Source organism: Streptomyces sp. NPDC050416 (assembly GCF_044458845.1).
Taxonomy (GTDB): domain Bacteria; phylum Actinomycetota; class Actinomycetes; order Streptomycetales; family Streptomycetaceae; genus Streptomyces.
Genome location: NZ_JBITII010000017.1, coordinates 1 through 57245, shown reverse-complemented (window position 1 = coordinate 57245; position 57245 = coordinate 1). Strand labels below are relative to the sequence as shown.

At 70.3% G+C, this 57245-nt stretch carries 47 protein-coding genes and 4 pseudogenes; 29 read left to right on the top strand and 22 right to left on the bottom strand.

Features of this window, described 5'->3' with window-relative positions:
• Positions 1 to 9 precede the first annotated feature (9 nt).
• Genes ACIBL4_RS37170 through ACIBL4_RS37145 form a run of 6 tightly spaced genes read left to right on the top strand, consistent with a single transcriptional unit; the run spans position 10 to position 4128 of the window.
• The gene (locus ACIBL4_RS37170) at positions 10 to 474 is read left to right on the top strand and encodes a cupin domain-containing protein (protein ID WP_399416229.1); all 465 of its coding nucleotides are present in this window, start codon (positions 10 to 12) and stop codon (positions 472 to 474) included.
• Positions 471 to 1739 carry a beta-ketoacyl-[acyl-carrier-protein] synthase family protein gene (locus ACIBL4_RS37165; protein ID WP_399416227.1) on the top strand — a complete coding sequence of 423 codons (1269 nt, stop codon included), beginning with the start codon at positions 471 to 473 and terminating at the stop codon, positions 1737 to 1739. Before ACIBL4_RS37170 ends, ACIBL4_RS37165 begins: the two co-directional genes overlap by 4 nt.
• A complete protein-coding gene (locus tag ACIBL4_RS37160; protein WP_399416226.1) occupies positions 1736 to 2986 on the top strand; it encodes a ketosynthase chain-length factor in 1251 nt (416 codons plus the stop codon). The genes ACIBL4_RS37165 and ACIBL4_RS37160 overlap by 4 nt, the downstream gene beginning before the upstream one ends.
• A gap of 35 nt (positions 2987 to 3021) precedes the next feature.
• Complete coding sequence (locus tag ACIBL4_RS37155) at positions 3022 to 3279, top strand: acyl carrier protein (protein ID WP_397695758.1); 258 nt, start codon at positions 3022 to 3024, stop codon at positions 3277 to 3279.
• Position 3280: 1 nt separating this feature from the next.
• Entirely contained in the window at positions 3281 to 3760 is a 480-nt protein-coding gene (locus ACIBL4_RS37150; protein ID WP_399416225.1) for an SRPBCC family protein, read from the top strand.
• 26 nt (positions 3761 to 3786) lie between these two features.
• Complete coding sequence (locus ACIBL4_RS37145; RefSeq protein ID WP_399416224.1) at positions 3787 to 4128, top strand: TcmI family type II polyketide cyclase; 342 nt, start codon at positions 3787 to 3789, stop codon at positions 4126 to 4128.
• Between the two features lie 69 nt (positions 4129 to 4197).
• Here the strand turns inward: ACIBL4_RS37145 and ACIBL4_RS37140 are convergent, their stop codons facing one another.
• Both ACIBL4_RS37140 and ACIBL4_RS37135 read right to left on the bottom strand, forming a co-directional pair.
• Positions 4198 to 5181 (bottom strand): amidohydrolase family protein, encoded by a 984-nt coding sequence (locus tag ACIBL4_RS37140; protein WP_399416223.1) that lies wholly within the window; start codon positions 5179 to 5181, stop codon positions 4198 to 4200.
• A 35-nt stretch (positions 5182 to 5216) separates the two neighbouring features.
• Positions 5217 to 6845 (bottom strand): FAD-dependent oxidoreductase, encoded by a 1629-nt coding sequence (locus tag ACIBL4_RS37135; RefSeq protein ID WP_399416221.1) that lies wholly within the window; start codon positions 6843 to 6845, stop codon positions 5217 to 5219.
• Positions 6846 to 7092: 247 nt separating this feature from the next.
• On the opposite strand from ACIBL4_RS37135, the gene ACIBL4_RS37130 reads away from it, so the two are divergent.
• The 8 genes from ACIBL4_RS37130 (at position 7093) to ACIBL4_RS37095 (ending at position 17489) form a co-directional block, all read left to right on the top strand.
• Positions 7093 to 8352 (top strand): cytochrome P450, encoded by a 1260-nt coding sequence (locus ACIBL4_RS37130; RefSeq protein WP_399416220.1) that lies wholly within the window; start codon positions 7093 to 7095, stop codon positions 8350 to 8352.
• On the top strand, positions 8349 to 8708 hold the full coding sequence (locus ACIBL4_RS37125; RefSeq protein ID WP_399416219.1) for an antibiotic biosynthesis monooxygenase family protein: 360 nt from the start codon (positions 8349 to 8351) through the stop codon (positions 8706 to 8708). Before ACIBL4_RS37130 ends, ACIBL4_RS37125 begins: the two co-directional genes overlap by 4 nt.
• Before the next feature lie 21 nt (positions 8709 to 8729).
• Positions 8730 to 9239, top strand: coding sequence for a MarR family winged helix-turn-helix transcriptional regulator (locus tag ACIBL4_RS37120; protein WP_086844677.1), 510 nt, complete (start codon positions 8730 to 8732; stop codon positions 9237 to 9239).
• Positions 9240 to 9282: 43 nt separating this feature from the next.
• Positions 9283 to 9621: a DUF3817 domain-containing protein gene (locus ACIBL4_RS37115; protein WP_399416218.1), complete on the top strand. Its 339-nt coding sequence runs from the start codon at positions 9283 to 9285 to the stop codon at positions 9619 to 9621.
• A gap of 75 nt (positions 9622 to 9696) precedes the next feature.
• Entirely contained in the window at positions 9697 to 11397 is a 1701-nt protein-coding gene (locus ACIBL4_RS37110) for a methylmalonyl-CoA mutase (RefSeq protein WP_399416217.1), read from the top strand.
• Positions 11398 to 12243: 846 nt separating this feature from the next.
• A complete protein-coding gene (locus tag ACIBL4_RS37105; protein ID WP_399416216.1) occupies positions 12244 to 16053 on the top strand; it encodes a hypothetical protein in 3810 nt (1269 codons plus the stop codon).
• Positions 16050 to 16664 carry an Imm52 family immunity protein gene (locus ACIBL4_RS37100; protein ID WP_399416215.1) on the top strand — a complete coding sequence of 205 codons (615 nt, stop codon included), beginning with the start codon at positions 16050 to 16052 and terminating at the stop codon, positions 16662 to 16664. Before ACIBL4_RS37105 ends, ACIBL4_RS37100 begins: the two co-directional genes overlap by 4 nt.
• A 117-nt stretch (positions 16665 to 16781) precedes the next feature.
• Positions 16782 to 17489, top strand: coding sequence for a hypothetical protein (locus ACIBL4_RS37095; protein ID WP_399416214.1), 708 nt, complete (start codon positions 16782 to 16784; stop codon positions 17487 to 17489).
• A 31-nt stretch (positions 17490 to 17520) separates the two neighbouring features.
• Here ACIBL4_RS37095 and ACIBL4_RS37090 read toward each other — a convergent pair whose 3' ends face one another.
• Positions 17521 to 18150 carry a TetR/AcrR family transcriptional regulator gene (locus tag ACIBL4_RS37090; RefSeq protein WP_399416213.1) on the bottom strand — a complete coding sequence of 210 codons (630 nt, stop codon included), beginning with the start codon at positions 18148 to 18150 and terminating at the stop codon, positions 17521 to 17523.
• A gap of 234 nt (positions 18151 to 18384) precedes the next feature.
• On the opposite strand from ACIBL4_RS37090, the gene ACIBL4_RS37085 reads away from it, so the two are divergent.
• The 4 genes from ACIBL4_RS37085 to ACIBL4_RS37070 all read left to right on the top strand — a co-directional run bounded on the left by ACIBL4_RS37085 (position 18385) and on the right by ACIBL4_RS37070 (position 22753).
• Positions 18385 to 19362, top strand: coding sequence for a tetratricopeptide repeat protein (locus tag ACIBL4_RS37085; RefSeq protein ID WP_399416212.1), 978 nt, complete (start codon positions 18385 to 18387; stop codon positions 19360 to 19362).
• 622 nt (positions 19363 to 19984) lie between these two features.
• On the top strand, positions 19985 to 20629 hold the full coding sequence (locus ACIBL4_RS37080) for a DUF6230 family protein (protein ID WP_381042078.1): 645 nt from the start codon (positions 19985 to 19987) through the stop codon (positions 20627 to 20629).
• Positions 20630 to 20817: 188 nt separating this feature from the next.
• The gene (locus ACIBL4_RS37075; protein WP_399416211.1) at positions 20818 to 21402 is read left to right on the top strand and encodes a DUF6114 domain-containing protein; all 585 of its coding nucleotides are present in this window, start codon (positions 20818 to 20820) and stop codon (positions 21400 to 21402) included.
• A gap of 91 nt (positions 21403 to 21493) precedes the next feature.
• Complete coding sequence (locus tag ACIBL4_RS37070; RefSeq protein ID WP_399416291.1) at positions 21494 to 22753, top strand: hypothetical protein; 1260 nt, start codon at positions 21494 to 21496, stop codon at positions 22751 to 22753.
• Positions 22754 to 22857: 104 nt separating this feature from the next.
• Here ACIBL4_RS37070 and ACIBL4_RS37065 read toward each other — a convergent pair whose 3' ends face one another.
• From ACIBL4_RS37065 to pta, 5 genes are all read right to left on the bottom strand, one after another.
• Positions 22858 to 23082 carry a hypothetical protein gene (locus tag ACIBL4_RS37065; protein ID WP_399416210.1) on the bottom strand — a complete coding sequence of 75 codons (225 nt, stop codon included), beginning with the start codon at positions 23080 to 23082 and terminating at the stop codon, positions 22858 to 22860.
• Positions 23079 to 23741: a hypothetical protein gene (locus ACIBL4_RS37060; RefSeq protein WP_399416209.1), complete on the bottom strand. Its 663-nt coding sequence runs from the start codon at positions 23739 to 23741 to the stop codon at positions 23079 to 23081. Before ACIBL4_RS37060 ends, ACIBL4_RS37065 begins: the two co-directional genes overlap by 4 nt.
• A 1044-nt stretch (positions 23742 to 24785) precedes the next feature.
• Positions 24786 to 26213 (bottom strand): pyruvate kinase, encoded by a 1428-nt coding sequence (gene pyk, locus ACIBL4_RS37055; protein WP_399416207.1) that lies wholly within the window; start codon positions 26211 to 26213, stop codon positions 24786 to 24788.
• A 74-nt stretch (positions 26214 to 26287) separates the two neighbouring features.
• Complete coding sequence (locus tag ACIBL4_RS37050; protein ID WP_399416206.1) at positions 26288 to 27502, bottom strand: acetate kinase; 1215 nt, start codon at positions 27500 to 27502, stop codon at positions 26288 to 26290.
• Complete coding sequence (pta, locus tag ACIBL4_RS37045; protein ID WP_399416205.1) at positions 27499 to 29601, bottom strand: phosphate acetyltransferase; 2103 nt, start codon at positions 29599 to 29601, stop codon at positions 27499 to 27501. The genes ACIBL4_RS37050 and pta overlap by 4 nt, the downstream gene beginning before the upstream one ends.
• 235 nt (positions 29602 to 29836) lie before the next feature.
• Here pta and ACIBL4_RS37040 point away from each other — a divergent pair, with 235 nt between their 5' ends.
• Entirely contained in the window at positions 29837 to 30862 is a 1026-nt protein-coding gene (locus ACIBL4_RS37040) for an ATP-dependent 6-phosphofructokinase (protein WP_356924454.1), read from the top strand.
• Positions 30863 to 30879: 17 nt separating this feature from the next.
• Here the strand turns inward: ACIBL4_RS37040 and ACIBL4_RS37035 are convergent, their stop codons facing one another.
• Positions 30880 to 31617, bottom strand: a complete 738-nt coding sequence (locus ACIBL4_RS37035; protein WP_399416203.1) for a helix-turn-helix domain-containing protein — start codon at positions 31615 to 31617, stop codon at positions 30880 to 30882.
• Positions 31618 to 31803: 186 nt separating this feature from the next.
• Between ACIBL4_RS37035 and ACIBL4_RS37030 the strand changes: the two genes are divergently transcribed.
• The 3 genes and pseudogenes from ACIBL4_RS37030 (at position 31804) to ACIBL4_RS37020 (ending at position 35276) form a co-directional block, all read left to right on the top strand.
• Positions 31804 to 32253, top strand: coding sequence for a PPOX class F420-dependent oxidoreductase (locus tag ACIBL4_RS37030; protein ID WP_399416202.1), 450 nt, complete (start codon positions 31804 to 31806; stop codon positions 32251 to 32253).
• A 302-nt stretch (positions 32254 to 32555) separates the two neighbouring features.
• Positions 32556 to 33893, top strand: a pseudogene (locus ACIBL4_RS37025) (gluconate:H+ symporter).
• Positions 33894 to 33938: 45 nt separating this feature from the next.
• Positions 33939 to 35276 carry an enolase C-terminal domain-like protein gene (locus tag ACIBL4_RS37020; RefSeq protein WP_399416201.1) on the top strand — a complete coding sequence of 446 codons (1338 nt, stop codon included), beginning with the start codon at positions 33939 to 33941 and terminating at the stop codon, positions 35274 to 35276.
• 403 nt (positions 35277 to 35679) lie between these two features.
• Here the strand turns inward: ACIBL4_RS37020 and ACIBL4_RS37015 are convergent.
• Positions 35680 to 36412: pseudogene (locus tag ACIBL4_RS37015) on the bottom strand (carbohydrate ABC transporter permease).
• 430 nt (positions 36413 to 36842) lie between these two features.
• Here ACIBL4_RS37015 and ACIBL4_RS37010 point away from each other — a divergent pair.
• Positions 36843 to 37064: pseudogene (locus tag ACIBL4_RS37010) on the top strand (zinc ribbon domain-containing protein); the annotation flags it as partial.
• A 426-nt stretch (positions 37065 to 37490) separates the two neighbouring features.
• Here the strand turns inward: ACIBL4_RS37010 and ACIBL4_RS37005 are convergent.
• From ACIBL4_RS37005 to ACIBL4_RS36995, 3 genes and pseudogenes are all read right to left on the bottom strand, one after another.
• Positions 37491 to 37595 (bottom strand): annotated as a pseudogene (locus ACIBL4_RS37005) (sugar ABC transporter permease); the annotation flags it as partial.
• Positions 37596 to 37613: 18 nt separating this feature from the next.
• Positions 37614 to 38309, bottom strand: a complete 696-nt coding sequence (locus tag ACIBL4_RS37000) for a response regulator (protein WP_356924446.1) — start codon at positions 38307 to 38309, stop codon at positions 37614 to 37616.
• Positions 38306 to 39994 (bottom strand): ATP-binding protein, encoded by a 1689-nt coding sequence (locus ACIBL4_RS36995; protein ID WP_399416200.1) that lies wholly within the window; start codon positions 39992 to 39994, stop codon positions 38306 to 38308. Before ACIBL4_RS36995 ends, ACIBL4_RS37000 begins: the two co-directional genes overlap by 4 nt.
• Before the next feature lie 177 nt (positions 39995 to 40171).
• Here ACIBL4_RS36995 and ACIBL4_RS36990 point away from each other — a divergent pair, with 177 nt between their 5' ends.
• Positions 40172 to 41566, top strand: a complete 1395-nt coding sequence (locus ACIBL4_RS36990; RefSeq protein WP_399416199.1) for a cation:dicarboxylate symporter family transporter — start codon at positions 40172 to 40174, stop codon at positions 41564 to 41566.
• A 101-nt stretch (positions 41567 to 41667) separates the two neighbouring features.
• On the opposite strand, the gene ACIBL4_RS36985 is transcribed toward ACIBL4_RS36990, so the two are convergent.
• Complete coding sequence (locus ACIBL4_RS36985; protein ID WP_399416198.1) at positions 41668 to 42285, bottom strand: TetR/AcrR family transcriptional regulator; 618 nt, start codon at positions 42283 to 42285, stop codon at positions 41668 to 41670.
• A gap of 109 nt (positions 42286 to 42394) precedes the next feature.
• On the opposite strand from ACIBL4_RS36985, the gene ACIBL4_RS36980 reads away from it, so the two are divergent.
• Positions 42395 to 44065 carry a DHA2 family efflux MFS transporter permease subunit gene (locus ACIBL4_RS36980; RefSeq protein ID WP_399416197.1) on the top strand — a complete coding sequence of 557 codons (1671 nt, stop codon included), beginning with the start codon at positions 42395 to 42397 and terminating at the stop codon, positions 44063 to 44065.
• On the opposite strand, the gene ACIBL4_RS36975 is transcribed toward ACIBL4_RS36980, so the two are convergent.
• Both ACIBL4_RS36975 and ACIBL4_RS36970 read right to left on the bottom strand, forming a co-directional pair.
• Positions 44062 to 44961, bottom strand: a complete 900-nt coding sequence (locus ACIBL4_RS36975; protein WP_399416196.1) for an aldo/keto reductase — start codon at positions 44959 to 44961, stop codon at positions 44062 to 44064. The two genes, ACIBL4_RS36980 and ACIBL4_RS36975, sit on opposite strands and share 4 nt — an antisense overlap.
• Position 44962: 1 nt before the next feature.
• Positions 44963 to 45877 carry an NAD-dependent epimerase/dehydratase family protein gene (locus ACIBL4_RS36970; protein ID WP_399416195.1) on the bottom strand — a complete coding sequence of 305 codons (915 nt, stop codon included), beginning with the start codon at positions 45875 to 45877 and terminating at the stop codon, positions 44963 to 44965.
• 45 nt (positions 45878 to 45922) lie between these two features.
• Between ACIBL4_RS36970 and ACIBL4_RS36965 the strand changes: the two genes are divergently transcribed.
• The 4 genes from ACIBL4_RS36965 (at position 45923) to ACIBL4_RS36950 (ending at position 49590) form a co-directional block, all read left to right on the top strand.
• The gene (locus tag ACIBL4_RS36965; protein ID WP_020273060.1) at positions 45923 to 46432 is read left to right on the top strand and encodes an Lrp/AsnC family transcriptional regulator; all 510 of its coding nucleotides are present in this window, start codon (positions 45923 to 45925) and stop codon (positions 46430 to 46432) included.
• Positions 46433 to 46461: 29 nt separating this feature from the next.
• Positions 46462 to 46875, top strand: a complete 414-nt coding sequence (locus ACIBL4_RS36960) for a MerR family transcriptional regulator (RefSeq protein ID WP_356924438.1) — start codon at positions 46462 to 46464, stop codon at positions 46873 to 46875.
• Positions 46869 to 47186 (top strand): thioredoxin family protein, encoded by a 318-nt coding sequence (locus ACIBL4_RS36955; RefSeq protein WP_399416193.1) that lies wholly within the window; start codon positions 46869 to 46871, stop codon positions 47184 to 47186. The genes ACIBL4_RS36960 and ACIBL4_RS36955 overlap by 7 nt, the downstream gene beginning before the upstream one ends.
• Before the next feature lie 172 nt (positions 47187 to 47358).
• Entirely contained in the window at positions 47359 to 49590 is a 2232-nt protein-coding gene (locus tag ACIBL4_RS36950; protein ID WP_399416290.1) for a HelD family protein, read from the top strand.
• Positions 49591 to 49610: 20 nt separating this feature from the next.
• On the opposite strand, the gene ACIBL4_RS36945 is transcribed toward ACIBL4_RS36950, so the two are convergent.
• From ACIBL4_RS36945 to ACIBL4_RS36920, 6 genes are all read right to left on the bottom strand, one after another.
• A complete protein-coding gene (locus tag ACIBL4_RS36945) occupies positions 49611 to 50126 on the bottom strand; it encodes a hypothetical protein (protein ID WP_399416192.1) in 516 nt (171 codons plus the stop codon).
• Positions 50018 to 50488: a hypothetical protein gene (locus ACIBL4_RS36940; RefSeq protein ID WP_399416191.1), complete on the bottom strand. Its 471-nt coding sequence runs from the start codon at positions 50486 to 50488 to the stop codon at positions 50018 to 50020. The genes ACIBL4_RS36945 and ACIBL4_RS36940 overlap by 109 nt, the downstream gene beginning before the upstream one ends.
• A 123-nt stretch (positions 50489 to 50611) precedes the next feature.
• Positions 50612 to 53440 (bottom strand): 1,4-alpha-glucan branching enzyme, encoded by a 2829-nt coding sequence (gene glgB, locus ACIBL4_RS36935; RefSeq protein ID WP_399416190.1) that lies wholly within the window; start codon positions 53438 to 53440, stop codon positions 50612 to 50614.
• A gap of 41 nt (positions 53441 to 53481) precedes the next feature.
• A complete protein-coding gene (locus ACIBL4_RS36930) occupies positions 53482 to 54924 on the bottom strand; it encodes a maltokinase (RefSeq protein ID WP_399416189.1) in 1443 nt (480 codons plus the stop codon).
• Between the two features lie 192 nt (positions 54925 to 55116).
• On the bottom strand, positions 55117 to 56817 hold the full coding sequence (gene treS / locus ACIBL4_RS36925; protein WP_356924432.1) for a maltose alpha-D-glucosyltransferase: 1701 nt from the start codon (positions 56815 to 56817) through the stop codon (positions 55117 to 55119).
• Positions 56814 to 57245 (bottom strand): DUF3459 domain-containing protein (locus ACIBL4_RS36920; RefSeq protein WP_399416188.1); only part of this gene is annotated, 432 nt, incomplete at its 5' end. The genes treS and ACIBL4_RS36920, both read right to left, overlap by 4 nt.

The window sequence follows — 57245 nt, the reverse complement described above, 5'->3', positions numbered from 1 at the left end:
AGACGGACCATGCACAAGACGCGCCCGCGCATCGTGGACCTCAGCGAGACCGAGCCCAACCGCAAGCGTGGCGGCGACCTGCGCACCCTGCTCACGCCCCTCACGGTGGGTTCCACGAGCGGGTTCATGGGCCTGGCCATCATGCAGCCGGGTGAACGCATCAGCGAGCACTACCACCCGTACTCGGAGGAGTTCGTCTACGTCGTCCAGGGCGAACTGGAAGTCGACCTGGACGACGTGACCCACCCGATCCGCGCCGACCAGGGCCTCATGATCCCCATCGGTATGCGGCACCGCTTCCGCAACACCGGTGGCGCCGAAGCCAGGATGGTCTTCCATCTGGGTCCGCTGGCCCCGAAGCCGAGCATGGGCCACGTCGACACGGAAGCCCTGGAGGGGAACGCGAGCGGCGAGACGTACCCGGCCGTGCAGGGGGACGGAGCGCAGCCGGAGCGACGCGGGGTGCCCTCATGACCCGGCGGGTGGCGGTCACCGGCATCGGCGTCGTCGCCCCGGGCGGTATCGGGGTGCCGGCCTTCTGGGACCTCCTCTCCAGCGGCCGTACCGCGACGCGCGGCATCACCCTGTTCGACCCGGAGGGGCTGCGGTCGCGCATCGCGGCCGAGTGCGACTTCGACCCGCTCGCGCACGGGCTCGATCCCGACCTGGCCGAACGCGCCGACCGGTACATACAGTTCGCTCTCGTCGCCGCCGCGGAGGCGGTGGCCGACTGCGGCATCGACTTCGGCGCCGGGAACCCCTGGCGCGTGGCCGTCTCGCTCGGCAGCGCCGTGGGCGGCACGACCCGCCTGGAGCACGACTACGTCCTGGTCAGCGAGCGAGGGCAACGCTGGGACGTCGACCACCGCGTCGCCGGCCCGCACCTGCACCGGGCGTTCTCGCCCAGCACCCTGGCGTCCGACGTCGCCGAGTACTTCGGCGCCCAGGGGCCGGTGCAGACCGTGTCGACCGGCTGCACCTCCGGACTCGACGCGGTGGGCTACGGCTTCCACACGATCGAGGACGGCCGCGCCGACATCTGCATCGCCGGAGCGTCCGACTCCCCGATCTCCCCGATCACCATGGCCTGCTTCGACGCCATCAGGGCGACATCGCCGAACAACGACGACCCCGCGCACGCCTCCCGGCCCTTCGACGCCCACCGCGACGGATTCGTCATGGGAGAGGGCTCCGCCGTGCTCGTCCTGGAGGAGCTCGAACACGCCCGTGCCCGCGGCGCGCACGTCTACTGCGAGATCGGCGGCTACGCCACCTTCGGCAACGCGTACCACATGACCGGGCTGACCAGCGAGGGCCTGGAGATGGCCAGGGCCATCGACACCGCGCTCGGACAGGCCCGTCTGGATCCCTCATTCATCGACTACGTCAACGCGCACGGCTCGGGCACCCGCCAGAACGACCGTCACGAGACCGCCGCGGTCAAGCGGTCCCTGGGCGCCCACGCCTACGACACGCCCATGAGTTCGATCAAGTCCATGGTGGGCCACTCGCTCGGTGCGATCGGCGCGATCGAGGTCGTCGCCTGCGTGCTGGCCCTGGCCCACCAGGTGGTCCCGCCGACGGCGAACTACGAGACCCCGGACCCCGAGTGCGACCTGGACTACGTACCGCGCACCGCACGCCCGCGCAAGCTCGCCAACGTGCTGTCCGTGGGCAGCGGCTTCGGCGGGTTCCAGTCCGCGGTGCTCCTGACGGGGCCGGCCGGGAGGAAGCGATGAGTGCTCAGCCGAACCGCCGCACCGCCATCACGGGGATCGGCGTGGTCGCGCCCAACGGTCTGCACACGGAGACCTACTGGAAGTCCGTCAAGGAGGGCCTGTCCGTACTCGACCGGATCACCCGGGAGGGGTGCGGGCACCTTCCGCTCCGCGTCGCCGGCGAGGTCCGGGGCTTCGACGCCTCGGCACTCATCGAGGAGACCTTCCTCGTCCAGACCGACCGGTTCAGCCACTTCGCGATGGCCGCCGCCGGTGCGGCCCTGAAGGACGCGGGACTGAGCGATGCCGCCACCGACTCCCCGTACTCCGTCGGTGTCGTCACCGCCGCCGGATCCGGTGGTGGTGAGTTCGGCCAGCGGGAGCTGCAGAAGCTGTGGGGGCAGGGGTCCCGGTTCGTCGGTCCCTACCAGTCCATCGCCTGGTTCTACGCGGCCAGCACGGGCCAGATTTCCATCCGCAGCGGCTTCAAGGGCCCCTGCGGGGTGGTCGCGAGCGATGAGGCCGGCGGCCTGGACGCCGTCGCGCACGCCGCCCGGACCGTGGGGCGGGGAACCGACGTGGTCGTGGTCGGGGCGGCGGAAGCGCCGCTGGCTCCGTACTCGATGGTCTGCCAGCTCGGATACCCCGAACTCAGCACCGTCGAGGACCCGGCGCGGGCCTATCGGCCCTTCACCTCCGAGGCCTGCGGCTTCGTGCCGGCCGAGGGCGGTGCCGTGCTGGTCGCCGAGGACCTGGACCGCGCACGCCGACGTGACGCGGACGTCCGCGCCACCGTGGCGGGCCATGCGGCGACGTTCACCGGCGCCTCGCGCTGGGACCGCTCACGCGAGGGACTCGCGCACGCCATCCGCGGTGCCCTCGACGAGGCCGGCTGCGCGCCGGAGGAGATCGACGTGGTCTTCGCCGACGCGCTGGGCGTCCCGGAGGCGGACCGCGCCGAGGCCCTCGCCCTCGCCGACGCCCTCGGCGCGCACGGCACCCGCGTGCCCGTCACAGCCCCCAAGACCGGCATCGGGCGGTCCTACTGCGGGGCACCCCTGCTGGACGTCGTGGCCGCGGTGATGGCCATGGAAGAAGGGCTGATCCCGCCCACGCCCAACGTCTTCGACATCTGCCACGACATCGACCTGGTGACGTCGACGGCGCGCCCGGCCGAGCTGAGCACGGCCCTGGTCCTCAGCCGTGGACTCATGGGCTCCAACGCGGCGCTGGTACTGCGCCGCGACCCGGGACCGGCCGCCCGGTGAAGCCCACCGCATCCGTACGACAAAGGAGAACGCGCATGAGCAGTGAAGTGACCCTCGAAGAGCTGGCCGCACTGATGAAGAAGGCCGCCGGTGTCACCGTCGACCCGCACGACCTCGAAGCCCGGATCGACACCCCCTTCGCCGAGTTCGGGCTGGACTCGCTCGGCCTCCTCGGCATCGTGGGCGAGCTGGAGAACCGGCACGCCCGGGCGCTGCCCACCGACGCGGAGAAGTGCAAGAGCCCCCGCGACTTCCTCGACCTCGTCAACAGCACACTCACGGCAGGAGCCTGAGATGGCAGGGCACACCGAGAACGAGATCACCATCGCCGCACCTCTCGACCTCGTCTGGGACATGACCAACGACGTCGAGAGATGGCCGCAGCTGTTCAGCGAGTACGCGGACGCCGAGGTGCTGACCCGGCAGGGCGACACGGTGACCTTCCGCCTGACCATGCACCCCGACGAGAACGGCAAGGTGTGGAGCTGGGTGTCGGAACGGACCACCGACCGCGACAAGCTCACCGTCACGGCACGCCGGGTCGAACCCGGTCCGTTCGAGTACATGAACATCCGTTGGGAGTACGAAGAGACACCCGACGGCATCCGGATGCGCTGGACCCAGGACTTCGCCATGAGGCCGGACGCGCCGGTCGACGACGCCGGGATGACGGACATCATCAACCGCAACTCGCCCGTCCAGATGGCCCTCATCCGCGACCGCATCGAGCAGGTCGCCGACGAGCGGCGGACCTCACCCGTCACGCCCGCCTGAACGGCCCCGCCGTGTAAGGAGACTCCATGCACCACGCCCTGATCGTCGCCCGGATGGCCCCGCACGCGGCTCCGGACATCGCCGAGGTCTTCGCGGCCTCCGACCGCGGCGACCTGCCCCACCTCGTCGGGGTGACCCAGCGTTCCCTCTTCCAGTTCGGCGATGTGTACATGCACTTCATCGAGGCCGAGCAGGACCCGGGCCCCGCCATCGCGCGCGTGGCCGGGCACCCCGAGTTCCGCGACATCAGCAGCAAGCTCGAGGCATACGTGAGCCCGTACGACCCGCAGACCTGGCGCGGTCCGAAGGACGCGATGGCTCAGTGCTTCTACCACTGGGAGAGAGACACGGCCCCGGTCACCCGGTGAAGCCGACGAGAGAAGGCCGCCGCCCGCGAGGGCGGCGGCCTTCTCTCGTGCGTGCGGCCAGGCCGGGAGCTAGGAGGAGCCGGCCAGTACCGGCAGCAGACGCAGGGCGTTCTCCCGGTTGATGCCCCTGAGCTGCTCCGGCGAGACGAAGGGATCGGCGTCCAGGGCGGGTACCGCGATGTCGGCGACGACCTGCGCGGGGGTGGGCGGCCAGTCCGTGCCGAAAAGGATCCGGCTGGGGTCCACCGTGGCCAGCAGCGTGGGCGTGGCGGAGGGAGACATGGGGCCGGCGGTGTCGAAGTAGAACCGGTGCAGGTAGTCACGGACCCTGCCCGGCTCGATCCCGGGGGTGAGGTGCCCGCCGAAGAGTTCGAGCCGAGTGGCCATGTACGGCAGGAAGCCTCCTCCATGGGGAAGGACGAAGCTGAGATTCGGATAGCGGTCCAGGGTGCCGTTCCGGATCAGGTTGATCGCCGCGCGCGTGGTGTCCATGAGGAAGTCGCACACGAAGGGCGGCATTCCCGGCAGTCCGGGACCGCCCTCCTTTCCGGCCGGCACTTCCATGGGGTGCGTGCTGATGACGGCGGACCGGTCGTTCAGTTCCTGCAGGAGGCGGTCGTGGGTGGCGTCACCGAGGTAGACACCGTCCATGCTCGTTCTCGTGCTCACTCCGACGGCCCCGAGCTCGTCGAGTCCGTAACGGAGGCTCCACTGCGAGAGTTCCAGGTCGTCCAGGAACACGGGAGTGAAGAAGGCGAAGCGCGCGGGATGGTCCTCGACGACGTCGGCCGCCGCACGCAGGGCGATCCGTGCGCTCTCCTGGCGCTCCGCGCGCTCGCGGAACCGTCCGAGCATCGCGACGGTCATGACGGCGGTGCTGATGCCCGTCTTGTCCATGACCTCCAGAGCCGCGTCCAGGTCCCAGCGTGTCCACCAGGGCAGCCGCTCGCGGTTGACGACCCCGTGTTCTTCCGCCCAATCCAGCCAGGCCGGCGCGGTGAAATGGTGGTGGACGTCCACTCGGCCCGCGACGGGGCCGTCTTCGAATGTCATCGGCATGTCCTCGGCGTGGTCGTTTCGGTGGGTGTTCAGCCGCGGCAGAGCACGGTCTGCAGCACGTCCGTCAGCACACGACCGGCGGACGGCAGGTGGGTGGGCGCGCGCCAGGCGACGAAGCCGTCCGGGCGTACGAGGACGGCACCGTCGTCAGCGGTGCCGTGCAGCGCCGCCCAGTCGGCATCCGGCTCGGGAACGAGGTCGTGATCCGGGCCGTCTCCCACGAGATACACCTCGACCGGAACGCCCAGGCTCTCGCCGGCCTGCTGCGCCGCGCGGCGCCACCGCCCGCCTTCGGCCCCGGCGAGCACGACGAAGGAGCGCTCGTACAGATCGAGAGTGGAGATCCTGGCGCCTGCTCTGCGGACCCACATGTGGGGTGCGCGGCTCCCCGGCTCTCCGTCGATCAGGAAGGTCTCCGGGACGACCGGCCGCTCAGGCGAGGCGCCCACTACGGCGTCCGAGGCGTACCGGTAGCAGAGCGCGACCGTCATGAGGTCCGCCGCGTCGTTGTTGCGTCGCGCTGCCGGGCCGAATGCGGGGTGCTGCTCATCGGCGGCCTGCCGGGAGGCGCGGGTGCTCGTCGTGACGGCGACAGGCCGTCGTTCGCACTCGTAGGTGCCGAGCAGCGGCAGGCCGGCCCAGCCGCGGAGTACCGCGGCGAGTTTCCAAGCGAGGTTGTGGGCGTCCTGGATTCCGGTGTTGGAGCCGAACGCCCCGTTGGGCGGCATTTCGTGCGCCGCGTCACCGGCCAGAAAGACCCGGCCCTGCCCGTAGCTGTCCGCGACCAGTTTGGAGGCGTGCCAGGGCGCCTTTCCCGTGACTTCGACATCAATGTCCGGAACACCGACGGCCGCGCGAATATGTGCCGCGCAGCGCTCGTCTCCGAAGTCCTCCAGGGTTTCGCCCCGATCGAAGGACCAAGGAATATGAATGACCCACTGTTCCTCGTTGTCCACGGGCAGCAAGGCGCCTTCTCCCTGTGGATCGGTGGTGTAGCAGACGATGAAGCGCTTCGGCCCGACGTATTCTTTGAGGGCCTTGCTCCGGAACGTGACACTGATGTTGTGGAACAGGGAACCGGGTCCGGACTGGCCGATTCCCAGACGTTTGCGAACGGGGCTTCTCGGGCCGTCGGCGGCCACCAGGAAATCGGCTTTCACGGTACGGATCTCACCGGTGTCCCGGCGCAACACCTGCGCCAGGACTCCCTCTGCGTCCTGCGTGAAGGAAAGCAGCTCCGTACCGAAGCGGATGTCTCCGCCCTCGCGGGCGCGGTCCAGCAGGACCGGCTCCAGATCGTTCTGGCTGCACAGGCACCAGTCCGAGGAGCTGATCCGGGAGACATCCATGCCTGCGGCGATGTCCTGAACGATCCAGCGGCGCCGGTTCCCGACGAGGGTGTCCACCTGAAGGACGCCGTCGTTCCCGGCGAGAGCCATGGCGGCCTCCCGCACGTTCTGCTCGAGTCCGGCGGTCCGGAAGATCTCCATGGTGCGCACGTTGTTCCCGCGGCCACGTGGGTGCGTCGATGTCTCGGCATGCCGCTCCACCAGCATGTGCTCGATTCCGAGACGCCCCAGGAACACGGAGGCGGAAAGACCCACCAGGGATCCGCCTACGATGAGAACTGGTACAGATTCCACTCCGTGTCCGCTCACTGGTTTTCCTCGTCATCCGGCGACTGCACAGCCCGGGAACGGTGGACTGGCCCGTCCATGATGTTTACCAAGCAGGGTGTGCGCGCGCGATCCGGGGCGCCCTGGGGTACGCCGGCCGGGTAACCGGAGCAATTCTGCACACTGCCTTGCGGCGCTCGAGCTCATATGGCCCAGCAGCGTTTGCGGCACAGTGCCGGCCGGGAAATCGTGTCACCGACCGACGAACTCTCGACCCCCGGGACCAGCCATGACGCAAGCGTTCGCATCCGAGGAAATGTCGTCAGAAGAGGCCGCTGCCGCGGCCTCGGCCTGCAGCCGGGAGTTTCGCGCCAACCCGCATCCCGCCTACGCCACGCTCAGGGCGACAGCACCCGTGTGCCCGCTGAAGCCCCCCCACGGGGTCGACACGTATCTCATCACCCGGTACGACGACGCCCGCGCCGCCCTGGCCGATCCTCGGCTGAGCAAGGACATGTACGGCGCCATCGACGCCTATCACCGGATCTTCGGCGACTCGTCGATCGCCCTGGACGACAACATGCTCTTCTCGGACCCTCCGAAGCACACCAGGCTCCGCAGGATCGTCGGTAACACCTTCACCCCCAAAAGGGTGGAATCGCTGCGCCCGAAGGTCCAGAAGATCACCGACGAACTGCTGGACCGCTGTCCGGCATCGGAGCCCGTGAACCTCCTTCCGGAGTTCTGCTTCCCGCTGCCGCTGCACGTGATCTGCGAGCTGCTCGGCGTCCCGGAGAACGAACGCAAGCAGGCCCAGGAATGGTCCGCCACCGTCGCCCAGACCGGCTTCGGGCCGGAGGCGAGAAAGGCGCTGGAACGGGCCGAGGGCAATCTGCGCGACTATCTGGTGGACCTGATCGCGCGGAAGCGGAAGGAGCCGGACGGAGCTCTGCTCAGCGCACTCGTCACGGCGCAGGACGAGGACGGCGCGCTCACCGACCACGAACTCGTCTCCACCGCGTGGGTGCTGCTCTTCGCGGGCCACAAGTCGACCGCGTACCAGCTCGGCAACGCCGTCTACCACCTGCTCAGCCAGCCGGAGCAGAAGCGCCTGGCCTTCCGGGACCCGGCGGCGACGGCCGCGGCCGTCGAAGAGATCTTCCGGTTCGAGACCTCGGTGGAGAACTCGACGTTCCGCTACGCGACGGAAGACATCAAGATGCGCGACACACTCATCCCCAAGGGTGCGCTCGTGCAGATCTCGCTCACGGCGGCCAACCGGGACCCCGAGATGTTCCCCGACCCGGACCGCCTGGACGTCGAGCGCCCGAACGTCCAGGCGACGCACCTCGCATTCGGCCTCGGCCCGCACTACTGCATCGGCGCGCCTCTGGCACGTCTGGAGATGCAGATCGCCCTCGGCACGCTGTTCGGGCGCCACCCCGGCATGGCCCTGGTCGGGGAGCCGGAGGACGTGCGCTGGCTGACCGTGCCGTTCCCCGCCTTCCGCGGGCTCGCGGAACTCCCCGTCGTTCTCGACCCGTCGTGACGGGGGAGGTAAGCGCACCGGCGCGGGTGCGAGTGGTTCGCCTGCTGCGCGTCCGGGAGGGAAGGGAAGCGGATTTCGTGGACGCCTACGAAGGCGTACGCGACGGAGCCAAGCGGTTTCCCGGACATCTGCGCGAACAGCTCTGCCGCTCCGTCGACGATCCCGGTCGATGGCTGCTCACCAGTGAGTGGGAAAGCCTCGACGCCATCAAGCGGTGGCGCACCGACCCTGATCACACCGCTCTGGTCGGGCCGATGAACGCCTGTCTGCATGACGACCGGTGGACCGGGGTCTTCGAGATCGTGCCCGAGGGCGCCGGTGACCGAAGGCCGAGACGGGGGCTGACCAGCATGTGACCGGCCGGTAAGGTCGGGTTCGTGCCGAAGCCGCTCAGTCTCTCCTTCGATCCGATCGCGCGCGCCGACGAACGCTGGAAGCAGCGCTGGGGAAACGTGCCGTCCATGGCCGCGATCACCTCGATCATGCGCGCCCAGCAGATCCTCCTCGCCGAGGTCGACGCGGTGGTCAAGCCGTACGGGCTGACGTTCGCGCGGTACGAGGCGCTGGTGCTGCTCACCTTCTCCAAGTCCGGCGAGCTGCCGATGTCCAAGATCGGCGAGCGGCTCATGGTGCATCCCACGTCCGTGACGAACACCGTCGACCGGCTCGTGAAGTCGGGCCTCGTCGACAAGCGGCCCAACCCCAACGACGGGCGCGGCACCCTCGCCAGCATCACCGACAAGGGCCGGGAGGTGGTCGAGGCGGCCACCCGCGACCTGATGGCGATGGACTTCGGGCTCGGGGTGTACGACGCGGAGGAGTGCGCCGAGATCTTCGCGATGCTGCGGCCGCTGCGGATCGCCGCGGGGGACTTCGAGGAGGGGTGACCCGGGCCAAGATCTCCCGGAACGGGTGGTTACGCTCGACGGCATGAAAAAGAGCGTGCTGACCCGCTACCGCGTGATGGCCTACGTCACCGGTGTGCTGCTGGTCCTGCTGACCCTCGGCGTCATCGCCAAGTACCTGCTCGAGATGGACGGTGCCGCCGACTTCACGCGCGTCGTCGGCATCGCGCACGGCTGGCTCTACGTCGTGTACCTGATCTTCGCCTTCGACCTGGGTTCAAAGGCTAAGTGGCCGGTGGGCAAGCAGATCTGGGTGCTGCTCGCCGGGACCATCCCGACGGCCGCGTTCTTCGTGGAGCGCAAGATCAGCCACGAGCTCGAGGCCAGGGTCGCGGAGGACTCGCCCGCGACCGCCAAGGCGTAACCGCACCGCCGTACGGACGAACGTACGGCGGTCTGCCATCGACATTTACTTGGACGTCCTAGTAAATTCGATGGTATGGACGCTGACGCCATCGAGGAAGGCCGCCGCCGCTGGCAGGCCCGGTACGACGCGGCGCGCAAGCGCGACGCCGACTTCACGACGCTCTCCGGCGACCCCGTGGAGCCGGTGTACGGTCCCCGGCCCGGTGACAGGTACGAGGGGTTCGAGCGGATCGGCTGGCCCGGGGAGTACCCCTTCACCCGCGGGCTCTACGCGACCGGCTACCGGGGGCGTACCTGGACGATCCGGCAGTTCGCCGGGTTCGGCAACGCCGAGCAGACCAACGAGCGCTACAAGATGATCCTCCGCAACGGCGGAGGCGGGCTCTCGGTCGCCTTCGACATGCCCACGCTCATGGGCCGCGACTCCGACGACCCGCGCTCGCTGGGCGAGGTCGGGCACTGCGGGGTCGCGATCGACTCGGCGGCCGACATGGAGGTCCTGTTCAAGGACATCCCGCTGGGTGGCGTGACGACGTCCATGACCATCAGCGGACCGGCCGTGCCCGTGTTCTGCATGTACCTGGTCACCGCCGAACGGCAGGGCGTCGACCCGTCCGTCCTGAACGGCACGCTCCAGACGGACATCTTCAAGGAGTACATCGCCCAGAAGGAGTGGCTCTTCCAGCCGGAACCGCATCTGCGGCTCATCGGCGACCTGATGGAGCACTGCGCGGCCGGCATCCCCGCGTACAAGCCGCTGTCCGTCTCCGGGTACCACATCCGCGAGGCCGGGGCGACGGCCGCCCAGGAGCTGGCGTACACGCTGGCGGACGGCTTCGGGTACGTGGAGCTGGGGCTGTCGCGCGGGCTGGACGTCGACGTCTTCGCGCCCGGCCTGTCCTTCTTCTTCGACGCGCACGTCGACTTCTTCGAGGAGATCGCGAAGTTCCGGGCGGCCCGGCGGATCTGGGCCCGCTGGATGCGGGACGTGTACGGCGCGAAGTCCGAGAAGGCCCAGTGGCTGCGCTTCCACACGCAGACCGCGGGCGTCTCCCTCACCGCGCAGCAGCCGTACAACAACGTCGTACGGACGGCCGTGGAGGCACTGGCGGCCGTGCTCGGCGGGACCAACTCGCTGCACACCAACGCCCTCGACGAGACCCTCGCACTGCCCAGCGAGCAGGCGGCCGAGATCGCTCTGCGGACGCAGCAGGTGCTGATGGAGGAGACCGGCGTCGCCAACGTGGCCGACCCGCTGGGCGGCTCCTGGTACGTCGAGCAGCTCACGGACCGGATCGAGGCCGACGCCGAGAAGATCTTCGAGCAGATAAGGGAGCGGGGACTGCGGGCGCACCCCGACGGACAGCACCCGATCGGGCCGATCACCTCCGGGATCCTGCGGGGCATCGAGGACGGCTGGTTCACCGGGGAGATCGCGGAGTCGGCGTTCCGGTACCAGCAGGCGCTGGAGAAGGGCGACAAGAAGGTCGTCGGGGTGAACGTCCACACCGGCTCGGTGACCGGGGATCTGGAGATCCTGCGGGTCAGTCACGAGGTGGAGCGGGAGCAGGTCCGGGTGCTCGCGGAGCGGAAGGCCGGGCGGGACGACGCGCGGGTCCGTGCGGCGCTCGACGACCTGGTCGCCGCGGCGCGGTCGGACGCGAACATGATCGAGCCGATGCTGGAGGCGGTACGCGCCGAGGCGACGCTCGGCGAGATCTGCGGGGTGCTGCGGGACGAGTGGGGGGTGTACACCGAGCCAGCCGGCTTCTGACGAGGCTCATCGCCGAGCTGCCGGCCTCGGCTTCCGTTCTGGTGGTCGTTGCAACACCTCGGCCCAGGGGATGCGAGTGCGGCCCGCATCGCCGGCACCCTGCGGACAGGCAAGAGGTGGCGCAACGGCCATCACGCGCCGGGCAGAGGGACGAAGGTGGGTTCCCCGATCTGCCCGCTTCCCGGAGGTGCGGTACGCCTGCCGACCACCCGCAGCGGGTACCCCCGCACCCCCCGCCTCCCTCGCGCCGCTCAGCGCGTCGACGCTCGACGAGACGTACGCGGTCGGCCACGACCGTGCGGCCCCTCCCACGCCACCTCTTGCGGTCGCCCGCTGCGGCAGTACTTCCCCATGGGCACCGACCGGATCGCCCACACTCCTGACGACGGCAGCGGTGTCTTCGCATCTGTGACTTCCATCTCATCGTCACAGTACGTGTTTGTAGTGAGAGTCGCGTGAGGGAGAAGTGAAAATAACGTCACGCAGGGGTTGCGTGGGCAACAACGCCCCTCGTCGGCTTCACAGCCGCCCGCCAAGTGACCCTTGGTAACCGACCGCGGCGAAACGGTCTTGCTCTGCAGATCAAACCCATGCCTATGGTGGCCACGGCGTCCGGCAGGAACTGACCATTCCGTTGCGTCCCGACGCCCGTCATTTCGGCACGCCCGGGGGAGTGCCACGCATCTACATCACCTTTCCTGGCTGACGTGTGCCCTGCTTCCCCTGAGGTGCCGCCTCTTTGCGACTTCCTAGGGGGAAGTAGTGCTCAGGAAAACGCGGTTGAGAAGAACACCGCGCGGACGACGATGGATACGACCGCAGTTAACGGCAGCGACCATCCTCGCGGTGTCCACCTCCGTGGTGGCGGGTCTGATCTCGGCCGCTCCCGTATCCGCCGCCCCGCGGGCGGCCGACGAGCCGGACACCGGCCTCTACCGCAACAGCGTCGGCGAACAGCCCCGGCTCGACCGCTGCACCGCCGGGTTCTCGCTGCACATCGGTGGCCCTGCGATGAAGGCCAAGGCGATCGAAGGCCTGACCGGCACCGACGCCCAGCTCCACGCGGTCATCGGCACCCCGGCCGACTTCTACGCCCAGATGGGCGACGCGATGGTCACCGACCGGGATTCCGCCTCCGGCTATCTGGACAACTCCCGCAAACGCAAGTCGGATCTCGAGGCGGCGAACAAGGTCTATGCCCAGACCTCGTCCAGCGGCGAGATCACCTTGCACGCGCCGGAGTTCGACAAGTCCATCACCGACTTCACGCTCGGCGCCGGCAAGAACCTGCTGAACAAGTTCGGGCAGGACGGCCACGCCGTGCCCAGCAAGACGGTCGTCGACCAGGCCACCGTGCTCTCCAACGCGACCAAGGGCGCGGACTCCTGGAACGACCAGGCCGCTGACGAGATGCTCAAGGACGCGGGACAGTCCACCTACCGCACCACCACCGCCTCCGACCTGGCCTATTACCTGCGGCACGGCGGCTACCCAGGCAAGGCACCCGAGCCGGGTACCGCCGAGTTCCGGGTGGAGGTCGAAGCCCTCAAGGGCGCCTTCGGGGCCTGCGACAGCCTCAACCCGGTCGACGCGCGCCGCGTCATGAACCAGGTCGTCCTGACCGCCGGCGTCGAGTGGGAGCAGGAGTACGCAGCCCAGGCCGCGCAGCGGGCCACCATCATCAAGGCGGAGTCGAACGCGGCGAAGGCGGCCCGCGACGCCACCGACGCGATGATCGACTCGGTCGGTCAGGCGTGGCTCGCCGAACAGATCCTGCTCTGGCAGAAGTACTGGGCCGGCAAGCCGGCCGACGACGTCCTGCGCCCGGCCAAGAGCGTCTTCGACAAGGCCGGGAAGGACCTGACGAAGGCCCGCACCAATGCCGCCGCGGCTGCGGACAAGGCGATGAAGCTGGCCGCCGCCGCGAAGACCGCCGCCACCAGCGCGGGCAGCGCACAGACCGAGGCGTACAAGATCGCCGACGCCCGGCAGGAGCCGCGGGGCCGCGGTCTGGTGTACGCACAACAGTCCGTCCAGGCGGCCAAGGCGTCCTCCGCCGCGGCGGAGGCGGCCTCCCAAGCGGCCCAAACGGCATCCAGCGCGGCCAAGGCGACAGCCAAGGACACGGCCACCCTGCTCAAGCTCGCGCAGACCAAGGCGCACGCGGTGAACACCGAGTTCCGCCGGGTGGCCGCCGAGGAGGCGGCACGCCAAGCCAAGAGCGCCGCCGACTCCGCAGAGGCCTACGCCACCAAGGCCGCCGCGAACGCGACCACGGCGCAGGACGCGCAGAAGACGGCCGCGGAGCAGAAGGAGATCGCCCGCCAGCAGGCCGGGAACGCGGCAGCCAAGGCAACCACGGCGGAACTGGAGCGGGCCAACGCGGCCGCCTACCGCGCCACGGCCGCCGCGGAGCGCGCCAAGGCCGAGACCGCGGAGAAAAGGGCCCAGGACCTGAAGGGCTCGGCGACCAGTGCCCGCGGCGATGCGGACAGCGCGGCGGACACCGCATCCACCAAGCGGATCGCCGCTGAGCGGGCGGAGGCGGACGCCGAGGTCGCTCGCGACAAGGCGTACCAGGCCGAGCAGGAGAAGAAGGCGTACGAGGCCCGTGCCGCCGCGTTGGAGGCGGCCGCAGCGGCTGCCGAGGGCACCGACGCGGCAGCAGGCGCCAAGGAGGCCGCCGGCGATGCCCGCGCTGCCGCCAAGCAGGCCGCGGCCGACGCCGCAGGCGCCCGCAAGGCCGCCGACGACGCCACGACCGCGGCCGTGAACGCGCGGGCCGCAGCGACCAAGGCCAAGTCCAGCGCGACGAAGTCCCGCCAGGCCGCGGACGGTGCCTGGGACTCCTACTGGGGTGCGTTCAGCGCTGCCCAGACCGCGCACGCCGCGGCCGCCGAGGCGATCGACGCGTCCGAGGAAGCCGCCGTCAACGCCAAGAAGGCGGGTGCGGAGGCGGCGAAGGCCAAGGAGCAGGCGAAGATCGCGCAGGACAACGCCGTCGCCGCGCACAGCGAGGCCCTCAAGACGGCGAAGTCCGCGGCCGAGACCGTGGGGGAGGCGTACGCGACCACCCAGGCCGCGCTCGCCGCCCGGGACTCGGCCGACAAGGCACGGGCCCCGGCGAACGAGGCGATCTCCATCGGTACGGCGTACCAGGAGACCGACTCCGCCGCCGCCTTCGCGGTCCTGTCGGGCCAGCAGGCCTTGTCCTTCGCCGAGAAGCAGGCCAAGGCGGCCGAGGCCAAGTCCGCCGAGGCCCAGCGCATGGCCAAGGAGGCGCAGGCCCTCGCCGACAAGGCGGGCAAGGACGACAAGGCCGCCGCCACAGCCTCGGCCGAGGCGGCGAAGGACGCCTCCCGCGCCGCGACCGCGTACAAGAACGCGCAGGCCTCGGCACAGGCGGCACACACGGCGGCCGCCGAAGCGAAGAAGCTGGCCAAGGACGCCGACGGGTACGCGGTCAAGGCAGGCGGCAGCGCGGTGAGCGCGACCCTGTCGGCGAACAGCGCGGAGGCGGAGGCCTCGGCCGCGGACAACGAGGCGACCCAGGCGGAGAAGAGCGCCACCGGCGCCCGCCAGGCGGCCAGGGAGGCGACGGACCAGGCGGACGCGGCCGACTTCTCGGCTCGCCGTGCGGCCAGCGACGCCGCCGGTGCGCAGAACGCCGCCGACAACGCGAACCAGGCGGCGAGCGACGCGCAGAAGGCCGCCGCCCGCGCGGAGGAGGAAGAGCGCAAGCGCCTCGAGGCAGAGCGCCGGCGGGCCATGGAGTCCGGTGAGACGGGCGTTGCCGGCGCCGACGGCAAGCTGAGCGCCGACGACCGTGCTCTGCTGCTCAAGACGTGCGGTCAGACGTGCGTGGACGAATGGGACGAGGCCAATGCGGCCGTAGCCGCGTCCGTCATCGACTGGATCAAGAAGAACGGTGCCGACGTCCTCCTCGAGGTCATCGGCGTCAATGACGCCAAACGCTGCTTCGGCCAGGGTGATGTCGAGAGCTGCCTGTGGACCGCCGTCAACGCGGCCGGTCTCGTGGTCGTCATCGGCAAGCTGCCCGCGGTGACGAAGGCGATCGGTGTCGTCGCATCGAGGATCGGCAGGTTCTTCGAGGAGGCCGAGTGGGGCAAGCGCACGCTGGACCACCTCCGTAAGGTCATCGAGGCCGCCAGGAAGGAACCCGACAAGGGCTCGATCGGCAAGTCCAGCACTCCATGCTCGCACCCCGGTGCGGAGAGCTGCAGGAACGTCACCTTCACCGACAAGGCGAGGCCGCAGCTCGGTTCCGACGGGAAGTACCACGCGCGAGAAGGCGAGAACAAACTCCAGATCGACGACCCGAAGAACCTGGCTGACACGATCACCGACATCGACTTGGTCAAGGACGGTGTCCTGTGGGAGAACAAGACCGCCACGTTCCCGATGAACTCGACACAGCAGCGGAACTGGGTGAACAAGCACGTCGGCAAGAAGATCGCCGCCTACCTGCGTGCCCGCCCGCTCATCAAGGGATACGAGGGAGCTCCCATCGGGATCCGCTTCGAGGACACCGCCATCAACACCATCAACCCGGGTATGAAGCCTCTGGTCGAGCAGCGGCTGAAGGAACTCCGTGCCCAGTACCCCGGTATCGACATCAGGTTGTGGTGGCCATGACGGATCAGTTCACACTGGCCTCCCGCTGGGGAGACAGGCCCGAATCCGCGTCCGAATGCGCGGAGCGGCTGTCGTCGTTCCTGAGCGAGCTGGCGGCTCTGCACTCCAGCCTGAGCGAGTGGTACGGGCTGGTCGGAGACGACGAGGAGGCCGTACCGGAGTCCTGGCCACTGCGCCCCGGCGCGGCCGAGCTGGAGCGGTTCGTCCTGGCCTGCCGCGAGGGCGCGGACCTCGGCTTCAGACTGCCGGTTCTCTCCGACACCCCGGACATGGCCCTCGACATCCACTGCGGAGGCACTTCGGGCGTGCCGAGGGTGGAGAACGGCGTCTTCCTGCATTTCCGGGAACCGGCCGGGACCACCCTGGAACGCCTCGGCCTCGACGTCGTCCGTGGCCTCGTGACGGCAGCGGTGGAGGCATGGGAGCCCGAGTGGGCCACGTTCATCAGCGATTCCGCCTGGGAGGCCCAGCGCGGGTACGCCCACCCACGCCCCGTCGGTCTGGTGACGTATCGGACCGGTTCCGTGGAAGAGGCTCTGGCCGAGTTCCCGGATCTTGCCGTGGAGGCCATGGCGAACGGGTCGGTGCTGACCCGCCCGCCGTCCGTCTGATCCATTGACCGAACCGCTGACGTGCGGCCGTTCGCGCCGCACGTCAGCAGGCCGGCAGGGGCACGGCGCTCGTGTCCCTGCCGGTCCCGATCGTCTGAGAGAAAACCGATGAGAACGATGGCAAAAGCGGCCGCCCTCCTCACGGGCGCGGTCCTCGTGACCACCACGGCATGCAGCACCGACTCGGGAACCGGCCATGCAAAGGGCGCGAGGACGGGCAATGCCGCGACTTCCGCGTCGGACCACGGCCAGGACGGCGGCCCCGCGAGGACACCGGGCAAGGAGGAGCTCGACCAGGCCGTCTTGGAAGGGACCGTCGCCGGCTACGAGGTGAAGAAGCTCGCCGCGCGGGACATCCCGCTCGAGGGCGGCTACGCCGTGGACCGCAAGGAGTGCGCCCCCCTCGGTGCGCTGATCGGTGGCCACCTTCCGGTGAACCCGTTGAGCGAGGTGTATCGGACGGTCAAGCCGGTGGATCCGAAGAACGCGACGGTGGGGAACGTATGGCTGTCCGCGTACGACGGTGAAGATGCCGGTCGGGTGATCGACACCCTCAACACCGCCGTCGACGGATGCGAGGGGTCCTTCACCACGGCCGGGCTGACCTATCACTCGGTCGAGCGCATCAGCCCGGCCGCGCCGGGAGAGGCCGCCTTCCGGGTGACGGGTGATGCGGGCAAGCAACGGATCACCATGAACTACCGGGTGGTGCGCGCCGGGAGCGTGGTTGCGGGCTTCTACGGGGTGAACATGCTGGATCCCGAAACCGGGACGATTCCCGACGCCGTTGTGGACGCACAGCTCGAACGGCTCCGCAGGGGCTGATCCGACGAGCCCGGGGACGCGGCTCGTCGGATCAGCCGGTGCCCTCCGCCCATCCCGCCAGGCCCAGCAGCAGCGCCCGCGTGAAATGGCGTACCCACTCCTCGTCCGCCGGTTCCGCACTCACCAGGGTGCGGTGCACCACCGCGCCCGCCACCATGTCGAAGATCAGGTCGGCTGTGCGCGCGGCCTGCTGCGGATCGGTTTCTGCGGGGAGCTCGCCGCGCCGCTGGGCACGGGCGCGGCCCTCGAGAACCAGGCGTTTCTGTCGGTCGACGATGGAGGCGCGGATGCGTTCCCGGAGGGCGTCGTCCTGTGTCGACTCGGCGACCACTGCCATCAGGCCGCTCTTCGCCTCCGGGCGGGCCAGGATGGCGGCGAACTGCAGGACGACGCCCTCGATGTCCGCCGCCAGTGAGCCGCTGTCCGGGAGCTGAAGTTCGTCGAAGAGCTCCGCGACCGCGTCGACGACCAGTTCGTTCTTGCCCGCCCAGCGGCGGTACAGCGTCGTCTTCGCAACCCCGGCGCGCGTCGCGACGTCTCCCAAGGTGAGCTTGGACCAGCCCAGTTCGACCAGCGCCGCCCGCGTCGCGGCCAGGATCGCGGCGTCCGCCGTGGCGCTGCGCGGGCGCCCGGTGCGGCTGGCTGGGCTGCGACTCGGCATGACATGACCATAAACCGGCGTTTCCCGTGCGGCCGTGAGGGAGATCACCGGGGGGTGGTGTTCCGGCGGCGGGGTGTGGCGTTACGCTACGACTCGTAGCGAAAGCCCGTGAGGGACGTACACGGGCTCGAGCGACCTGGCGTGGGGTGGGGACCCGGCGCCGAAGGGCACCCGACCGGCTTGGCTTTCACACCGTTTTTCACACGCGCGCGCAGTACGGGGGAGGATAGACGCATGCAGCCACGGAACATGTCCATGAGCGGAGTCGTCGACCTCGCCGCGGTGAAGGCGGCCCAAGAGGCCAAGGCGAAGGCGGAGCAGGCGCGTGCGCAAGCCGCCCGGGAGGGTGGCACGGGGGCGATCTCCCCGGCCGATCTCGTCATCGACGTCGACGAGGCGGGATTCGAGAGGGACGTCCTCCAGCGGTCCGCCGAGGTGCCCGTCGTCATCGACTTCTGGGCCGAGTGGTGCCAGCCCTGCAAGCAGCTGAGCCCGGTCCTGGAGCGGCTGGCCGTCGAGTACAACGGCCGCTTCCTGCTCGCCAAGATCGACGTCGACGCCAACCAGATGCTGATGCAGCAGTTCGGCGTCCAGGGGATCCCGGCGGTGTTCGCGGTCGTCGCGGGGCAGGCGCTGCCGCTCTTCCAGGGGGCCGCCGGCGAGGCGCAGATCCGGCAGACACTGGACCAGCTGGTGCAGGTCGCCGAGCAGCGCTTCGGCCTGACCGGCCTCGCCGTCGACCCCGAGGCCGAGCCGGGCGGTGGCGCCCAGGCGGCCCCTGAGCGGCCGGCCGGCCCGTACGACGCGCTCCTCGAAGCCGCCGTGCAGGCGCTGGACTCGGGCGACCTGAGCGGTGCCGTCCAGGCCTACAAGAACGTGCTGAGCGAGGACCCGGGCAACGAGGAGGCCAAACTGGGCCTCGCCCAGGCCGAGTTGCTCCAGCGGGTGCAGGGCGTCGACCCGCAGCAGGTGCGCAGGGACGCGGCCGAGAAGCCGGCCGACGTGCAGGCGCAGATCACCGCCGCCGACCTGGATCTGGTGGGCGGCCACGTGGAGGACGCCTTCGGCCGGCTCATCGAGACCGTGGGGCGCACGGTGGGTGACGACCGTGACACCGTACGGATGCGGCTGCTGGAGCTGTTCGAGGTGGTCGGACCCGAGGATCCGCGTGTGATCGCGGCCCGCAGGGCCCTGGCGCGGGCCCTGTTCTGACCAGTCGTTAAACACACGGGCCTGTGGCGCCCGTGTGAAGGATTCACCGACAGGACGTCACCGCGGCCGCGCTTTACCAAAACTTGGTAATCGCGGCCGCTGTTACTACGAGTAAGTCATGGGCGTTGATCTGTCGGTTTCTGTCCAGCGATCAACAGCTTTGTACCGCCGTCCGGCACCACCCTGTGTCGCCGTCCGAGACCGGGGGGTCGTTGTTCGGTTATCCCGCCGTTACTAGCCAGTAACGAACCCCCTTGTGCGGGCGGCGAGAATGCACCACGATCGGCCACGCTCGGTCCATTCCCGTACCCCGGCAGCCGGTTGGGTCGCGGGACATCCAGGGTCCCCACCGAGCAGAGCCGGCGGCAGTGGCGCCGGCTCTTGGACAGGGGGGTCTTCGCCCACCCGGCGAAGCCTGTCCAGCAGGGTTGTGCGTGATGCGTGTCAGGCGCGACCAGTGGTTGTCGCTCGGGGGTGATCGCCGGTGATTCGGGCGCTAGTTGCGCCGCCGAGTGCAGGCGCTCTCCTTCCCGAGGACGTAGCACTTCTCCCATCCCTGCACGGCTGAGCCGCGATTCGGGGCGAGCCAGGTCAGGAGATGTACGTCCGAGAAGGAGGAAATATGGAGTCCCAGGTGCGTGGCGGGACCAGATGGAAGCGGTTCGCTGTGGTGATGGTGCCCAGCGTCGCCGCTGCGGCATGTGTGGGTGTCGGGCTGGCGCAGGGTGCGCTGGCCGCGTCGTTCAGCGTCTCCGGTCAGCAGTTCAAGGTGAAGGCCTCTCACCTGCACGGTGAGGGTTTCGCCCAGTACGGCGGAATCGACACCGTCTACGCCTCGACCGAGGGCAAGGAAAAGAAGCCGGTACCGGTGGCGATCTCGTCGTTCGACGACGCGACGATCACCAAGATGTGCCAGTCGGTCGCGACACCGATCCCCCTCATAGGCAAGACGGTCTACCTCCGTCTTGAGGCGGGGAACAACCCCAAGAAGCCGGTCACGGCCAAGAACCTCTACATCGACGTCGCCCAGCTCGACGCCGATGCGAAGTTCAAGAACATCGACATCGGCGTCGCGGTCAAGGACAAGACCCGCGGCCCCGACGTGAAGCAGGGCGAGAACGTGCTGCCGGGCGGCTTCGCCCAGCAGGCCGAGTCGGCCGACCTCACCAACGTCGAGCAGACGGCGTGGGCGACCACGGCTGGCACGTTCACGCTCAACGGTCTGTCGATGCGTCTCGGCACGGACAAGGGCATGGAGTGCTTCTGACGGCCTCCGTGTCACGGGCACCGCGGGGTGGCTGAGCCGCCCCGAAGGGGCGGGGAGCCATGGTTTCCCGCCCCGCGGGCCTGGCCCGGCCGTCCGCCGGGCACCTTCACAGACTCACAACTTCCGGCTACTGAACGCCTACTTCCGAGCCGGTACGTACCTCCACCGGACCGAGGGAGCTGTTTTCCATGAGTGCCGAGACTCCGGTCCAGAGCGCCGGGACCTTCACCCGGCTGCGTCGGCGATTCCGTGACTGGCGGGGCAGCCGGCCGTTCTGGGCAGGGCTGTTCACCATCCTCGGCGGGGTGCCGATCGCCTACTTCCCCTACGCCACCCTGAAGCTGGGGACCATGTCGCTCACCATGGCGACCACCGCGGGTGCCGGCTCCCTCATCATCGGGGTCCTGCTGATCACGCTGGGTCTGACCATGTGGTTCCAGCAGGCGACGCGGGTCTTCGCCGGTGTCGCGGCAATCATCCTCGCCCTGGTGTCGCTGGTGGTGTCCAACATCGGCGGCTTCCTCATCGGCTTCCTGTTCGCGCTGTTCGGTGGTGCGCTCGCGGTCTCCTGGGCGCCCGGCAACGCGGAGGGTGTCGAGGGGGGACGGCACAAGCCCGGTCGCGGACCGGCCGGAGAAGGTGCCGTGGAACCCACGCCCCAAGGCGCCGGCGATGAGCCGGTCGCGCCGCAGACGCCGCACGAGACCGGCGACGGTGGTCCGGCGGACGGCGTCCGGTCCGAGGCCCGAAACGGGGGGTACCGTGTCGGCTGACGCACGCGACCAGTTGCCCGAGACCCCGGTTCGGGCGAGAACGGGGCCTCGTCACGCGGCTCCCAAGAAGCCGCTGTTCACCCGGTTCCAGATGCCCGCCGGCAAGGCGATAGCCATGGCGGCGATGCCCACCGCGGTCCTCATGGGCATGGGATTCACCCCGACGCTCGCCCTCGCCGACGACCAGCCGTCGACCTCGAACAGCCTGAAGGCCGACGAGTACAAGGACTGCGTCGCGGCGCTGGAGGGCGACAAGGACAAGGACGGCGCCTCCCCCTCGCCCTCGACGAGCGGTGGCGAGGAGGACGGCAAGAAGGACGAGAACACGTCCGAGCCGACTCCCTCGACGCCCGCGGGCGGCTCGGACGCGGACAAGGACCCCGCGGAATCGTCCGGTTCCTCGGATTCAGGTTCCGACGACACGGGCGGCAAGACCGAGCCCACGCCGACCCCTTCGCCCTCCTCGGGCACCTCGGGCGAGGACGACGCGGCATCGCCGAGCCCGTCGCCGTCCCAGAGCGACCGCAACGTGCTGGAGGACATCGGCGACGCGATCGGCGGCATCTTCGACGGCGGCAAGTCCACCGAGAGTCCGAGCCCCACGCCGTCCGCGTCCGCCTCGCCGTCCGGGGACACGGACGAGCCCGTGGACACGAGCAAGTCCCCGGACGCAGGCGAGGACGCCCCGTCCGACACCGTCAAGGAGACCACCGACAAGGTCACCGACACGGCGAAGGACACCGTGAAGGACACGGCCGGCACGGCGTCGAAGGCGGCCGAGGACACCACCGGGGCCGTCGAGAAGGCGGCCGAGGACGCGGCCGGGGAGGCCACCGCCTCTCCCAGCCCGTCCGCGAGCCCCTCCGTGGACCCCGAGGACTGCCCGGCCGCCACGGACGCCGAGGGCGGCGTGGACAACGAGCTCCTCGTGCCCGACGAGCCCTGGCGTCTGGAGGCCAGCTCGCTGACGCTGAAGGGTGCCGACTACCAGGGCATCGTCGAGGTGAAGACCGCGAGCGGCGCCACCAAGAAGGTGCTGAAGTACGTCATCAACGACGGGACCGACATCGGGGACCTGCACCAGCTCGTCACGGACAAGCAGTCCGGCAAGACCCACCACGTCCAGGCCGCCAAGGGGTCGACGTCCACGATCACCGACGGCAAGACGGTGATGTACACGGAGAGCATCTCCGGAAACCTGCTCGGCCTGATCCCGGTCACGTTCGACCCGGAGCACCCGCCGCCCCTGAACATCCCGCTGATCTACTTCACCAACGTGAAGGTCACCCAGGCCGGCCAGTTCGGCGGCACGCTGACCGTGCCGGGGCTGCATCAGTACACCACCGACTGACGCCGCCTCCGAGGCCTCTCCGGGAGCCGCAACAGACTGTGCCCCGCCGGGTTCGACCCGGCGGGGCACAGACGCGTTTTCTGCCGGTGGGCGGGTGCCCAGGGTCAGTCGTCCTCGCCTTCCTCGTCCTCTTCGTCGTCGTCGAAGCGCGGCAGGACGTCGGTGTCCATGCCGTACTCGCCGAAGAGGTCGACCAGGGCTCTGGTCATGGCGTCCAGACCGCCTTCACGGACGATCACGAGGTCAGGGATCCGCAGGTACAGGCCGTCGGCGCACTCGCCGGTGGTGGACCGGTCGTCCATCACCTCGGCGATCTTCCGAAGGGTCATGAACGTCGCGGTCCACCCCTTGCCGCCACGGGCGCGGACGACCGCGTCGACGTCCTCGACAGTGTCGGCGTCACCGTCGCCTTGGCGGCGTTCACCGCGGTCTGGGTGGCCTTCGCCGCCGCCTGGGCCGCTGCGTACGAGGCCTTGACGACCTGCACCGACTGCTGGGTGTACAGCAGCCCCCGGCCGCGCGGCGTCTTGGCCGCGTCAGCGATGGCGTACGCGTCGTTCTGCGCCGTGGCGGCCTGTCCGGAGGCCGTCTTGGCGGCGGCCACCGCCTTGTTGGCCAGCGACAGCTGCTCCGCGGCCCGCTTCTGGGCGTTGGCCAGGTCCGTCTTGGCCTGGGTGAACACCGCTTCCTTGGGCCGGTGGATGTTGTCCTTGGGCTGGCCCGCCCAGTACTTCTGCCACAGCAGGATCTGCTCGGCCAGCCACGCCTGCCCGATGGACTCGATCATCGCCTCGGTGGCCTTGCGGGCCTCGGCCGACGCGGTCGCCTCGGCGGCCATGACGGTGGCCCGGGGCTTGGCCTGCGCGGCGTACTCCGTCTCCCACTCCTGATGTGCCGTCAGGACCGCCGGGGTGAGGATTCGCCGGGCGTCGACGGGGTTGTAGCTGTCGCAGCCGCCCCAGGCGACCTTGAGGGCATCGACCTCCATGCGGTACTCGGCCGAGCCCTCCCAGCGGCTTGGTGACGAAGCCGCCGTGGCGCAGGAAGGACGCGACATCACTGGCGGTGGTCCAGTTGTAGGGGCCGCGGACCTCGGTGTCCCCGAACATCGCGTCGGCCGCGAAGTCGTTCCAGTCGTCCTGCCCCTTGATGTCGGCGGCGACCTTCTTCGCCTGGTCGACCGAGGCCTTGGTGGGCACGCTGCGGCCGTCCTGTCCGAGCCGGCCGTACAGGTCCCGTTGCGGACCGAGCGTGAAGGCTACGACGTCCGCGTCGAACTCGGGAGCGTGGTACTCAGTGCCCGAGGTCCAGCCCGTCTGCGCGTAGATCTTGTTGGCCGTCTCCCAGCGCGTCTTGCGCTTGCGGGACTGGTCCAGGTAGTCGATGACCCCGTCGTTGTCCTTGCTGCGGGCGTCCCCGAGGGTGCCGAGGCCCACCTGGTGCCCTTCCAGGGCCCCGGTGAGTTCGGTGTCGGTGCCGTTGAGGGCCTTGGCGGCCGCGGCCTTGAGGGCGGGGCCGCCGATGTGCAGCGCCGTACCGGCCACGCACCGGTTCGTCCGGGCGTCCACCCCGAGACTGATCCGGAACTGGCCGGCGTCCGGGTCCTCGGCGGGCTCGTCGGCCCGGGCGGGGGCCGCGTACACCAGCCCCGTCAGTACGGCGGATGCCGCCACCAGCGCGGTGCCGGCTAACCCCCTTGAGCGCAGGGCTCTTCGCATGTCGTCGCCTGTCCGCTGGATGAATGGTCGACCCAGGAGGAGGGCAGGCGGGCATGGCTGCGCGGCAGGCGTGGTCGGTCTGCCAGCAGGTGACTTCCGTCAGGAGATGTCCATGTTGGACTGATATGCTCGCGCGCTGGTCAGGCACGCGTCCCCCGCACCCTCTCCCCAAGGGCTTCACGAGAGTTACACAGGAAACGGAAGAGGGGTAGAGGGATTTTCAGTGGCCAGGGCCACCTACGAGACGAGGGCGCCCCCCGGAACTCAGGGGGCGCCCTCGGTGTCGTAAAGGGGCCTTCACGGCCCTTGCCGGGTCAGCTCTTGGCGCCGCCCAGGTGGTGGACGCGCACCATGTTGGTGGTGCCGGGGACACCGGGGGGCGAGCCGGCGGTGATGACCACGATGTCGCCCTCGTTGAAGCGGTTCAGCTTCACCATCTCCTGGTCCACCAGGTCGACCATCTCGTCGGTGCTGTTCACGAACGGCACGACGTGCGGCTCCACGCCCCAGCTGAGCGCGAGCTGGTTGCGGGTGGACTCGTCCGTGGTGAAGGCGATGATCGGCTGGACGGCGCGGTAGCGGCACAGCCGGCGGGCGGTGTCGCCGGACTGGGTGAAGGCCACCAGGCCCCGGCCGCCGAGGAAGTCGGCGATCTCGCAGGCCGCACGGGCCACCGAACCACCCTGCGTACGCGGCTTCTTGCCCGGGACGAGCGGCTGCAGGCCCTTGGACATCAGCTCCTGCTCGGCCGCCGTGACGATCTTCGACATCGTCTTGACGGTCTCGATCGGGTACGCGCCCACGCTCGACTCGGCGGACAGCATGACCGCGTCGGCGCCGTCCAGGATCGCGTTGGCCACGTCGGAGGCCTCGGCGCGGGTCGGACGGGAGTTGGTGATCATCGACTCCATCATCTGGGTCGCCACGATCACCGGCTTGGCGTTGCGCCGGCACAGCTCGATCAGGCGCTTCTGCACCATGGGGACCTTCTCGAGCGGGTACTCGACGGCGAGGTCACCACGGGCGACCATCACGCCGTCGAACGCCATCACGACGTCCTCCATGTTCTGCACCGCCTGCGGCTTCTCCACCTTGGCGATGACCGGGACGCGGCGGCCCTCCTCGTCCATGATGCGGTGCACGTCCTGGACGTCCTTGGCGTCCCGGACGAACGACAGCGCGACCAGGTCGCAGCCCATGCGGAGCGCGAAGCGGAGGTCCTCGATGTCCTTCTCGCTCAGCGCGGGCACGTTGACGGCCGCGCCGGGCAGGTTGATGCCCTTGTGGTCGGAGATGACGCCGCCCTCGATGACGATCGTCCTGACCCGGTGGCCCTCGACCTCGGTGACCTTCAGCTCGACGTTGCCGTCGTTGATGAGGATCTGGTCGCCCTTGGTCACGTCGCCGGGCAGGCCCTTGTAGGTCGTCCCGCAGATCGTCTTGTCGCCGGGGACGTCCTCGGTGGTGATGGTGAACTCGTCACCGCGCACCAGCTCCACGGGACCCTCGGCGAAGGTCTCCAGACGGATCTTGGGGCCCTGGAGGTCGGCGAGGACCCCGATGGCCCGGCCGGTCTCCTTGGCGGCGGCACGGACCCGGTCGTACCGGCCCTGGTGCTCGGCGTGCGAGCCGTGGCTGAAGTTGAAGCGGGCCACGTTCATGCCGGCTTCGATCAACGCGACAAGCTGCTCGTGGGAGTCGACCGCGGGGCCGAGAGTACAGACGATTTTCGAACGGCGCATGGGGGCGATCCTATCGGTTTGTTTCGCAACGGAATATTCCGTCAGGCGGAAAATACAAAAGGGCGGGATGCCGCTCAGGTGTGATTCCCCGAACCAATTACCAGCGCGTAGGTCTGTGTCGCGATCTCCAATTCCTCGTCAGTAGGGACCACCGCCACCGCGACCCGGGCGCCCTCGGGCGAGATCAGCCGTGCCTCGTCGCCGCGCACGGCGTTGCGCTCGCCGTCCACCGCGAGGCCCAGCTCCTCCAGGCCCGCCAGGGCCGCCTCCCGCACGGGCGCCGCGTTCTCGCCGACGCCGGCGGTGAAGGCCACCGCGTCCACCCGTCCGAGTACGGCGTAATAGGCGCCGATGTACTTCTTCAGGCGGTGAATGTAGATGTCGAACGCCAGCTCCGCCTGCTCGTCGCCCTCGTCGACGCGGCGGCGGATCTCCCTCATGTCGTTGTCGCCGCACAGTCCGATCAGACCGCTCTTCTTGTTGAGAAGAGTGTCGATCTCGTCGGCGGACATTCCACCAACACGCATCAAATGGAAGATGACGGCCGGGTCCATGTCTCCCGAGCGCGTACCCATCACGAGCCCCTCCAAAGGCGTCAGCCCCATGGAGGTGTCCACGCAGCGACCGCCCCTGACGGCCGAGGCGGACGCCCCGTTGCCCAGGTGCAGCACGATCACGTTCGTCTCGGCGGGGTCCTTGCCCAGCAGCTTCGCCGTCGTCCGGGAGACGTAGGCGTGGGAGGTGCCGTGGAAGCCGTAGCGGCGGATGCGGTGCTCGTCGGCGGTCTTCACGTCGATCGCGTAGCGGGCGGCCGACTCCGGCATGGTCGTGTGGAACGCGGTGTCGAAGACCGCGACCTGCGGCAGGTCCGGGCGCAGGGACTGCGCCGTGCGGATGCCGGTGAGGTTGGCCGGGTTGTGCAGCGGGGCCACCGGGATGAGCCGCTCGATCTCGGCGAGCACGGCGTCGTCGATCACGGTCGGCTCGGTGAAGGACTTGCCGCCGTGCACCACCCGGTGCCCGATCGCGGCCAGTTCGGGCGAGTCCAGGCCGAGGCCGTCCTTGGCGAGTTCCTCGGCCACGGCCTTCAGGGCGGCGTCGTGGTCGGCGATCGCCCCGCCGCGCTCCCGGCCCCCGCCGCCGGCCGGGGTGTGCTTCAGGCGCGAGGTCTGCTCGCCGATGCGCTCGACCAGACCCACCGCCAGCCGGCTGTTGTCGCGCATGTCGAGCAGCTGGTACTTCACCGACGAGGAGCCGGAGTTGAGGACGAGGACGCGGGTGGGGCTCACTGGGCGGTCGCCTTCTCGCTCGGGGACGGGGCGGGGGACTGGGCCTGGATCGCCGTGATGGCGACCGTGTTGACGATGTCCTGGACGAGGGCGCCCCGGGACAGGTCGTTGACCGGCTTGCGCAGGCCCTGCAGCACCGGGCCGACGGCGATCGCGCCGGCCGAGCGCTGCACGGCCTTGTAGGTGTTGTTGCCGGTGTTCAGGTCGGGGAAGATCAGCACGCTCGCCTGCCCGGCGACCTCGGAGCCGGGCAGCTTGGTCGCCGCGACCGACGGCTCCACGGCGGCGTCGTACTGGATCGGGCCCTCGATCCTCAGGTCGGGACGGCGCGTGCGCACCAGCTCGGTCGCCTCGCGGACCTTGTCGACGTCGGCGCCCGAGCCGGAGGTGCCCGTGGAGTACGACAGCATGGCGATCCGCGGCTCCACGCCGAACTGCTCGGCCGTGCTCGCCGACTGGATGGCGATGTCGGCGAGCTGCTGGGCGTTCGGGTCCGGGTTGACCGCGCAGTCGCCGTAGACGAGGACCTTGTCGGCCAGGCACATGAAGAACACCGACGAGACGATGTCGGCGTCCGGCTTGGTCTTGATGATCTCGAAGGCCGGGCGGATGGTCGCGGCCGTGGAGTGCACCGAGCCGGACACCATGCCGTCGGCGAGGCCCTCCTGCACCATCAGCGTGCCGAAGTAGTTCACGTCCGAGACCACGTCGTACGCCAGCTCCACGGTGACGCCCCGGTGTGCCCGCAGGGCCGCGTACTTCTCGGCGAAGGCGTCGCGCAGGTCGGAGGTGGCCGGGTCGATCAGCTGGGACTCGCCGAGGTCGATGCCGAGGTCGGCGGCCTTCTTGCGGATCTGGTCGACCGGGCCGAGCAGGGTCAGCTCGCACACGCCCCGGCGCAGCAGCACCTCGGCGGCGTGCAGCACGCGCTCCTCGGTGCCCTCGGGCAGCACCACGCGGCGCAGGTCGGAGCGGGCCTGCTCCAGCAGCTTGTGCTCGAACATCATCGGCGTCACGCGGTCGCTGCTCGGGGCGGAGACGCGGCGGGCGAGGTCGGCGGTGTCGGCGTACCGCTCGAACAGGCCGAGCGCCCGCTCCGCCTTGCGCGGGGTGGCCGCGTTGAGCTTGCCCTCCAGGGAGAACAGCTGCTCGGCGGTGGGGAAGCTGGTGCCGGCCACCGACAGCACCGGGGTGCCGGGGGCGAGGCGGTCGGCGAGGGTGAGGATGTGGTCGCCGGGCACCTCGTCCAGGGTGAGCAGCACGCCCGCTATCGGCGGGGTGCCGGCGCTGTGCGCGGCGAGCGCGCCGACGACCAGGTCGGCCCGGTCGCCCGGGGTGACGACGAGGCAGCCCGGGGTCAGGGCGCCCAGGAAGTTCGGCAGCATCGCGCCGCCGAAGACGAACCCGAGCACGTCCCGGGCCAGCCCCGAGTCGTCGCCGAGGACCACCTTGGCGCCGAGGGTGTGGCCGATCTGCGAGACGGTCGGGGCGGACAGCGCGGGCTCGTCGGGCAGGACGTAACACGGCACGGGGAGCCGGGAGTCGAGCTGGGCGGCGATCTCGTCGCGGTCCTCGCGGGCCACCCGGTTGGTGACCATGGCCAGGACGTCGCAGCCCAGCGTGTCGTAGGCCCGGTAGGCGTTGCGCGTCTCGGCGAGCACCGACTCGACGGTCTGCTTGCGGCCGCCCACGACCGGGATCACGGACGCGCCGAACTCGTTCGCCAGCCGGGCGTTGAGCGACAGCTCGTCCGGGAGCTGGGTGCCGGCGTAGTCGGTGCCGAGGACCAGGACCACGTCGAAGTCGCGGGCGACCAGGTGGAAGCGGTCGACGAGCGTGGACACCAGCTCGTCCGTGCCGGCCTCGGCCTGGAGGGCGGACGCCTCGTGGTAGTCCATGCCGTAGACGGTCGCCGGGTCCTGGGTGAGCCGGTAGCGGGCGCGCAGCAGCTCGAAGAGGCGGTCGGGGCCGTCATGGACGAGGGGACGGAAGACGCCCACCCGGTCCACCTGCCGGGTGAGGAGCTCCATGACCCCCAGTTCGACGACCTGGCGGCCGTCGCCGCGGTCGATGCCGGTCACGTACACGCTGCGGGTCACGCGCGCTCTCCGTTTCGTCTCGAATGGGGGTACACATCAAGCGGTACACATCAAGCCAACGGCTATCCAGCCACGGGCACAAAAATCGCCCACCGAGGTGAGCAGAACCCTCTTGACAATACCTCCGTCGGTAGATAAGGCGCCCGTCAGCCTAGGGGTGCGACGCCGGGCTGGGGAGCGTGAAACAATCGGCAGAGGCTCACCGGTATCAACAGCGAGCAGGAGACACAGCACGATGCGTATCGGAGTTCTCACCGCAGGCGGCGACTGCCCCGGCCTGAACGCCGTGATCCGGTCGGTCGTGCACCGGGCGGTCGACAACTACGGCGACGAGGTCATCGGCTTCGAGGACGGTTACTCGGGGCTGCTGGACGGCCGCTACCGCGCCCTCGACCTGAACGCGGTCAGCGGCATCCTGGCCCGCGGCGGCACGATCCTGGGGTCGTCCCGGCTGGAGCGCGACCGTCTCCGTGAGGCCTGCGAGAACGCCTCCGACATGATCCACGAGTTCGGCATCGACGCGCTGATCCCGATCGGCGGCGAGGGCACGCTGACGGCCGCCCGCATGCTGTCCGACGCGGGTCTGCCGGTCGTGGGCGTCCCGAAGACGATCGACAACGACATCTCGTCGACCGACCGCACGTTCGGCTTCGACACGGCGGTCGGCGTCGCCACCGAGGCGATGGACCGCCTGAAGACCACCGCCGAGTCCCACCAGCGGGTGATGGTGGTGGAGGTCATGGGACGCCACGCGGGCTGGATCGCGCTGGAGTCCGGCATGGCGGCCGGTGCGCACGGGATCTGCCTGCCGGAGCGGCCGTTCGACCCCGCCGACCTCGTGAAGATGGTCGAGGAGCGCTTCGCCCGCGGCAAGAAGTTCGCGGTCGTCTGCGTCGCCGAGGGCGCCCACCCCGCCGACGGCACCATGGACTACGGCAAGGGCGCCATAGACAAGTTCGGCCACGAGCGCTTCCAGGGCATCGGCACGGCACTCGCCCACGAGCTGGAGCGACGGCTCGGCAAGGAGGCCAAGCCGGTCATTCTCGGCCACGTCCAGCGCGGCGGCTCACCCACCGCCTACGACCGCGTGCTCGCCACGCGGTTCGGCTGGCACGCGGTGGAGGCCGCGCACCAGGGGCAGTTCGGCAGGATGACCGCGCTGCGCGGGACGGACATCGTGATGGTGCCGCTCGCGGAGGCGGTGACCGAGCTGAAGACGGTGCCGAAGGACCGCATGGACGAGGCCGAGTCGGTCTTCTAGAGCGGCCGGGTCGGGCCCTAGGCCGGGCTCTTCTGGATCCGCGTCCAGAAGTGCTCGACGATCCGGTCGAGGAACTCGCGGGCGGTGTCGCCGGCTTCCCTGGCGCCGCCGCCCCAGCTCAGGGTGGCGGCCATGTGCCCCTGGTAGTCCTGGTGCAGCCCCTGGAGGGCGCCCTCCAGGAACGGCCGGTCCAGGGGCACGACCTTGGCCACCGGACGCACGTAGGCCTGCCAGCGGGTGGTGACCGCGTTGCGCAGCAGTTCGCCGAGCTTGGCGTCGCGGCCCGTGACGGTGACGAAGTCGGGCAGGCGGAGGCCGAGCAGATCGGCCAGGGCGGCGGACTGGCGGTCGGTGCCGCGCCAGGTGTCGGTCTCCTCCATCCGCAGATAGGCGTGGAGTTCATGTCCCACGGCGCGGGCCACGTCCTCGGGGGCGAAACCGCGGGCGATGCGGTGCTCGCGCAGGGTGCGGGGTCTGCCGATGAGTTCGCCGGGCGAACACCACAACACCCCCGCGAGTGCGGTGAGTTCTGAGCCGGAAGGGGCCGCAGCCCCGCGTTCCCAGGCCCTGACGTGGTCCGGGGTGATGTGGGGGTGCCCGTAGGAGACGCGTATGTCGTGGGCGACGTGCTCGGGTGTCATGCCGAGGGCCGCGCGCAGCCGGCGGGCGGCGGGGGCGTTGAAGGGCGGGGGTGTCGGGGTGGCGGGCACGGAGTGGGGTGCGGGCTGGCTCGGGCGGGCTGAAGGTCGGCGCACGGGCGACACGCTAGGGGCGCGGGGCTGTAGTGACTACGGTCTGTTCGGCCAGGATCACGGATTGTAGGAAGCTACGGCTACCGGCGGGTTCGACCGGGGCTGAAGATCGTCTGTCGGCCGGGGAGCGGGAGCGGCGAGGATGGCGCCGGGCCTGGCGAGCGCGGGCCCGGAAAGGCGGCCACTCGGATGAACGGCAAGCTCAAGGGGCATATTCGCGAGCGTCTCCTCGCGAAGAACTTCTGGCATCTCGCGACGGTGGGTGCGGACGGTGCGCCCCAGGTGTCGCCCATGTGGGCGGACATCGAAGGGGAGTACGTCATGGTCAACACGTCGATCGGGCGGGTGAAGGAAGAGAACCTGCGGCGCAATCCGTACGTTTCGCTGTCCCACCACGACCCCTCCAACCCGTACGACCGGGCGGAGATCCGGGGGAAGGTCGTCCGGTTCGTGGAGGGCGAGGAGGCGGAGCGGGCGATGGACCGGCTCGCGCGGAAGTACCTCGGGGAGGAGCGGTATCCGTGGCTGCTGCCCGGGGAGCGCCGGGTAATGCTGCTGATCGAGCCGACGCGGGTGCGGAGGCTGGAGGGCGTGGAGCCGTTCCGGGCGGGGGTCCTGCCGGACGGGGCGGCCGACTGAGGGGCGCAGTGCTTGGCTGGGCGGGTCGGACAGGTCCGACCCGCCCCTTTCGTTCGCGGTGCCCCATCTGCTCTGCGCGCTCAGCGACGCCGCGAGACGGGCGGCGGTCTTCTCGCCCGCTCGCTGTTTGATCAAGCCTTCCTTGGCGGCCGCACGGAGCCTGACGTCCGTGCTCTTCTTCAGCGCGCGAATCCGTGATCACCCGGCCATTGACCCGGCACGTTCACCCACTTAACCTCCATCTTCATACGTGGACGCCGTCTGCATACAGGGATGGGACACCGGTTCAAAGGGGAACTGCCTTGCCTCTGCTCGTAGTCGGGATCAGCGTCCTGGTTCTGCTCCTGCTCATGACCAGGCTGAGACTGAACGGCTTCGCGGCCCTGCTGCTCGTGGCGGTCGGGGTCGCGCTCGTCCAGGGGATACCGGTGGCGACCATCCCGGACGTCCTCTCCGAGGGCATCGGGGACCAGATCGGCGACACCATGCTGACCATCGGACTCGGCGCCATGGTCGGCCGGGTGATGGGGGACGCGGGCGCCGCGCAGCGCATAGCCGGCAAGCTCCTCGACGCGTTCGGGCCGCGCTGGGTCCAGGTCGCCATGGTGGTCACGTCCATGCTGATCGGCGTGACCATGTTCTACGAGGTCGCGTTCGTCATCATCGTGCCCATCGCGTTCACCCTGGTCAGGGTCACCGGCGCGAAGCTGCTGTGAGTCGGGCTGCCGATGTCCATCGCCCTGTCCACCATGCACAGCTTCCTCCCGCCACACCCCGGCCCCACCGCCGTCGCCGCGACCTTCCACGCCTCCGTCGGACTCACGCTGTTCTACGGCCTGTTCGTCGCCGTGCCCGCCGGCGCGCTCATCGCCCTGACCTGGCCCCGTCTTCCGTTCGTCGCGCGGTTGACGCCGGCCATCCCCAAGGGCCTGGTCAGCGAGCGCGAGTTCACCGACGAGGAGATGCCGGGCCTCGGCTGGTCGCTGCTCGTGGCGATGTTCCCCGTCGTGCTGATCGTGGCCGCCGCCGTGACCGACATGGCCGCCTCCGGCGACAGCCCGTTCCTGAACGTCGTCGCCTTCGTCGGGTCGGCGCCGATCGCCCTGCTGCTGACCCTGTGCCTGGCGGTGTGGGCGTTCGGACCGCGGATCGGGCGCGGCCTGAGCGACGTCGGCGCCTCGTGCGGCTCGGCGGCCCAGGCGATGGCGATGATCCTGCTGGTGATCGGCGCGGGCGGGGCCTTCAAGAACGTCCTCGTCGAGGGCGGGATCTCCGACTACATCAAGGACGTCACCGACGGCTGGTCCATCTCGCCGATCGTCCTCGCCTGGCTCGTCGCCGTCATCCTGCGCATCGCGCTGGGCTCCGCCACGGTCGCCGTCGTCACGGCCTCCGGGGTGGCCCTGCCGCTGCTGGCGGGCAGCGGGGTGCACCCGGAGGTCATGGTGTTGGCCGTCGCCTGCGGCTCCATCGCCTTCTCCCACGTCAACGACCCGGGCTTCTGGCTGTTCAAGGAGTACTTCAACCTGTCCGTCGTCGAGGCGATCAAGGTCCGTACGTCCTATACGACCGTGCTCGCCGTGCTCGGGCTGGGCGGGGTGCTCGTCGTGGAGTGGGTCCTCGACGTCCTGAGTCTGTGAACCGTATGCCGGTCTGTGAATTCGGTTTCCGAGAAAGGGCATTTGATGAGCAGCAGGCAGCAGCCGACCGTCACCGCGTTCGCCGTCTACCCCGTCGCCGGACGGGACAGCATGGAGCTGAACCTCTCCGGCGCGCACGGCCCGTACTTCACCCGCAACGTCGTCGTCCTCACCGACTCCGAGGGGCGGACCGGGCTGGGGGAGGTGCCCGGCGGGGAGAAGATCACGCAGACGCTGCGGGACGCCGGGCCGCTGGTCGTCGGGGCGAAGGTGGGGGACTACAAGCGGGTGCTGCGCGAGATCGGCGAGCGGTTCGCCGACCGGGACGCAGGGGGGCGGGGCGCCCAGACCTTCGACCTGCGGACCACGGTCCATACGGTGACGGCGGTCGAGTCGGCGCTGCTCGATCTTCTCGGGCAGCATCTGGACGTGCCGGTGGCTGCGCTGCTGGGCGACGGGCAGCAGCGGGACTCCGTGCGGGTGCTGGGATACCTCTTCTACGTCGGTGACCCGGACCGGACGGAGCTGGAGTACGTCCGGGAGCCCGGCTCCTCCGTGGAGTGGTACCGGGTGCGGCACGAGGAGGCGCTGTCGCCGGAGGCGATCGTGCGGCAGGCGGAGGCGGCCTACGAGCACTACGGGTTCCGGGACTTCAAGCTCAAGGGGGGCGTGCTGGCGGGGGCCGAGGAGGTCGCGGCCGTGCGTGCGCTCAAGGCGCGCTTTCCCGAGGCGCGGATCACCCTGGATCCGAACGGGGCGTGGTCGCTGCGCGAGGCGGTCGAGCTGTGCCGGCCGTTGGTCGGCACGCTCGCGTACGCCGAGGATCCCTGCGGGGCGGAGGGCGGTTACTCCGGGCGGGAGATCCTCGCGGAGTTCCGGCGGGCCACGGGGTTGCCCACGGCGACGAACATGATCGCGACGGACTGGCGTCAGATGGCCCATGCGCTGGCTCTGCAGTCGGTCTCCATTCCGCTGGCCGACCCGCACTTCTGGACCATGCAGGGGTCCGTGCGGGTGGCGCAGTTGTGCAACGCGATGGGGCTGACCTGGGGGTGCCACTCCAACAACCACTTCGACATCTCGCTGGCGATGGTGACGCACTGCGGGGCGGCGGCGCCGGGGGAGTACAACGCGCTGGACACGCACTGGATCTGGCAGGAGGGTCTGGAGCGGTTGACCGTCTCGCCGCCCCGCATCGTGGGCGGGGAGATCGCCGTCCCGGACGCGCCGGGGCTGGGGGTCGAGCTCGACATGGACCGGCTGCTGGCGGCGCACGAGCTGTACCGGGAGAAGGGGGTGGGGGCTCGGGACGATGCGGTGGGGATGCGGTATCTGGTGCCGGGGTGGGAGTTCGACGCGAAGCGGCCGTGTCTGATTCGGTGATCGCCGGGTGGTGCGGGGTGCCTGCGGCGGCCTGTGGCTGCTTCGGTGGGGGTGCGCGTAGCGCCTACCGGGGTGCGGTGGGTCGGGGCCGCGCCGGGGGGTGTCCGTCCTCGGAACGGCGCGATGGGGTTGCGTACCGACTAACTGTCCGTTGACGCGCCAACCGCTGCGGGCGGACACCCCCCGACACGTCCCCTTCCGTGCGTCGGCGGGTGCGGGTGCGTGCCGGCTTGGCTGCCGCAGGCTGCCGTGCTGCGGGCCGCTGTCCCGCTGAGCTGCGGGCAGTCGTGCCTCCCCCAGTGCCTTAAAGGGCCTGGGAGGTGCCCCCAGGCGGCACGGGTGGGCGCAGCGGCACCCCGCTCCGCCGGGCTGCGGAACGCCCCCGCCCCAGCAACTACGCCGGTCAGCCCTTCACCGCCCCTCCCAGTGCGAAGCCCCCTCCCAGGCGCCGGGCGATCAGGACGTACAGGAGGATCACCGGGGCAGGAGCGTGAAGGGGACGAAGAAGTTGCCCCACATCATGACGAAGGAGAAGACCGTCACGACGGCCACGCCCGGGCTCATCAGGGGCAGCACGATGCGGATCAGGGACTGGAGGGACGACGCCCCGTCGGTCCAGGCCGCCTCCTCGAGTTCCTTCGGTACGCCGTCCATGAAGTTCTTCATCAACCAGACGGCATACGGCAGTTGGGACGCGGCGAAGAAGAGGATCGTGCCCTGCATGGTGTCGATGAGGTCCACTCGGACGAAGAGCGCGTAGACCGGGACCATGATCGCCGTGATGGGCAGGCTCGTCGCGAAGAGGATCGTCAGCAGGAACGGGCGGTTGAAGCGGGAGCGGAACCGGGAGAGCGGGTAGGCCGCCAGGGTCGCGCAGATCACCGTGAGCGCCGTCGCGCCGCCGCACAGGATCAGGCTGTTGAGGAGGGGGTGAAGGTGATCTTGGGGGCGAGGATCGCGTCGAAGTTGTCCAGCGTGAGGCCGTCGGGTGTCTTGACCCGGAGGTCGGCGTGGGGGTCCAGGGAGGACAGCACGACCCAGGCCAGGGGGAGTACGAAGGCCGCGGCGAGCACCAGGAGGCCCGTGTCCGCCGCCAGGCGCCGGGTCGTGCGGCGGGAGGCGAGTGTGACTGCCATGCGGGTCATACCTCCGTCCGCAGCAGGCGCAGATAGACCAGGGAGTCCGGAACTGGTGGCGGTGTCGTGTGTGAGTGCGTGGGTCGAATGTGTGACCTTTTCGCGGGGGTGTCGTTGATCGGATGACAGCACTACGCGTGGGGATGGGGGGTGCGGTGAGCCGGAGGCTGCCGCTGGGCGAGGGCGAGGCATCCCGTACCGCGTGTGCCCGTGCCCTGTTGCGTTGCGGGGTGGAGGAGAAGACCGGGCAGGTCCTCACCAGGGCGGTGCTGGTGCAGCGGGTGGGCTGGGCTGCCGCTCTGGTGTCCGGCATGTGGCGGCCCGCCGCTCGAACCTCAACGACGCGCTCACCTCATCCGCCGCGCGCTGGACGGTCGACCAGGCCATCACCGCCGGCGCGAGCGTGATCTACGTCGAAGACCTCCGCTCCATGGAAGCCCGGGGCATGGGCCGGACCCTGAATTCCCGCCTGTCCCAGCAGGTACGCGGACAGATCGTCGAACGGATGCGGCACCTGGCCGCCGAGGCGGGCATCGCTGTGGTCACCGTCCCGGCCCGGAACACCTCCCGGCACTGCCCCCGATGTCTCGTCCCGCTGCGCCACCGCAAGGCCCCCGACCGGCCCACCACGCCGGGCTGGAAATGGGCCCTGTGCCCCAACCGGGACTGCGGCTGGCAGGGCGACCGCGACACCGGAGCATGGCAGCGCATCGCCGCCCGCGGCCTGACCCACCAGACCAAGACCATGACCGACCGCACCAGCGGCGCAATGGTCATCCGCAGCGTGGTCGACCGGCTCGAAGCCACCGCCCTGGTCGAACCGGCCACCGCCCAGACCCGCCGGCAGGACCGGTCCAAGACCGGACCCACCCGGCTCCGCACCACACGCCCCGCGCCCAGGCGACGCAGGGCACCCTCCCCCACCAGACCCACAGGTCCGGCGGGCAAGCGTCCGGAGGGACACGCTCACACGGGCCGGAGGTGGCTGCCCCGCGCAGCACGCAGCACTGGGCGCAGGATTCCACCTGCACGCCCATGCTTCCCCGCCACGATGGGAAACGATCCCGGAAACTCAATGAAGCGGCAGCGTCTGGCTCTTGCCGCCCGGGCCGCCCCTGGTCATCACCCAGATCAGCCCGAAGACCGAGAGGGTCTGGAGGGGGTTGAGCATCAGGTTCGTGCCGGGCCTGACGAGCCGTCACTAGCCCGTGACCCAGCGGTACTGCAACTCCGGGCGGCCCACCGTGCCGTACTGCGGGCGGCGGGCCGCGCGGCCCGCGTCCACCAGGTGCTCCAGGTAACGGCGGGCCGTGATGCGGGAGATGCCCACCGTCTCCGCCACACCGGCGGCCGTGAGGCCCTCCGCGCTGTCGCGCAGGGCCACCGTCACCCGCTCCAGCGTCGGTGCGCTCAGCCCCTTCGGGAGGGCCGCCGGGCCCGGGGCGCGCAGGGCGGCCAGCGCCCGGTCGACCTCGTCCTGGCCGCTCGCCTCGCCGACCGCGGCGTGGAACTCGGCGTACCGCACGAGGCGGTCCCGCAGGGTCGCGAAGGTGAACGGCTTCAGGACGTACTGCACGACTCCGAGCGAGACGCCCTCGCGCACGACCGCCAGATCACGCGCCGACGTCACCGCGATCACGTCCGCGTGGTGCCCGGCCGCCCGGAGGGACCGCGCGAGGTGCAGTCCGTGTACGTCCGGCAGATGCAGATCGAGCAGGAGCAGGTCGACGGGCGTGCGCTCCAGGGCCCGGCGGGCCTCCGCGCCCGTGTGCGCCTTGCCCACGGCGACGAAGCCGGGGACGCGGCCGACGTACAGCACGTGCGCGTCGGCGGCGACCGGGTCGTCCTCCACGACCAGGACGCGGATGTCCCTCTCGGGCGTGCTGTCGCTCGTCATGCGTTGCCTCCAGCGCCTCTGGACACCGAGGTCCCGGCTGTCACGCCCTCGGCCACCGCCCCCGACTCCCGCAGCGGCAGCCGTACCTCGAACTCCGCCCCGCCCCCCTCGGCCTCCGCCACCGACAGCGCCCCCGCGTGCCGCTGGACCGCCTGCCGTACCAGGGCCAGCCCCAGGCCCCGGCCGCCCGGCCCCGCCGGCTTGGTCGAGAAGCCGCGCTGGAAGACGGCCTCGGCGTGCTCCGGGTCCACACCCGGGCCCGTGTCCGAGACCCTGAGCACCAGCTCCGGGGCGCCATCGAGAGCCCCGGGGTCCTCGGTGTCCTGGGTGTAGGCCGCCACCGTCACCCGCGCCCGCCCGCTGCCCTGCGCCGCGTCCACGGCGTTGTCGATCAGGTTGCCCAGGATGGTCACCAGGTCCCGCGAGGGGAGGGACTCCGGCAGCAGGCCGTCGTCCAGGCTGCTGTCCTCCGACACCATCAGCTCCACGCCCCGCTCGTTCGCCTGGGCCGTCTTGCCCAGCAGCAGTGCCGCCAGCACCGGCTCGCTCACCGCCGCCACGACCTGGTCGGTCAACGCCTGCGCCAGTTCCAGCTCGGCCGTCGCGAACTCCACCGCCTCCTCCGCCCGGCCCAGCTCGATCAGCGAGACGACCGTGTGCAGCCGGTTCGCCGCCTCGTGCGCCTGTGAGCGCAGCGCCTGCGTGAAGCCCCGCTCGGAGTCCAACTCGCCCATCAGTGACTGGAGTTCGGTGACATCGCGCAGGGTGACGACCGTACCGCGCCGCTCGCCGCCCGACACCGGGGACGTATTGATCACCAGGACCCGCGACGCCGTCAGATGCACCTCGTCCACCCGCGGCTCAGAGGCCAGCAGCGCACCCGTCAGCGGGGCGGGCAGCCCCAGCTCCGCCACCGACCTGCCCACCACCTCCCCGGCCACGCCGAGCAACTCGCGCCCTCCGTCGTTGATCAGCGCCACACGGTACTGCCCGTCCAGCATCAGCAGCCCCTCGCGTACGGCGTGCAGGGCGGCCTGGTGGTAGTCGTGCATCCGGCTGAGCTCGGCCGCGTTCATGCCGTGGGTGTGGCGGCGCAGCCGGGCGTTGATGACATAGGTGCCGACGGCGCCCAGGACCAGCGCGCCGGCCGCGACGCCGAGCAGGGCCGTCAGCTGGTCCTGCACCCGCTGGCTGATCTCGTCGACCCGGATGCCCGCGCTGACCAGGCCGACGATCTTCTTGCCGTCCTGGATCGGGGTGACCGCGCGGACGGAGGGGCCGAGCGTGCCGGTGTAGGTCTCGTCGAAGGTCTCGCCCTTCAGAGCCTTCGCGGTATGGCCCCGGAAGGGCTGGCCGATCTGGTCCGGGTCGGGGTGCGTCCAGCGGATGCCCCGCGGATCCATGATCGTTATGAAGTCGACCTCGGTGTCCCGCATCACCCGCAGCGCGTACGGCTGGAGCCGGCCGGTCGGGTCGGAGCTGCGTGCCGCCTCCAGCACCGAAGGGGAGTCGGCGACGGATCGCGCCACCGCCCTGGCCTGGCGCCGCGCCGCCTCTTCGGCCTGGCTGCGGTCGCTGACGTAAGTGAACAGCGCGTATCCGGCCACGACGACCGCTATCAGGACGGCCTGCATGGCGAAGAGCTGGCCCGCCAGGCTGCGGGGACCGGGTACGGAGAAGCGCATGCCGTCAGTCTGCCTCGTGGCTGATTGTGAACTAAATGAACGGAAGGGTGACCGCGCTCACAGAGCAGGACATAGTCACGGCATTCCCCATAACGCATCTCCGGGAGTTCCCCGCTCCCAGTCCCGGACGTGAGCCGCACGCCGGTGATGCCGACGACGTCGTCAAGGAGGGCCGCCGTGACCAGCGCAGCCGATACGGCACCAGCCGCACCCAAGGCCAAGCGGGACCGTACGCACTATCTCTACATCGCGGTGATCATCGCGGTCGCCGCCGGTATCGCGGTGGGTCTGGCCGCACCCGACTTCGCTGTCGAGCTGAAGCCGATCGGTACGGGCTTCGTGAACCTGATCAAGATGATGATCTCGCCGATCATCTTCTGCACGATCGTGCTGGGCATCGGCTCGGTACGGAAGGCCGCCAAGGTCGGTGCCGTCGGCGGTATCGCCCTCGGCTACTTCATGGTGATGTCGCTGGTCGCGCTGGGCATCGGCCTGGTCGTCGGCAACATCCTGGACCCGGGCTCGAGTCTCGCGATGACCGACGCGGTCAAGGACGCCGGTCACGCACAGGTCGACCCCGAGGCCACCGCGAACACCGCCGACTTCCTGCTGGGCATCATCCCGACCACAATGGTGTCCGCCTTCACCAACGAGTCGGTCCTGCAGACCCTGCTGATCGCCCTGCTCGCCGGCTTCGCGCTGCAGGGCATGGGCGCGGCGGGCCAGCCGATCCTGCGCGGTATCGAGCACATCCAGCGGCTCGTCTTCCGCATCCTCGCCATGGTGATGTGGGCCGCCCCGATCGGTGCCTTCGGCGCCATCGCCGCCGTCACCGGCTCCGCCGGCGTGGACGCGCTCAAGAGCCTCGCCGTGCTGATGCTCGGCTTCTACGCCACCTGTTTCCTCTTCGTCTTCATCGTGCTCGGCATCCTGCTGCGCGTGATCTCCGGCCTGAACATCCTCACGCTGTTCAAGTACCTGGGCCGTGAGTTCCTGCTGATCCTGTCCACGTCCTCCTCCGAGTCCGCGCTGCCGCGGCTCATCGCGAAGATGGAGCACCTGGGCGTCAGCAAGCCGGTGGTCGGCATCACCGTCCCGACCGGCTACTCCTTCAACCTCGACGGCACCATGATCTACATGACCATGGCGTCCCTGTTCATCGCCGACGCCATGGGCACGCCGATGTCGATCGGCGAGCAGATCCCGCTGCTGCTCTTCCTGCTGGTCGCCTCCAAGGGCGCCGCCGGTGTCACCGGCGCCGGTCTCGCGACCCTGGCCGGTGGTCTGCAGTCGCACAAGCCGGCCCTGGTGGACGGCATCGGCCTCATCGTCGGCATCGACCGCTTCATGAGCGAGGCCCGCGCCCTGACCAACTTCGCCGGCAACGCCGTGGCCACCGTGCTGATCGGCACCTGGACGAAGGAGATCGACAAGGAGCGGGTCGACCAGGTCCTCGCCGGTCAGCTGCCCTTCGACGAGAAGACGCTGCTCGACGACGAGCACGGCGGCCCGGACGACGGCCAGGCCGAGGTTCCCGAGCAGGGCGGCGACAAGGCGCTGGCGAAGGCCTGACGGCCGCGCGCCGCGCCCCGCCGCGAGACTCCGGGCGGCTGAGTGTCCCCCCGTCGCTCAGCCGCCCGGTCCGTACGCAGACAAGATCAACGCAGACAAGATCAATCGTTCAGCTTCGCCACCAGCTCGGTGGCTTCGGAGGCGGGCACGCCCGCCGCGGTCAGTACCGTGACCGCGGCGCAGCGGCCCGCCTCTCGTGCTGCCACCAGCCCGTCGTTCACCGCCTCCATCAGCGCGACCAGCATCTGCTCGTGCACGTAGGCCAGGGCCGGCGCGGGCAGCGGTGAGCGGAAGACGCCCTCGTCGAGGCCGCGCCGGAGGACTGCGGTGGCGGCCTCCCGGACCGGGGTGAGCCGCTCCCGGATGCCCTGCATGGTGACCGTGCGCTGGGCGAGCGCGATCAGCAGCCGGTAGCGGTCGGCCAGCTCCCACACCGCCAGCACCGAGCGGGCCACGGACTCCGCCGGGTCCTCCACGCCCTCCCGGCCCGCCGCGTGCGCGGCCGACAGGGACTCCACCGCCTCGTCGACGAGGGTGCTGATCAGCGCCTCGCGGCTCGGGAAGTGCCCGTACACGGTCCGCCGCACGACGCCCGCGGCGCGTGCGATCTGGTCCATGGACGCGTCGGGGTCGCGCAGCAGCTCGCCGAGGGCGACGTCGAGGATGCGGCGCCGGTTGGCGTCGGCGCGGCTGGTGGTGCCCGTGGTCATGGGCGCCATTGTGCCCTTCCTCCATCGATTTGCACAGCAGTGTGCAACGACGTACATTGCACATGGTTGTGCAAATGCACACCCCTGTGCAAGTCAGTGAGGAAGGCGACCCCCTGCCATGCGACTCGTCATGACCGAACCGGCCGAGAGGATGGACCGCCCCTACGCCCGGCGCTGGTGGGCGCTCCTCGTGCTCTGCCTGAGCCTGCTGATCATCGTGATGGCGAACACCGCCCTCACCGTCGCCGCGCCCGCCATGACCGAGGACCTCGGCCTGTCCAGCGCCGACCTCCAGTGGGTCATCGACGGCTACACCGTCCCGTACGCCGCGCTGATGCTGCTGCTCGGCGCGATAGGCGACAAGTACAGCCGCCGGGGCGCGCTCGTCCTCGGGCTGGTCGTCTTCGGCGGCGGTGCCGTCTCCGGCTACCTCGCCGGCAGCGCCACGGCGGTGATCGCGGCCCGAGCCGTGATGGGCGCCGGCGCCGCGATGATCATGCCCGCCACGCTGTCCCTGCTCGCGGCGACCTTCCCGCGCGCCGAACGCGCCAAGGCCATCACCCTGTGGACCGCCACGGCCGGGCTCGCCATCGCGGCCGGGCCGCTGGTCGCCGGGGCGCTGCTGGAGCACCACGGCTGGTCGTCGACGTTCCTCATCAACGTGCCCATCGCCGCCCTGGCCGTCGTCGGCGCGCTCGTCCTCGTACCGCCGTCCAGGTCCGGCCACCAGGGGCGGATCGACTACGGCGGCGGACTGCTGTCGGTGGTGTGGATCGGCGCGCTCGTCTACATGATCATCGAGGGCCCGCACTTTGGCTGGGGCGTCAAGGCGGTCACGGCGGCGGTCGTCGCGGGCGTCGCGCTCGTGGCCTTCGTGTTCTGGGAGCTGCGCCACCCGCGTCCCCTCCTCGACGTGCGCCGCTTCACCGACCGCCGCTTCGCGGGCTCCAACCTCGCCGTCGCGCTGTTCTTCCTGGCCGTCTTCGGCGCCTTCTACTACCTGACGCAGCACCTGCAGTTCGTCCTCGGCTACGACGCCCTGGACACGGGCCTGCGGATGCTGCCGCTGGCCGGTGCCGTCTTCGCGGGCTCCGCACTCACCGGCTACCTCACTCCGCGGGTCGGCATGAAGTGGACCGTCACGGCCGGCATGGTCGGCGGTACGGCGGCCTTGGCGCTGCTCACCCGGGTCGACTCCGGGTCGTCGTACGGCGACTTCGTCGCACCTCTCATCGTCCTCGGCCTCGCGATCGGGCTCGCCCTCTCGCCCTGCACGGACGCGATCATGGGGGCGTTCCCGGAGTCCCAGCTGGGCGTCGGCGGCGCGGTGAACGACACGTCGCTGGAGCTCGGCGGGTCGCTCGGCATCGCCATCCTCGGCTCGCTGCTGGCCACGTCGTACTCCGGCCACCTCGCGGACGCGACGTCCGGCGGCAAGCTCCCCGCCTCCTCGCTGGAGACGGCCCAGGACTCCGTCGGGGCCGGGTACGCCGTCGCCCGGGGCATCGGTGACAAGGCACGGCAGCTGGCCGAGCAGGCGGCGCACACGAGCGACCCCCAGCAGGCGGAGCGGCTCAAGGCGCAGGCCGGGCAACTCGCCGGTGGTGCACGGCAGCTGGCCGATGCGGTGGGTTCCTCGTTCGCCGACGCGGTCGCGCACACCAGTCTGGTCGGGGCCGTGATCCTGGGTGTCGGGACGGTCGTGGTGGCGCTGCTGCTGCCCGGCAAGGGGAAGACCGCGGACGAGCCCGCCGAGGACAAGGAGCTGGAGTCCGCCGGGGCGCGCTAGACGCGGACCAACCCGGCGGCCTCGTCCAGGCGGGCCCGTTCCTCCGGGCTGAGCCGCAGGTCCGCCGCGGCCGCCGAGTCCCTGGCCGTCTCCGGCCGGCTCGCCCCCGGGATCGGGACGACGGCGGGGGAACGCGCCAGCAACCAGGCCAGGCCGACCTGCTGGGGGCTGACCCCGCGGTCCGCCGCGATCTCGTGGAAGGCGGCCAGGCGGTCCCTGCCCTCGGTGCGCGACGGCCCGTCCAGGGAGCTGCGGGCCAGCCCGCCCAGCGGGCTCCACGGCAGGAACGCCAGCCCCAGTTCCGCGCACAGCCGCAGCTCCGGCTCGCTGTCACGGACGGCGGGGGAGTACCGGTTCTGCACCGACACCAGCTTCTCGCCGAGGATCTCCCGCGCCCGGCGGATCTGGTCCGTGTCCGCGTTGGACACCCCGGCCAGCCGGATCGTGCCCGCGTCGAGCAGCTCGCGCAGGGCGCCGACCGACTCCTCGAAGGGCACGTCGGGGTCCGGCTTGTGGAGCTGGTAGAGGCCGATCGCCTCTATACCGAGGCGCTTGCGGGAGGCCTCGGCGGCGGCCTTGAGGTGGCGCGGGGAGCCGTTCACCGTCCAGTCGCCGCCGGCCGGGCGGCCGCGCCCGCCCTTCGTCGCCACCAGCACGCCGGAGGTGTCACCGGCGTAGGCGGCCAGCGCGCGGGCCAGCAGACGTTCGTTGTGGCCGGGCTCCGCGCCCGGCAGATGGTACGAGTCGGCCGTGTCGAGGAGGGTCACACCCGCGTCGAGCGCGGCGTGCACGGTGGCCAGGGCGCGCTCCTCGTCCGGGCGGCCCTCGATGGACAGCGGCATCGCGCCGAGCCCGATCGCGCTCACCCGCAGCCCGCCGAGTGTTCTGTACCGCATGTCAGTCGCCCTTCCCGAGCGTCTCGGCGACGGCACGCGGCAGCCACTGCCGGGCGTCGGTGAAGGTGAAGCCGAGCCGGGCGGCCCGGCCGTTGTCCATGCCGTAGGCACGGCGGAAGGAGAACGGCGAGACCTCGCCGACCTCGACGGGCCGGAACACCGTCCGGCCGTCCGGGACGTGCGCGGCCACCGCCTCGCACAACTCCTCGGTGCTCAGCGGCCCGTGCGAGGCGGCGTTCACCGGCCCGGTGAAGTCCTCGCCCGCCGCCCAGGCGAGGAACCGGCCGATCTCCTCGACATGGACGTAGGTGGCGGGGCGGTTCACCACGGGCACGGCAATCGACTCGCCGGTGCGCATCCGCTCGGCGTAGTGGGCGAGCCGCCCGGTGAAGTCGTCGGCCCCGCCCAGCACATGGGCCACCCGCACCGCCGTGTACGGGAACGCCGGGCCGTCGGCCGCGAGGACCGCCTCGGCCTGCCGCTTGCCCTCCCCGTAGTTCGCCTCCAGGAACGCCGGGTCGTCCCAGGGCAGCCCGAGGTCCACGGTGACCGTGGCCGGGTCGACGGCCTCCTCCCGCACGAGGACGGGGGAGTCCTCGTACTCGTACACCTCGACCGTGGAGGTCATCACATAGCGGCGGGTGCGGCCGGAGAAGACGCGGCGGGCGAGGGCCGCCTGGCGGGGTGTGTAGCAGACCTGGTCCACGACCACGTCGAAGACGCGCGAGCCGAGTGCGCCGGTCAGGGACCGCTCGTCGTCCCGGTCGGCGACCAGGTGCTCCACTCCGTTGGGCGGCGGGGAGGACCCCCGGTTCAGCACGGTGACGCGGTGCCCGTCGGCGAGCAGACGTGCGATCAGACGCTTTCCGATGTACCGGTTCCCGCCGATGACCAGGACTTCCAGGGCCTTTTCCATGACCATAATTCTCCTGGCGCACAGCCATGCCTTGAAGGGGGAACCATGGGAGTTCAGGCCGCTACGCCGAAAGAACCACGGCATCCGCGCACCGTCGCCGACGAAACCTCGGTGGCCTTCGACGCGCTCGACCGGCAGATCCTCCAGCTGCTCCAGACCGACGGCCGGATCAAGCTCAGCGAGCTGGGCCGCCGGGTCCGGCTCAGCCCGGCGGCGGTCACCGAGCGCGTGCGACGGCTGGAGGCGGCGGGCGTGATCAGCGGCTACGGCGCCCATGTCGTGCCGGCCCGGCTCGGCTACGGCATCCAGGCGTTCATCAGGGTCGACCCGCACGGCGGCTACAACCTCAAGCACCCCAGGACCCTGGAGCTGATCGAGCGGCCCGAGATCACCGAGGTGCACCACGTCGTCGGGGAGGACTGCTGGATCCTCAAGGCCGCCGTCCGGGACACCGTCCACCTGGAGGAGGTGCTGGAGGCGGTCTCGGCGCTGGGCCGCACCACGACGTCGATCGTGCTGACCTCCCCGGTGGAGCGGAAGCCGCTGTTGCCTTGACGTCGGCGTCAAGGACTACGTTCAACCGCATGCGAATCGGCGAGCTGGCCGCACGGGCCGGGACCACGACGCGGACGCTGCGGTACTACGAGTCGCGGGGGCTGCTGCCCGCGCGGCGAGAGGGCAACGGATACCGGACGTACGACGAGTGCGACCTGAAACTGCTGGAGCAGATCAGGACGTTGCAGGACTTCGGATTCGACCTGGAGGAGACGCGGCCCTTCGTGGAGTGCCTGCGGGCCGGGCACCCCGAGGGCGACACCTGCCCGGCGTCCCTCGCGGTCTACCGGCGCAAGCTGGACGAACTCGACTCCCTGATCGGTCAGCTGACGGCCGTGCGGGAGACGGTCGCCCGGCAGCTGGCCCGGGCCGAACTGGCCGCCGAGGCGGAGGCTCCGGGGGGTCCGGAGCCGCAGTGCGAGCTGGGGAGGCACACATGGTGATCGATGTGACGGACGCGGACTTCGAGGCGGAGGTGATCGGCGCGGACCTGCCGGTGCTGGTGGAGTTCACCGCCGACTGGTGCCCGCCCTGCAAGCAGATGGGTCCGGTGCTGAAGGCCTTGGCCGCAGAGGAGGGCGACCGGCTGAAAGTGGTGCAGCTCGACGTGGACTCCAACCCGCAGACCACGAACGCCTACAAGGTGCTGTCGATGCCGACGTTCATGGTGTTCCGCGGCGGTGAGCCCGTGAAGGCGATGGTGGGCGCGCGGGCGAAGCGGCGGCTGCTTCAGGAACTGGCCGACGTGCTCTAGGCGACCCGCCCGGAGAACAGGAAATCCCCCGAGCAATTGCGCTCGGGGGATTTCCTTGCGTATATTTGTTCATTCGTGACTTCAAGTCGATTGGAGTCATAGTGAAGTTCAGTGAGCACAGTATATCCGGGCGGGAGTGGAATTGTCAAACACCGAATTTCCGGACGATGAATTGCGGCACGAGCAGGAATTCATCGACGGGTTGTACGCGCGCGTGGACGCACTGCGCGGCGACGCCGAGACCTCCGTCACGGACGCGCTCGCGCAGGGCAACACCCCCATGCAGGCCAGACTGGAGCGGGACATCCTCGTCGCCGAGCGATCGGGGCTGCTCGCCGCCCTGAACGCGGTGGACGGCTCCCTGTGCTTCGGCCGGATCGACCTCACCTCCGGCATCACCCACCACATCGGCCGCATCGGCCTGCGCAGGGACGACGCCGAGCGCACACCGGTCCTGATCGACTGGCGTGCCGAGGTCGCCCGCCCGTTCTACCTGGCCACCGGCCACACCCCGATGGGGCTCAGGCGCCGGCGGCACATCGCCACCGACGGCCGCAAGGTCACCCACCTGCACGACGAGATCCTCGACCTCGGCGACGAGACCCGCACCGGCCACGAGGACCCGTCGGGCGACGCCGTGCTGCTCGCCGCGCTCAACTCCGCGCGCACCGGCCGCATGAGCGACATCGTGCAGACCATCCAGGCCGACCAGGACCGCATCATCCGCGCCCCGCACCGGGGCGTCCTCGTGGTGGAGGGCGGCCCGGGCACGGGCAAGACGGCCGTCGCCCTGCACCGCGCCGCGTATCTGCTGTACGAGCACCGGGAGCTGCTCGCCAAGCGGGCGGTGCTGATCGTCGGGCCCAACCCGGCGTTCCTCGGCTACATCGGCGAGGTGCTGCCCTCCCTCGGCGAGACCGGTGTGCTTCTCGCGACCGTCGGCGAGCTGTTCCCCGGCGTGAAGGCGACCGCCACCGACATGCCCGAGGCCGCCGCCGTGAAGGGCCGCGCCGACATGGCCGACGTCCTCGCCGAGGTCGTCCGCAGCCGGCAGGCGCTGCCCGACCCGGTGATCGCCATCGAGCACGAACGCGAAGTGCTCATGCTGGACGACGGCCTGGTGAACGTCGCGCGCGAGCGCACCCGCGCCGCGAAACTGCCGCACAACGCCGCCCGCGAGCACTTCGAGGGGCACATCCTCAACGCGCTCACCGACCTGTACGCCGAGCGGATCGGCACCGACCCCTTCGACGGGTCCAGCCTGCTCGACCCCAGCGACATCACCCAGATCCGCGACGACCTCGCCGAGAACCCCGAGGTCTGGGCCGCCATCGACCAGCTGTGGCCGTTGCTGACCCCGCAGCGCCTCGTCGCCGACTTCCTCGCCGCGCCCGAGGAGTTCCTGCCCGCCGAGGACGCCGCCGCCGTACGCCGCCCGGTGACCCGGCGGTGGACCGTCGCGGACGTGCCGCTGCTCGACGAGGCCGCCGAACTCCTCGGCGAGGACGACCGGCTGGCCCGGGAGCGCGCGCAGCGCGAGCGGGAGCGGCAGATCGCCTACGCGCAGGGCGTGCTGGACGTGTCGTACGCGTCCCGGACGTACGAGTTCGAGGACAAGGAGGAGGACGACCCCGAGTCCTCCGAGGTGCTGTCCGCGCACGACATCATCGACGCCGAGCGGTTCGCCGAGCGGCACGAGGAGGACGACCACCGCAGCGCCGCCGAGCGCGCCGCCGCCGACCGCACCTGGGCGTTCGGGCACATCATCGTGGACGAGGCGCAGGAGCTGTCGCCGATGGCGTGGCGGCTGCTGATGCGGCGCAGCCCGACCCGCTCGATGACCCTGGTCGGCGACCCCGCGCAGACGGCGGAGGCGGCCGGTGTCGGCTCCTGGTCGGGCATCCTCGCCCCGTACGTCGAGGACCGCTGGGAGCACACCCGGCTGGGCGTCAACTACCGCACGCCGGCCGAGATCATGGACGTCGCCGCGGCCGTGGTCCGCGCCGAGCACCCGGACTTCGAGCCGCCGAGCTCGGTCCGCTCCACGGGCGTACGCCCCTGGGCGCGGGCAACCGACGACCTCCCGGGCGCCGTCGCCAAGGCGGTCGGGGAGCTCACCCCCGACGAGGGGCGGCTCGCGGTGATCGCGCCGCGCGACCTCCACCGCGGCATCGCGGCCCGGCTGGAGGGCGTGACGGCGGGCGCCGAACCCGACCTCACCCGGTCGGTCGTCCTCCTCGACCCGCGCCAGGCCAAGGGCCTGGAGTTCGACTCCGTCCTCGTGGTCGAGCCCGCCCGCTACGGCACCAGCGACCTGTACGTCGCCCTGACCCGCGCCACCCAGCGGCTCGGCGTACTGCACACCGGGAAGCTGCCCGAGTCCCTGTCGGAGGCGTTCGAGTAGCCCCCACTCGCTGAACGCGTCTACCGGAGCAGAGACTTCGGATCCCGCAGGGCGTGCCACAGCCCGGCCGCCAGCGGTACGACCGTCAGGGCGAAGAAGACCCAGAACAGGAACTCGGCCCCGGGCGCGAGATCGTAGACGGTCCCGTCCTCCCACGCGCAGTAGGCGCGTGGCGGGAACGGCGTGGAGACGCCCGACACCCTGCCGCTGCCGATGACGCCCTCCTGATACGGCTCCCTCGGACAGGGGGCCGTATCAGGGAACAGCAGGTAGTCGTCCGCGGCCATGATGCACAGCCACGTGACGGCGCCGAGCGGGACCGCCCAGAACACCGAGGTCCGCACCCACAGCGGCAGCAGCGGATGCGCCAGCAGCCCGCGCAGCGCGACCCAGCCGACGACGAGCCCGAGGAAGACCGGGAGCAGAGTCAGGGCGCCACCGCCGTCTTCCAGGCGCGGAGCTCGGTCGCGTAGCCCGCGCCGATGGCGAGCAGGGCGGCGGACAGGGCGAGGAGCGCGCTCGACCAGTTCATCCACGCGTAGGAGGAGTCACTGGCGTAGACGGTGCCGTCGTCGCGGACGCAGTCGAAGCGCAGCGGCAGGTACGAGGACCGGTGGTGGGTCAGGCCCTGGATCGTGGCCGGGTCGAAACCGTCGCGGCAGGCCGGGGCCGGCACCGAGTTCGCCCCGTCGTTGAAGTCCGACTCCGACGCCAGCACGGCGAAGAACCCCAGGACGTACACGGCCGCGGCCGCCCACGCGGCCGTCGCCGCCGCCCGGCGCATCAGATGCACGGGCCACGGCTCGGGCCGCCCGGGGAACGCCATCGCGGCGGTTCCCGCCGCGGCGATCAACGCGGCGACGGCGCAGGCCGCCGAGACACCGAGACCCACCAGCATCGGGCCTCAGCCCCTTCCGGGCCGGCGGGTGACCGGGGTGGCACGCATGCGGCCACCCCACCAGGCCCGGACCGGACCGGCTGTGACGGAAGCCACTCCTCCCGTCACACCCGTGTCACAGGCCTACGCCGGGCGCAGCCAGACCGTGGCCAGCGGCGGGAGCGTCAGCCGGATGCTGGCCGGGCGGCCGTGCCAGGGCTGGGCCTCCGGCTTGACCGGGTCGGGGTTGCTGACGTCGCTGCCGCCGTAGCGCGCGGCGTCGGTGTTGACGGCCTCGTGCCAGGCCGGGACGTCCTCGGGGACGCCCAAGCGGTAGTCCTGGCGGACGACCGGCGCGAAGTTCGACACCGACAGGATCGGGTTGCCCTCCGGGTCCAGCCGCAGGAACGCCAGGACGTTGTCCTCGGCGGCGTCCCCGACCACCCACTCGAAACCTGCCGGGTCCGTGTCGAGCCGCCACAGCGCCGGGGTCGCGCGGTAGACCGTGTTGAGGTCGCGGACCAGGTCCCGCACGCCCCGGTGCTCGGCCTCGGCCCCGTAGCCCGGGTCGAGGAGCCACCAGTCCGGGCCGTGCGCCTCGGACCACTCGGCGCCCTGCGCGAACTCCTGCCCCATGAACAGCAGCTGCTTGCCGGGGTGGGCCCACATGAAGCCCAGGTACGCCCGGTGGTTGGCACGCTGCTGCCACCAGTCGCCCGGCATCTTCGACACCAGTGAACGCTTGCCGTGCACGACCTCGTCGTGGGAGATCGGCAGGACGTAGTTCTCGCTGTACGCGTACACCATCGAGAAGGTCATCTCGTGGTGGTGGTACTTGCGGTACACCGGCTCTCGGCTCATGTACTCGAGCGAGTCGTGCATCCAGCCCATGTTCCACTTCAGCCCGAACCCGAGCCCGCCGAAGCCGCTCGGGCCCTTGTGGTGGGTGGCCCGGGTGACGCCGTCCCAGGCGGTCGACTCCTCGGCGATCGTGACGACACCGGGCACCCTGCGGTACACCGTCGCGTTCATCTCCTGGAGGAACGCCACCGCGTCCAGGTTCTCCCGGCCGCCGTGCTCGTTGGGCGTCCACTGGCCCGGCTCGCGCGAGTAGTCGAGGTAGAGCATCGACGCCACCGCGTCCACGCGCAGCCCGTCGATGTGGAACTCCTCGCACCAGTACAGGGCGTTCGCGACGAGGAAGTTGCGCACCTCGTTGCGCCCGTAGTCGAACTCCAGCGTGCCCCAGTCGGGATGCGCGGCCCGCAGCGGATCCGCGTGCTCGTACAGGGGGCGGCCGTCGAACTCGGCCAGCGCCCAGTCGTCTCGCGGGAAGTGCGCCGGCACCCAGTCCATCAGTACGCCGATCCCGGCCCGGTGCAGCGAGTCCACCAGGTACCGGAAGTCGTCGGGCGTGCCCAGCCGGGCCGTCGGCGCGTAGAAGCCGGTGACCTGGTAGCCCCAGGAGCCGCCGAACGGATGCTCGGCGACCGGCATCAGCTCGACGTGCGTGAACCCCAGGTTCTTCACGTACCCCGGGAGCTGCTCGGCCAGTTGACGGTACGTCAGCCCCGGCCGCCAGGACGGCAGATGGACCTCGTACACCGAGAAGGGCGCCTCGTGCGCCGGGGCATCGGCGCGCCGTGCCAGCCACTCGTCGTCGCCCCACTCGTACTCCGAGGACGTGATGACCGACGACGTCGCGGGCGGCACCTCCGTGCGGCGGGCCATCGGGTCGGCACGCAGCGTCTTCGAACCGTCCGGGCGGGTGATCTCGAACTTGTACAGCTCGCCCTCGCCGATGTCCGGCAGGAACACCTCCCACACGCCCGACGAGCCGAGCGAGCGCATGACGTGGCCGGTGCCGTCCCAGAAGTTGAAGGTGCCGGCCACGCGCACGCCGAGCGCGTTCGGCGCCCACACCGCGAATCGGGTGCCGGTCACGCCCTGGTGGGTCATCGGGTGCGCGCCCAGCGCCGTCCACAGCTGCTCGTGCCGGCCCTCACCGATCAGGTGCAGGTCGAGGTCGCCCAGTGTGGGCAGGAAACGGTAGGCGTCCTCGGTGTCCAGGACCGTCCCCTCGTACTCCACGAGCAGCCGGTACTGCGGGACCTCCGGCAGCGGCAGCAGCCCGGAGAAGAACCCCTCCCCGTCGTTCTCCAGCTCCGTCCGCACCTCCCCGGCGACGACGGTCACCGACAGGGCGTACGGCCGGAACGCCCGGAACGCGATCCCGCCGGGCACGGGGTGGGCGCCGAGCACGGAGTGCGGGTTGTGATGCGTGCCGTTGAGCAGCCGTTCCCGGTCGGCCGCGCCGACGGCGGGCGAGACGGCGACCTCCATCTCGGGCGGGAGGGTCTGGGCGGGGGCGGCGGTGCCGGTACCGGCCGTGCTGTTTCCGGCGGTGGCCTTCTTGGTGGTGGCCTTCTTGGCGGGAGCCCTCTTCGCGGGGGGCTTGGCAGTGGTGGCCTTGGTGCCGGTGGTCTTGGCAGCGGCGGCCTTGGTCGCGGTGGTCTTGGTGGCTGCGGCCTTGGTGGCGGTGGACTTGGTCGCTGCCGCCTTCGTCGTCGTGGCCTTCTTGGCGGTGGTCTTCTTCACCGTCGTCTTCTTGGCGGTGGTCTTCGTCGCGGGTGCCTCCGCCACGGTCGCCTTCTCGGCACCCGTCTTCTTCGCGACGGCCTTGTTCGCAACGGCCTTCTTCGCGGCAGCCGTCTTCTCGACGGCCTTCTTCGCGGTCGTCTTCGCCGGGGCCGCCTTCTTGGCCGTGGCCTTCGTCGTGGGTGGCTGCGCGGCGGGCGTCTTCTTGACGGCGGCCTTCTTCGCGGGGGCCGTCGCCTTCTTGGCCGCCGCCTGTTTCGGCACCGACGTCTTCTTCGCGGCACTCTTCTTCTGGGCGGCCGTGGGCTGCTCGGGGATCTTCTCCCCGGCCGTCCCCTTGGGACGGGAACCGCTGGACTCAGGACGGGGGGTCACGGGCGGAGCCTCCAGGACGCAGGTGGATCAGTCAGGTCGGGTCAGGTCAGATGGCCGGTCGAGGCGAGCCGGTCTATGGCGGCCATGGGCACCGGCAGCCAGTCGGGGCGGTGCCGGGCCTCGTACACCACCTCGTAGATCGCCTTGTCGGTTTCATAGGCGCGCAGCAGCACCGGGTCGGTGCGCGGATCGAGACCGGAGGCCTCGGCATACCCGGAGCAGTACGCGGAACGGCAGGTCTCGGCCCAGTCCGGCTGGGGCGGATCGGCCGAGCGTGCCGCGTAGTCGAAGGACCGCAGCATGCCGGCGACGTCCCGCACCGCCGGCTGCGGCATGCGCCGCTCGGCCAGCGGCCGGGCCGGCTCGCCCTCGAAGTCGATCAGCCACCACTCGCCGGCCGGCGAGCGCAGGCACTGTCCGAGGTGCAGATCGCCGTGCACGCGCTGCGCGGTCCAGGTGCGGCCCTCGGCGGCCAGATCGCCCAGCGCCGTGAACGCCGAGCGCAGCCCGCCGGCGTAGGGCCGCAGCGCGGGCACCGCCTGGACGGCCGCCTCCAGCCGCTCGATCATGCCGTCCACCATGAGCCGGAGCTGCATGTGACCGAGCGTGACCGTCGGCAGTGCCCGGGCCAGCGTGGTGTGCACCTCGGCGGTGGCCCGGCCCAGCGCCCGCGCCTCGGCGCCGAAGTCCTCGCCCTTGGCCAGCTCGCGCAGCGCCAGCTCCCAGCCGTCGGAGGCGCCCTGCACGAACGGCTGGAGCACCCCCAGCACGTACGGCTGGCCGACGAGGTCGGCCGGGCCCGCCGAGATCACCGGGTCCGCCGCGGGGTCGACGTCCGCGACCATCCAGGCCGTCGGCGCGGGCACCCGGGGGCAGCCCTCGCGGGCCAGCGCCAGCGGCAGCTCCAGGTCCGGGTTGACCCCGGGCACGATGCGGCGCAGCAGCTTCAGGATGAACGTATCGCCGTAGACGATCGACGAGTTGGACTGCTCCGCTGTCACCACGCGCGGCACCAGACCGGACCGGATGTCCTGGTCGAGGTCCCGCTCGAAGCGGAGCCCGCCGATCCGGGCCTGGGTGCGCAGCGCCTCCAGGAGCAGTTCGGCGGGCCTGGCGTCGTGCAGGGCGTCGTAGACCGTCCGTCCGGCCAGCGGCCCCGTCGCCATGTGTCCGATCAGCGCGGGCGCCAGCCGAGGCGGCAGCGCCTCGCGCGCACCTATCAGCAACTGGTAGCAGTCGCCGGGGTGGCCGGGCGCGCCGTGCGACGGTACGGACGGCTGGTGGGCGCGCACGAGCAGGTGGTACAGGCCGAGCTTGCCCGTGGCGGGGAGCAGCTCGGTGGCCTCGACCAGCGTGAATCCGGTGACCGGACGTCCCTTGCCCGCGAACCAGCGCTGCCGTGGCAGCCACTCCCGCAGCAGCGGATCGAGTGAGGCAAGAAGGCCGGGCGGGGCGGTGACGGTGCGTGTGACGGCTTCCGACATGGCGTCGCGTCCTTTCACCCATGATTGGTGCGCCTCCGGGTCCTTCGGCAGGTGCCGGCGGCGCCCCTCCGGCTCACGCGGATGGGCGGGGTGTTACTGATGCGTGCCCCGGGCGGGGCGGGAGAAACGCCCCGCCACGGGGGTTTGCGGCCCGCCCCGAAATTGCGGGGCCTCGTCAGGCCGTCTCAGGCCTCACAAGGTATCCCTGCGGAGCCGGAACCAGTAGAAACCGTGACCTGCCAGCGTCAGCAGATACGGCAGCTCGCCGATCGCCGGGAAGCGGACCCCGCCGAACAGCTCCACCGGGTGCCGCCCCTCGAAGGCGCTCAGATCCAGCTCCGTGGGCTGCGCGAACCGCGAGAAGTTGTTGACGCACAGCACCAGGTCGTCCTCGTACTCCCGCAGGAACGCCAGCACCGCCGGGTTCGTCGACGGCAGCTCGGTGTACGAGCCCAGACCGAAGGCCGGGTTCTGCTTGCGGATCTCGATCATGCGGCGGGTCCAGTGCAGCAGGGACGACGGCGAGGCCATGGACGCCTCGACGTTGGTCACCTGGTAGCCGTAGACCGGGTCCATGATCGTGGGCAGGAACAGCCGCCCCGGATCGCAGGAGGAGAACCCCGCGTTGCGGTCGGGCGTCCACTGCATCGGCGTGCGCACGGCGTCCCGGTCGCCGAGCCAGATGTTGTCGCCCATGCCGATCTCGTCGCCGTAGTACAGGATCGGCGAGCCCGGCAGTGACAGCAGCAGGGCCGTGAACAGCTCGATCTGGTTGCGGTCGTTGTCCAGCAGGGGAGCCAGCCGCCTGCGGATGCCGATGTTGGCGCGCATCCGCGGGTCCTTGGCGTACTCGGCCCACATGTAGTCGCGCTCTTCGTCGGTGACCATCTCGAGGGTCAGCTCGTCGTGGTTGCGCAGGAAGATGCCCCACTGGCAGCCCGACGGGATGGCCGGGGTCTTGGCCAGGATCTCGGAGACCGGGTAGCGCGATTCCCGCCGCACCGCCATGAAGATGCGCGGCATCACCGGGAAGTGGAACGCCATGTGGCATTCGTCGCCGCCGCTCGGATAGTCGCCGAAGTAGTCGACGACGTCCTCGGGCCACTGGTTGGCCTCGGCGAGCAGCACCGTGTCCGGGTACTGCGCGTCGATCTCCTTGCGCACCCGCTTCAGGAAGTCGTGGGTGGCCGGGAGGTTCTCGCAGTTGGTGCCCTCCTCCTGGTACAGGTACGGCACCGCGTCCAGCCGGAAGCCGTCGATGCCCAGGTCCAGCCAGAACTTCAGCGCGGAGATCATCTCCTCCTGCACGGCCGGGTTCTCGTAGTTGAGGTCCGGCTGGTGGGAGAAGAAGCGGTGCCAGTAGTACTGCTTGCGGACCGGGTCGTAGGTCCAGTTCGACGCCTCGGTGTCGACGAAGATGATCCGGGCGTCCTGGTACTGCTTGTCGTCGTCCGCCCACACGTAGTAGTCGCCGTAGGGCCCGTCGGGGTCCTTCCTGGACTCCTGGAACCACGGGTGCTGGTCGCTGGTGTGGTTCATGACGAAGTCGATGATCACGCGCATGCCGCGCTGGTGGGCGGCGTCGACGAACTCCACGAAGTCGGCCAGGTCACCGAACTCCGGCAGGACGGCGGTGTAGTCCGAGACGTCGTAGCCGCCGTCCCGGAGCGGGGACTTGAAGAACGGCGGCAGCCACAGGCAGTCGACGCCGAGCCACTGGAGGTAGTCGAGCTTGGCGGTCAGGCCCTTCAGGTCCCCGACGCCGTCGCCGTTGCTGTCCTGGAACGAGCGGACGAGTACCTCGTAGAAGACGGCGCGCTTGAACCACTCCGGGTCCCGGTCCCTGGCAGGAGTGTCCTCGAAGGTGTCCTGAACGGGTTCGTTGACGATCATGTTGTGGGTGACCCTCCGATCTGCGGGGTGGACGGTCGCAGAACCGAGAAGACATGCGCGGGCCTGTGGCCCGGTTCGAGGCGCACATAGTTGGCCCTGCCCCAGTGGTAGGTCTCGCCGGTGAGCTCGTCGCGCACCGGCACCGACTCGTGCCAGTCCAGGCCGAGTTGCGGCATGTCCAACGAGACCGTGGCCTCCTGGGTGTGGTGGGGGTCGAGGTTGGCGACCACCAGAACCGTGTTCGAACCCTGCCGCTTCGAATAGGCGATCACCGCTTCCTGGTCCGCGTGGTGGAAGTGGATGTCGCGCAACTGCTGGAGGGCCGGGTTCTCGCGGCGGATGGTGTTGAGCCGGGTCAGCAGCGGGGTGATGGTGCGGCCCTCGCGTTCGGCCGTCTCCCAGTCACGGTGCCTGAGCTGGTACTTCTC

Coding starts and splice junctions, on each gene's coding strand:
- ACIBL4_RS37170 (WP_399416229.1), top strand. CDS start 10: ATGCACAAGACGCGCCCGCGCATCGTGGACCTCAGCGAGACCGAGCCC.
- ACIBL4_RS37165 (WP_399416227.1), top strand. CDS start 471: ATGACCCGGCGGGTGGCGGTCACCGGCATCGGCGTCGTCGCCCCGGGC.
- ACIBL4_RS37160 (WP_399416226.1), top strand. CDS start 1,736: ATGAGTGCTCAGCCGAACCGCCGCACCGCCATCACGGGGATCGGCGTG.
- ACIBL4_RS37155 (WP_397695758.1), top strand. CDS start 3,022: ATGAGCAGTGAAGTGACCCTCGAAGAGCTGGCCGCACTGATGAAGAAG.
- ACIBL4_RS37150 (WP_399416225.1), top strand. CDS start 3,281: ATGGCAGGGCACACCGAGAACGAGATCACCATCGCCGCACCTCTCGAC.
- ACIBL4_RS37145 (WP_399416224.1), top strand. CDS start 3,787: ATGCACCACGCCCTGATCGTCGCCCGGATGGCCCCGCACGCGGCTCCG.
- ACIBL4_RS37140 (WP_399416223.1), bottom strand. CDS start 5,181: ATGACATTCGAAGACGGCCCCGTCGCGGGCCGAGTGGACGTCCACCAC.
- ACIBL4_RS37130 (WP_399416220.1), top strand. CDS start 7,093: ATGACGCAAGCGTTCGCATCCGAGGAAATGTCGTCAGAAGAGGCCGCT.
- ACIBL4_RS37115 (WP_399416218.1), top strand. CDS start 9,283: ATGAAAAAGAGCGTGCTGACCCGCTACCGCGTGATGGCCTACGTCACC.
- ACIBL4_RS37110 (WP_399416217.1), top strand. CDS start 9,697: ATGGACGCTGACGCCATCGAGGAAGGCCGCCGCCGCTGGCAGGCCCGG.
- ACIBL4_RS37100 (WP_399416215.1), top strand. CDS start 16,050: ATGACGGATCAGTTCACACTGGCCTCCCGCTGGGGAGACAGGCCCGAA.
- ACIBL4_RS37095 (WP_399416214.1), top strand. CDS start 16,782: ATGGCAAAAGCGGCCGCCCTCCTCACGGGCGCGGTCCTCGTGACCACC.
- ACIBL4_RS37090 (WP_399416213.1), bottom strand. CDS start 18,150: ATGCCGAGTCGCAGCCCAGCCAGCCGCACCGGGCGCCCGCGCAGCGCC.
- ACIBL4_RS37085 (WP_399416212.1), top strand. CDS start 18,385: ATGCAGCCACGGAACATGTCCATGAGCGGAGTCGTCGACCTCGCCGCG.
- ACIBL4_RS37080 (WP_381042078.1), top strand. CDS start 19,985: ATGGAGTCCCAGGTGCGTGGCGGGACCAGATGGAAGCGGTTCGCTGTG.
- ACIBL4_RS37075 (WP_399416211.1), top strand. CDS start 20,818: ATGAGTGCCGAGACTCCGGTCCAGAGCGCCGGGACCTTCACCCGGCTG.
- ACIBL4_RS37070 (WP_399416291.1), top strand. CDS start 21,494: ATGCCCGCCGGCAAGGCGATAGCCATGGCGGCGATGCCCACCGCGGTC.
- ACIBL4_RS37065 (WP_399416210.1), bottom strand. CDS start 23,082: ATGACCCTTCGGAAGATCGCCGAGGTGATGGACGACCGGTCCACCACC.
- ACIBL4_RS37060 (WP_399416209.1), bottom strand. CDS start 23,741: ATGGAGGTCGATGCCCTCAAGGTCGCCTGGGGCGGCTGCGACAGCTAC.
- pyk (WP_399416207.1), bottom strand. CDS start 26,213: ATGCGCCGTTCGAAAATCGTCTGTACTCTCGGCCCCGCGGTCGACTCC.
- ACIBL4_RS37040 (WP_356924454.1), top strand. CDS start 29,837: ATGCGTATCGGAGTTCTCACCGCAGGCGGCGACTGCCCCGGCCTGAAC.
- ACIBL4_RS37030 (WP_399416202.1), top strand. CDS start 31,804: ATGAACGGCAAGCTCAAGGGGCATATTCGCGAGCGTCTCCTCGCGAAG.
- ACIBL4_RS37020 (WP_399416201.1), top strand. CDS start 33,939: ATGAGCAGCAGGCAGCAGCCGACCGTCACCGCGTTCGCCGTCTACCCC.
- ACIBL4_RS37000 (WP_356924446.1), bottom strand. CDS start 38,309: ATGACGAGCGACAGCACGCCCGAGAGGGACATCCGCGTCCTGGTCGTG.
- ACIBL4_RS36995 (WP_399416200.1), bottom strand. CDS start 39,994: ATGCGCTTCTCCGTACCCGGTCCCCGCAGCCTGGCGGGCCAGCTCTTC.
- ACIBL4_RS36985 (WP_399416198.1), bottom strand. CDS start 42,285: ATGGCGCCCATGACCACGGGCACCACCAGCCGCGCCGACGCCAACCGG.
- ACIBL4_RS36980 (WP_399416197.1), top strand. CDS start 42,395: ATGCGACTCGTCATGACCGAACCGGCCGAGAGGATGGACCGCCCCTAC.
- ACIBL4_RS36975 (WP_399416196.1), bottom strand. CDS start 44,961: ATGCGGTACAGAACACTCGGCGGGCTGCGGGTGAGCGCGATCGGGCTC.
- ACIBL4_RS36970 (WP_399416195.1), bottom strand. CDS start 45,877: ATGGAAAAGGCCCTGGAAGTCCTGGTCATCGGCGGGAACCGGTACATC.
- ACIBL4_RS36965 (WP_020273060.1), top strand. CDS start 45,923: ATGGGAGTTCAGGCCGCTACGCCGAAAGAACCACGGCATCCGCGCACC.
- ACIBL4_RS36960 (WP_356924438.1), top strand. CDS start 46,462: ATGCGAATCGGCGAGCTGGCCGCACGGGCCGGGACCACGACGCGGACG.
- ACIBL4_RS36955 (WP_399416193.1), top strand. CDS start 46,869: ATGGTGATCGATGTGACGGACGCGGACTTCGAGGCGGAGGTGATCGGC.
- ACIBL4_RS36940 (WP_399416191.1), bottom strand. CDS start 50,488: ATGCTGGTGGGTCTCGGTGTCTCGGCGGCCTGCGCCGTCGCCGCGTTG.
- ACIBL4_RS36930 (WP_399416189.1), bottom strand. CDS start 54,924: ATGTCGGAAGCCGTCACACGCACCGTCACCGCCCCGCCCGGCCTTCTT.
- treS (WP_356924432.1), bottom strand. CDS start 56,817: ATGATCGTCAACGAACCCGTTCAGGACACCTTCGAGGACACTCCTGCC.